General features: G+C 68.1%; 48 protein-coding genes. 14 read left to right on the top strand and 34 right to left on the bottom strand.

Annotation, left to right across the window (positions count from 1 at the left end):
- Positions 1-457: 457 nt before the first annotated feature.
- Complete coding sequence (locus ABB25_RS11810) at positions 458-1471, top strand: energy transducer TonB (RefSeq protein ID WP_057667054.1); 1014 nt, start codon at positions 458-460, stop codon at positions 1469-1471.
- Between the two features lie 97 nt (positions 1472-1568).
- On the opposite strand, the gene ABB25_RS11805 is transcribed toward ABB25_RS11810, so the two are convergent.
- The 4 genes from ABB25_RS11805 to ABB25_RS11790 form a co-directional block, all read right to left on the bottom strand.
- Positions 1569-2753, bottom strand: coding sequence for an ABC transporter permease (locus ABB25_RS11805; RefSeq protein ID WP_057667052.1), 1185 nt, complete (start codon positions 2751-2753; stop codon positions 1569-1571).
- On the bottom strand, positions 2750-3496 hold the full coding sequence (locus ABB25_RS11800; RefSeq protein WP_057667050.1) for an ABC transporter ATP-binding protein: 747 nt from the start codon (positions 3494-3496) through the stop codon (positions 2750-2752). Before ABB25_RS11800 ends, ABB25_RS11805 begins: the two co-directional genes overlap by 4 nt.
- A 28-nt stretch (positions 3497-3524) precedes the next feature.
- A complete protein-coding gene (locus tag ABB25_RS11795) occupies positions 3525-5039 on the bottom strand; it encodes an alpha/beta fold hydrolase (protein ID WP_057667049.1) in 1515 nt (504 codons plus the stop codon).
- 252 nt (positions 5040-5291) lie between these two features.
- A complete protein-coding gene (locus ABB25_RS11790) occupies positions 5292-6050 on the bottom strand; it encodes an FAD-binding oxidoreductase (protein WP_083488304.1) in 759 nt (252 codons plus the stop codon).
- 99 nt (positions 6051-6149) lie between these two features.
- Between ABB25_RS11790 and ABB25_RS11785 the strand changes: the two genes are divergently transcribed.
- From ABB25_RS11785 to ABB25_RS11770, 4 genes are all read left to right on the top strand, one after another.
- Entirely contained in the window at positions 6150-7097 is a 948-nt protein-coding gene (locus ABB25_RS11785) for an ABC transporter ATP-binding protein (protein ID WP_083488302.1), read from the top strand.
- Between the two features lie 4 nt (positions 7098-7101).
- The gene (locus tag ABB25_RS11780; protein WP_057667044.1) at positions 7102-7893 is read left to right on the top strand and encodes an ABC transporter permease; all 792 of its coding nucleotides are present in this window, start codon (positions 7102-7104) and stop codon (positions 7891-7893) included.
- A gap of 124 nt (positions 7894-8017) precedes the next feature.
- Complete coding sequence (locus ABB25_RS11775; protein WP_057667042.1) at positions 8018-8437, top strand: hypothetical protein; 420 nt, start codon at positions 8018-8020, stop codon at positions 8435-8437.
- 412 nt (positions 8438-8849) lie between these two features.
- Positions 8850-9878 (top strand): OmpA family protein, encoded by a 1029-nt coding sequence (locus tag ABB25_RS11770; RefSeq protein WP_083488300.1) that lies wholly within the window; start codon positions 8850-8852, stop codon positions 9876-9878.
- A gap of 72 nt (positions 9879-9950) precedes the next feature.
- On the opposite strand, the gene ABB25_RS11765 is transcribed toward ABB25_RS11770, so the two are convergent.
- Positions 9951-10820, bottom strand: a complete 870-nt coding sequence (locus ABB25_RS11765; RefSeq protein ID WP_057667038.1) for a hypothetical protein — start codon at positions 10818-10820, stop codon at positions 9951-9953.
- 117 nt (positions 10821-10937) lie between these two features.
- Between ABB25_RS11765 and panE the strand changes: the two genes are divergently transcribed.
- Entirely contained in the window at positions 10938-11861 is a 924-nt protein-coding gene (gene panE, locus ABB25_RS11760; protein WP_057667036.1) for a 2-dehydropantoate 2-reductase, read from the top strand.
- A 53-nt stretch (positions 11862-11914) separates the two neighbouring features.
- Here the strand turns inward: panE and ABB25_RS11755 are convergent, their stop codons facing one another.
- The 3 genes from ABB25_RS11755 to ABB25_RS11745 form a co-directional block, all read right to left on the bottom strand.
- A complete protein-coding gene (locus ABB25_RS11755) occupies positions 11915-15004 on the bottom strand; it encodes an efflux RND transporter permease subunit (RefSeq protein ID WP_057667034.1) in 3090 nt (1029 codons plus the stop codon).
- Positions 15001-16158 (bottom strand): efflux RND transporter periplasmic adaptor subunit, encoded by a 1158-nt coding sequence (locus ABB25_RS11750; protein ID WP_152981201.1) that lies wholly within the window; start codon positions 16156-16158, stop codon positions 15001-15003. The genes ABB25_RS11755 and ABB25_RS11750 overlap by 4 nt, the downstream gene beginning before the upstream one ends.
- A 129-nt stretch (positions 16159-16287) precedes the next feature.
- Positions 16288-17100: a TatD family hydrolase gene (locus ABB25_RS11745; protein WP_057667032.1), complete on the bottom strand. Its 813-nt coding sequence runs from the start codon at positions 17098-17100 to the stop codon at positions 16288-16290.
- Between the two features lie 77 nt (positions 17101-17177).
- Between ABB25_RS11745 and hrpB the strand changes: the two genes are divergently transcribed.
- Entirely contained in the window at positions 17178-19682 is a 2505-nt protein-coding gene (gene hrpB, locus ABB25_RS11740; RefSeq protein WP_057667030.1) for an ATP-dependent helicase HrpB, read from the top strand.
- A gap of 94 nt (positions 19683-19776) precedes the next feature.
- Here hrpB and ABB25_RS11735 read toward each other — a convergent pair whose 3' ends face one another.
- Complete coding sequence (locus ABB25_RS11735) at positions 19777-20376, bottom strand: helix-hairpin-helix domain-containing protein (RefSeq protein WP_057667029.1); 600 nt, start codon at positions 20374-20376, stop codon at positions 19777-19779.
- Between the two features lie 244 nt (positions 20377-20620).
- On the opposite strand from ABB25_RS11735, the gene ABB25_RS11730 reads away from it, so the two are divergent.
- Positions 20621-20968: a hypothetical protein gene (locus ABB25_RS11730; protein WP_057667027.1), complete on the top strand. Its 348-nt coding sequence runs from the start codon at positions 20621-20623 to the stop codon at positions 20966-20968.
- Between the two features lie 18 nt (positions 20969-20986).
- Here the strand turns inward: ABB25_RS11730 and ABB25_RS11725 are convergent, their stop codons facing one another.
- On the bottom strand, positions 20987-21526 hold the full coding sequence (locus tag ABB25_RS11725; protein WP_057667025.1) for a pseudouridine synthase: 540 nt from the start codon (positions 21524-21526) through the stop codon (positions 20987-20989).
- Positions 21527-21582: 56 nt separating this feature from the next.
- Complete coding sequence (locus tag ABB25_RS11720; protein ID WP_083488298.1) at positions 21583-22497, bottom strand: class I SAM-dependent methyltransferase; 915 nt, start codon at positions 22495-22497, stop codon at positions 21583-21585.
- A gap of 148 nt (positions 22498-22645) precedes the next feature.
- On the opposite strand from ABB25_RS11720, the gene ABB25_RS11715 reads away from it, so the two are divergent.
- Entirely contained in the window at positions 22646-23602 is a 957-nt protein-coding gene (locus tag ABB25_RS11715) for an aldo/keto reductase (RefSeq protein ID WP_057667023.1), read from the top strand.
- 83 nt (positions 23603-23685) lie between these two features.
- Here the strand turns inward: ABB25_RS11715 and ABB25_RS11710 are convergent, their stop codons facing one another.
- From ABB25_RS11710 to ABB25_RS11600, 23 genes are all read right to left on the bottom strand, one after another.
- Positions 23686-24381, bottom strand: coding sequence for an alpha/beta fold hydrolase (locus ABB25_RS11710; protein WP_057667021.1), 696 nt, complete (start codon positions 24379-24381; stop codon positions 23686-23688).
- A gap of 75 nt (positions 24382-24456) precedes the next feature.
- Entirely contained in the window at positions 24457-27174 is a 2718-nt protein-coding gene (locus ABB25_RS11705) for a bifunctional acetate--CoA ligase family protein/GNAT family N-acetyltransferase (RefSeq protein WP_057667019.1), read from the bottom strand.
- A gap of 107 nt (positions 27175-27281) precedes the next feature.
- Entirely contained in the window at positions 27282-30602 is a 3321-nt protein-coding gene (locus tag ABB25_RS11700) for an ankyrin repeat domain-containing protein (RefSeq protein WP_057667018.1), read from the bottom strand.
- Positions 30595-30867, bottom strand: a complete 273-nt coding sequence (locus ABB25_RS11695) for a YcgL domain-containing protein (protein ID WP_057667016.1) — start codon at positions 30865-30867, stop codon at positions 30595-30597. Before ABB25_RS11695 ends, ABB25_RS11700 begins: the two co-directional genes overlap by 8 nt.
- Positions 30868-31042: 175 nt before the next feature.
- The gene (locus ABB25_RS11690; protein WP_057667014.1) at positions 31043-31480 is read right to left on the bottom strand and encodes a hypothetical protein; all 438 of its coding nucleotides are present in this window, start codon (positions 31478-31480) and stop codon (positions 31043-31045) included.
- 26 nt (positions 31481-31506) lie between these two features.
- Entirely contained in the window at positions 31507-32748 is a 1242-nt protein-coding gene (locus ABB25_RS11685) for a beta-ketoacyl-ACP synthase (RefSeq protein WP_057667013.1), read from the bottom strand.
- Positions 32748-33479: a 3-ketoacyl-ACP reductase FabG2 gene (locus ABB25_RS11680; protein ID WP_057667011.1), complete on the bottom strand. Its 732-nt coding sequence runs from the start codon at positions 33477-33479 to the stop codon at positions 32748-32750. Before ABB25_RS11680 ends, ABB25_RS11685 begins: the two co-directional genes overlap by 1 nt.
- Positions 33476-33925: a hotdog family protein gene (locus ABB25_RS11675; protein ID WP_057667008.1), complete on the bottom strand. Its 450-nt coding sequence runs from the start codon at positions 33923-33925 to the stop codon at positions 33476-33478. Before ABB25_RS11675 ends, ABB25_RS11680 begins: the two co-directional genes overlap by 4 nt.
- Entirely contained in the window at positions 33922-35115 is a 1194-nt protein-coding gene (locus tag ABB25_RS11670) for a beta-ketoacyl-[acyl-carrier-protein] synthase family protein (RefSeq protein WP_057667006.1), read from the bottom strand. Before ABB25_RS11670 ends, ABB25_RS11675 begins: the two co-directional genes overlap by 4 nt.
- Complete coding sequence (locus tag ABB25_RS11665) at positions 35112-35666, bottom strand: DUF3261 domain-containing protein (protein ID WP_152981199.1); 555 nt, start codon at positions 35664-35666, stop codon at positions 35112-35114. Before ABB25_RS11665 ends, ABB25_RS11670 begins: the two co-directional genes overlap by 4 nt.
- Positions 35663-36904 (bottom strand): NAD(P)/FAD-dependent oxidoreductase, encoded by a 1242-nt coding sequence (locus ABB25_RS11660; protein WP_057667001.1) that lies wholly within the window; start codon positions 36902-36904, stop codon positions 35663-35665. The genes ABB25_RS11665 and ABB25_RS11660 overlap by 4 nt, the downstream gene beginning before the upstream one ends.
- A gap of 148 nt (positions 36905-37052) precedes the next feature.
- A complete protein-coding gene (locus ABB25_RS11655) occupies positions 37053-39380 on the bottom strand; it encodes an MMPL family transporter (RefSeq protein ID WP_152981198.1) in 2328 nt (775 codons plus the stop codon).
- A gap of 16 nt (positions 39381-39396) precedes the next feature.
- The gene (locus ABB25_RS11650; RefSeq protein WP_057667061.1) at positions 39397-40029 is read right to left on the bottom strand and encodes an outer membrane lipoprotein carrier protein LolA; all 633 of its coding nucleotides are present in this window, start codon (positions 40027-40029) and stop codon (positions 39397-39399) included.
- Positions 40030-40034: 5 nt separating this feature from the next.
- A complete protein-coding gene (locus tag ABB25_RS11645) occupies positions 40035-40454 on the bottom strand; it encodes an acyl-CoA thioesterase (protein ID WP_057666996.1) in 420 nt (139 codons plus the stop codon).
- Positions 40441-41991, bottom strand: a complete 1551-nt coding sequence (locus tag ABB25_RS11640; protein WP_057666994.1) for an HAL/PAL/TAL family ammonia-lyase — start codon at positions 41989-41991, stop codon at positions 40441-40443. The genes ABB25_RS11645 and ABB25_RS11640 overlap by 14 nt, the downstream gene beginning before the upstream one ends.
- Complete coding sequence (locus tag ABB25_RS11635; protein WP_057666992.1) at positions 41972-42919, bottom strand: lysophospholipid acyltransferase family protein; 948 nt, start codon at positions 42917-42919, stop codon at positions 41972-41974. Before ABB25_RS11635 ends, ABB25_RS11640 begins: the two co-directional genes overlap by 20 nt.
- Positions 42916-43689: a glycosyltransferase family 2 protein gene (locus ABB25_RS11630; RefSeq protein ID WP_057666990.1), complete on the bottom strand. Its 774-nt coding sequence runs from the start codon at positions 43687-43689 to the stop codon at positions 42916-42918. Before ABB25_RS11630 ends, ABB25_RS11635 begins: the two co-directional genes overlap by 4 nt.
- Entirely contained in the window at positions 43679-45364 is a 1686-nt protein-coding gene (locus ABB25_RS11625; protein WP_244477817.1) for an ApeI family dehydratase, read from the bottom strand. The genes ABB25_RS11630 and ABB25_RS11625 overlap by 11 nt, the downstream gene beginning before the upstream one ends.
- A gap of 4 nt (positions 45365-45368) precedes the next feature.
- On the bottom strand, positions 45369-45920 hold the full coding sequence (locus ABB25_RS11620) for a COG4648 family protein (RefSeq protein ID WP_057666986.1): 552 nt from the start codon (positions 45918-45920) through the stop codon (positions 45369-45371).
- Between the two features lie 22 nt (positions 45921-45942).
- Positions 45943-46215 (bottom strand): acyl carrier protein, encoded by a 273-nt coding sequence (locus ABB25_RS11615; RefSeq protein ID WP_244477816.1) that lies wholly within the window; start codon positions 46213-46215, stop codon positions 45943-45945.
- Positions 46215-46472 carry a phosphopantetheine-binding protein gene (locus tag ABB25_RS11610; protein WP_057666984.1) on the bottom strand — a complete coding sequence of 86 codons (258 nt, stop codon included), beginning with the start codon at positions 46470-46472 and terminating at the stop codon, positions 46215-46217. Before ABB25_RS11610 ends, ABB25_RS11615 begins: the two co-directional genes overlap by 1 nt.
- Entirely contained in the window at positions 46459-47256 is a 798-nt protein-coding gene (locus tag ABB25_RS11605; protein WP_057666982.1) for a lysophospholipid acyltransferase family protein, read from the bottom strand. The genes ABB25_RS11610 and ABB25_RS11605 overlap by 14 nt, the downstream gene beginning before the upstream one ends.
- A complete protein-coding gene (locus ABB25_RS11600; RefSeq protein ID WP_057666980.1) occupies positions 47249-48010 on the bottom strand; it encodes a beta-ketoacyl synthase chain length factor in 762 nt (253 codons plus the stop codon). The genes ABB25_RS11605 and ABB25_RS11600 overlap by 8 nt, the downstream gene beginning before the upstream one ends.
- A 119-nt stretch (positions 48011-48129) precedes the next feature.
- On the opposite strand from ABB25_RS11600, the gene ABB25_RS11595 reads away from it, so the two are divergent.
- The 5 genes from ABB25_RS11595 (at position 48130) to hemF (ending at position 53518) form a co-directional block, all read left to right on the top strand.
- Complete coding sequence (locus ABB25_RS11595; RefSeq protein WP_057666977.1) at positions 48130-49143, top strand: chorismate transformation FkbO/Hyg5 family protein; 1014 nt, start codon at positions 48130-48132, stop codon at positions 49141-49143.
- A 67-nt stretch (positions 49144-49210) separates the two neighbouring features.
- On the top strand, positions 49211-51574 hold the full coding sequence (locus tag ABB25_RS11590) for a S9 family peptidase (protein ID WP_211259322.1): 2364 nt from the start codon (positions 49211-49213) through the stop codon (positions 51572-51574).
- A complete protein-coding gene (locus tag ABB25_RS11585; RefSeq protein ID WP_057666975.1) occupies positions 51571-51990 on the top strand; it encodes an NUDIX hydrolase in 420 nt (139 codons plus the stop codon). The genes ABB25_RS11590 and ABB25_RS11585 overlap by 4 nt, the downstream gene beginning before the upstream one ends.
- Positions 51991-52008: 18 nt before the next feature.
- Positions 52009-52572 (top strand): hypothetical protein, encoded by a 564-nt coding sequence (locus tag ABB25_RS11580; RefSeq protein WP_152981196.1) that lies wholly within the window; start codon positions 52009-52011, stop codon positions 52570-52572.
- A 46-nt stretch (positions 52573-52618) separates the two neighbouring features.
- On the top strand, positions 52619-53518 hold the full coding sequence (hemF, locus tag ABB25_RS11575; RefSeq protein ID WP_057666971.1) for an oxygen-dependent coproporphyrinogen oxidase: 900 nt from the start codon (positions 52619-52621) through the stop codon (positions 53516-53518).
- Positions 53519-54031: the final 513 nt, after the last annotated feature.

Below are 54031 nucleotides of genomic sequence, written 5' to 3'. Positions count from 1 at the left end.
CCGCACTGAACCGCGTCCGACGGCGGCGTGGACGTGCGCCGCTGATGACCACCACTGCCGCGACCCCGCAGTTGCGGCAGTGATCGGGCAAGCGCGTTGCCAACCAGCGCGCTTGCCCGCCCCGGCCGCCAGCGCCGCCCTTGCAGACGACAGCCCCGGCACAGCAAGCGGCCGGGCATGGCAAAACCACAGGCAGGGGCCGGGGCCGCGCGAGGCGGCGCGATCGGCTGCCGTTGAGACGGTTCAGCCGGTAAAAACCCGAGGAAAAACGTGATGCAGCTCACGGAAAGTGGCCGATCTATTGCCGCTGACCGGGTATTTCGCTCACTATTCGTTCACCTTGCGGCAGCTCCAGGCTGCTGCGGGCCATGCTGATCTGTCTGCCAGCCACCGGGGTCCGTGCCTGGCCACGGCAGATCCATGCCACTGCCAGGTCAACGCTTCAAGGGGAATTGAAATGTCGCACCTCACCATCACCGGCAGCGCGCGCCCGCTGCTGACCCTGCTATTGCTCGGCGGTCTGGTCGCCTGCTCGGGCGGTGACACGGCCGCACCGGCTGCCGCTACCGACAGCGCAACCAGCAGCAGTGCCGCACCGGCTTCGGTTGCCGCTGACCTGAACCTGGATGAGCTGCGCGAAAAGGCCAGTGCGGCCCTGCGCGAAAACCGCATGTATGCCCCGGCCGGCGACAACGCCATCGAGTACTACCTGGCGGTGAAGGAAAAGGCACCGGATGACCCCTACGTCGCCAGTGCCTTGACCGACCTGCTGCCGTATACGCTGACCGCAGCGGAATTGAACATCACCCGCGAAGACTTCGAGGAAGCCAACCGGCTGGTGAGCCTGATCGAACGCGTCAATGCCCAGGCACCGGCGCTGCCGCGCCTGAAGCAGGCGGTCGCCGATGGCCAGGCGCTGGTCGCGCGTCGTTCCGACAGCGAGAACGAGCGCGCCAAGCGCGAAGCCGAACAGCGCTCTGCCCAGCAGGTCGAGCAGCAGCGGCTGGCGCAGCAACAGGCTGCCGAAGCGGCCGCAGCGCGGCAGCTGGCCTCCCTGCAGCAGGCCGCGCGTGAGGCCAGTGCACGTGAGCAGGCCGAGCAGACCGAACAGCAGACCGCGGCAGCACGCCGCGAAGCCGAGCAGAAGGCCGCCGCTGAAGCCGCACGTCTGGCCGCAGCACGCCAGAGCGCGGCCACCACGGCCGCCGCATCGACACCGACCCTGCGCGCGGTCAGCACCCCGGCACCGCGTTACCCGGCCGATGCGCTGCGCGCCGGTACCGCCGGCGAGGTGCTGATGGAAATCACCGTCGGTACCGATGGCTCGGTGACCAACGCCCGCGTGCTGCGCTCGCAGCCGGCGCGGATCTTCGACCGTGAAGCGATGAACGCGGTCCGCCGCTGGAAGTACGAGCCGATTGCTGCACCGACCACGGTACGCCGCACCCTGGCCTTCAGCCCGCAGGGTTGAGCCGGCGGCGCGGACCGCCGCGCCAGCCCGATCAAAAAAACGGCCCGGTTTCCCGGGCCGTTTCTTGTTGCCTTGGCGTGGTTGCGGCAAGCCTGGCTCAGCCGGAGATGGCCAGCCGCTCCTGGTTGTAGCGGTAGACCGTGGCAGCCCACAGCAGCAGCGACAGCGCGAGCCCAGCGCCCAGATACACCGCCCAGGTCTGCGCCGATATCGGCTCCTGGCGGATCAGTTTGATAAGCATCTGGTTCTGCGCCAGGAACGGCACCGCGAACTGCCACAGCGCGCTCTTGATCGGGTACACCATCAACGCATAGCCGGGCAGCATCGGCAGCAGCATCAGCCAGGTCATATGGCTCTGCGCTTCCTTCAGGCTCTTGGCACTGGCCGAGAGCAGGGTCAGCAAGGTGGTACCGATGAACAGCATCGGCAGCATCACCAGCAGCATCTGCGCCATCGCGCCGATGCCCAGCTTGAGCATCTGGCCAATGCTGCCGCCGGCCAGCGAGGCCGAAACCTTGAAGGCCAGCAGGGTCAGCAGCAGGGTCAGCAGGCCGATCACGCAGGCGGCGGCGATCTTGCCACTGACAATGGCCGAACGCGAGGCCGGGGTGACCAGCAGCGGCTCCAGCGACTGCCGCTCGCGTTCGCCGGCGGTGGTGTCCATCACCAGGTAGGCGCCGCCCAGGAACGAGGTCAGGGTCAGCAGCACCGGCAGCAGCACCGACAGCAGGACACCGCGCTTGGCCTCGGCGGTGGCCAGGTCCTGGCGGGCGATGTCCAGCGGACGCACCACCTGGGCATCGATGCCACGGGCAACCAGGCGCAGCGCGCCGACCTGGCTGCTGTAGGCTTCCAGCGCGCTACGCAGCCGTGCCGAGGGAATGTCGGCATCGCGGCGGGTGCTGTCGTAGACGATCTCCACCAGCGCCGGGTGGCCGGCGCGCCAGTTCTCGCCAAAGCCCTCGGAAATCCTCAGCGCGACATCGACCTGCTGGCTCTGGATCGCCGCGGCCAGGTCCTCGGGAGGATCCACCGCATGCAGGTTGACGCTGGCCAGGAACGCGACCAGGGTCGGTGCATGCCCGGCCCCGACCACCGGCACCTGCAGTGGCGCCTCCAGCTGCGTGCGTACCCGCATCTCGGACAGTTTGCTCATCCCCAGGATCAGCACCGGGTACAGCAACGGGGCCAACAGCAGGCTCAAGGCCAGGGTCCGACGATCACGCGAGAGGTCACGCAGTTCCTTGACCATCACCGTCCATACCGTGCGCAACAGGCTCATGCGTGCAGGCCCTCCTCCGAGCCGATGACACTGACAAAGGCATCTTCCAGGTTGCTGTGGCCGGTCTGCGCACGCAGCGCATCGGCACTGCCGGCCGCCACCACCGTGCCCTTGGCGATCACCACGATGTGGTCACACAGCGCCGCCACCTCCTGCATGATGTGGCTGGAGAAGATCACGCAGCGCCCTTCCTGGCGCAGCTCCTGCAGGAAACCACGCAGGCCGCGGGTGGTCATCACGTCCAGGCCATTGGTCGGTTCGTCCAGGATCACATTGCGCGGGTCGTGGACCAGCGCGCGGGCAATGGCGGTCTTGGTGCGCTGGCCCTGGGAAAACCCTTCGGCCTGGCGGTCCAGGATGTCATTCATGTCCAGCGCGCGTGCCAGCACGCCGATGCGCTGTTCGATGGCGCCATCGCTCATGCCGTGCAGGCGGCCGAAATAGGCGATGTTCTCGCGCGCGGTCAGCCGCTTGTAGATGCCACGCGCATCGGGCAGCACGCCGAGCTGGCGGCGCACCGCCATCGGGTCGACAGCCGCCTCGATGCCATCGACGATGACCCGGCCCTGGTCCGGGGTCATCAGGGTGTAGAGCATCCGCAGCGAGGTGGTCTTGCCGGCACCGTTGGGACCGAGCAGACCGGTGATCTGGCCATCGGCGGCGGCAAAGCTGACGTTGGTCACCGCCGCCACCGTGCCGGTACGTGTCTTGAACTGCTTGTGCAGGTTTTCAGCAACAATCATCGGAGTGGGTTCCTGGCAGACGGTGGGTTCATGGCTCCCAGCCATTGAACGAGGTGAACGGCAGCACCGGCCGCAGGTTTTCCAGACAGCGGGTATCCAGGCCGGCGGCGTCGGTACTCTCGATGAACTGGCCCAGCAGGCCGGGCATGCAGCCGGCAGCCAGGGTGCCATGCCCACGACCGGTCAACACCAGATGCCGGCCTGCCGGCAGATGCTTGACCACCGCATCGCCATAGGCCGGCGGCGTTACCGGGTCCAGCTCGCCGGACAGCAGCAGCGCCGGTACATCGGCCGACAGCGGCGTGGTGAACCCGGCACTGCGCTGACCGCGTGGCCAGACCGGGCAGGCGGCGTAGAAATACTCCACCACCTGCGGCCCGAGCAGGGTGTCCTGGCCGCTGCCGGGCACCTGGCGGTCATCGTCCTCGGCACAGATCACCGACCACTGCATGCCGCGGTTGATCTGCCCGGCCATCGACCCGCTGGCCAGACGCGCCAGCGCAGCCAGGCCCTGGTAACGGCCGGCGGCGGCCTCGTCCAGTACCACCGGCAGCAACGCCGCGGCCTGCGGCACATACGAAAACGCAAACGCCAGGCCGGTGACGGCCTCGGCCGGCAGCGGCTCGTTGCGCCACTGCGCAGTGGACGGGTCGCGGTATTCCACGCTGCGCGGGTTGGCCTTCAGATCGGCCACGACCTGCGCCAGCTGCTGTGCGGTATCGACCGGGAAGCGCGCGGCACAGGTCGCATCGACGCGGCACAGGGCCGATTGCAGCTCGATCGCACGCTGGAAGGTCTGCGCAAACTCGCCACCGACCACCAGGTCGTTGGGCACCACCCCATCCAGCACGATGGCACGGGTGTGCTGTCGGTAACGCGCGGCATACTGCTGCGCCACCCGGGTGCCGTAGGAGGCACCGATCAGGTTGACCTGCTCCACACCAAGGGCCTGGCGCACCGCGTCCAGGTCATCGATGGCCTCGCTGGTGGTGTAGAAACGCGGGTCGGCACGCTGCTCCAGCCCCTGCAGGCAGGCACGCGCATAGTCGCGCACCGCCGCCACATCGACCGTGGCATCACTGGCCGGCGCCAGCGGCTGGCCCTGGGCATCGACGCAGGTCAACGGGTTGGAGCGGCCGGTACCGCGCTGGTCGATGAAGATCACATCGCGGGTCTTGAGCACTTCGGCCAGCGCGCCCTTGACCACGCTGGCCACTTCGGTGGCGGCCTGGCCGGGACCACCGGCAAGGAAGAACACCGGGTCCGGACGGCCCACCTGGTTGTCCTTGGGTGGCAGCCAGGCGATATGCAGATCGAGCTGCCGCCCCTGCGGCTGGCTGCGGTCCTCCGGCACCGTCCAGCGGCCACACAGCGCCTCGACATTGGCCGCTGCCTGCGCCGCGGTCAGCGTGCAGGGGCTGAAGGCGATCTGGCCATACAGACGCTGGCTGGCAGCCGCGGCCTGGCCGGCATCCGGCTCCGGGGTGCAGCCCAGCAGTCCGAATAGCGGCAGCAGCGGCAGCACACGTGTGAACTTGCGCATTCCATTTCTCCTGGCAGTCCCGGCATCAAACCCGGGAGCGACAACCCCTGTGCCCTGCGCAGGCTCAGCTGGAGCCTGCGCAGGATGATCAATCCGGTGAAAATGCGGCGCCGCCCAGCCAGGCGGCACCTCCAGACCAGCGACGATGGTGCGGCCATTGCCCGTCGGCAGCATCTGCCATTGGTTGCTGCTGCGCCCTGTCATCCGGATGGCCCCTGCGGCGAATGTGCCCAATCCCCCGGGGGGCGTCAATCACGCCCCGGCGGCCTGGCCGGACAGGCTCAGGTATTTTTCGCGGCGCAGCCGCGGCATGCCAAAACCGGCAGCACGCAGCAGCGCAAAACCGGCATCGATCATCGCCGGGTTGCCGCATAGGTAGGCAATGTCGTGCGCCGGGTCCGGGTTGAGCCGGGCCAGTTGCTCCTGCACATGGCCCTGGCAGGCAGCGGGCAGGTCCACCGGCCATTGCCGCGACACACAGGGCAGATACACAAAACGCGGCTGCGCGGCAGCCAGGGCAAGGAATTCACCGGCATAGGGCAGCTCGTCGGCGGTGCGCGCGCCATGCAGCAGTACCACCTCCAGCCCCTGCTGCATGCGCTCGATCAAAGCTGGCAGCATCGCCCGATAGGGTGACACCCCGGTACCGGTGGCCAGCAGCAGGTAGCGCCGGTTGCTGTCGCCCGGATTCAGGCAAAACCGCCCCAGCGGCCCGCTGGCCGGTACGCTCGCCCCGATCGGCAGCGTCGACAACAGCCCGGCGGCCAATCCGCCCGGCACCAGGCTGATGGCAAATTCAAACTGGTTGCCGGGCAGCGGCTGGTCGCTGCGGTTGGCCAGCGAGTAACTGCGCCGCTGGAGCGTTCCCTGCGCGTCGGCCAGGTGCAGCTGGATGAACTGACCGGCCTGATGCGCCAGCGGCTGCCCATCGGCACGGGCAAAACGCAGCCGCAGCAGCCCCGGAGCAACCTGCTCACGGGCGCTCAGAACGATGTCAAAGGCAGAGGACACGGCAAACAGAACACTGTGTGACACCGGCCCGGCCGGCAAGGCCACCTATAATAGCGGCCGACTTGACCGCTTCCGGCCCCCGTGGCCAAAGGCCCCCTGGTGTCTGCCCCTGCTGCCAACCCTGCTGATGTTCCCGCGCTGCGCGTGCGCGGGCTGACCAAACGCTACGACAACGGCGTGCAAGCGCTCAAAGGGGTCGACCTGGACGTCGCCCCCGGGGATTTCTTCGCCCTGCTCGGCCCCAACGGCGCCGGCAAGTCGACCATGATCGGCATCATCTCCTCGCTGGTGAACCTGAGCGAGGGCCAGGTCGAGGTGTTCGGCGTGGACCTGCAGCGCCAGCGCGGCGCGGCGATGCGCCTGATCGGCCTGGTGCCGCAGGAAATCAACTTCAACCTGTTCGAAAAGCCGATCGACATCCTGGTCAACTATGCCGGCTTCTACGGCATCGACCGTGCCACCGCGCTGGCCCGGGCCGAAGTCGAGCTCAAGCGTGCCCACCTGTGGGAAAAGGCGCACATGATCAGCCGCACGCTGTCCGGCGGCATGAAGCGCCGGCTGATGATCGCCCGCGCGATGATGACCAATCCGCAGCTGCTGATCCTGGACGAGCCGACCGCCGGGGTGGACATCGAGATCCGCCGCGACATGTGGCGCGTGCTGGAGCAGATCAACCGCGAAGGCACCACCATCATCCTGACCACCCACTACCTGGAAGAAGCCGAGCAACTGTGCCGCCACGTGGCCATCATCGACCGCGGCCAGATCGTCGAACGCGCACCGATGCGCGAGCTGCTGGCCAAGCTGGATGTGGAAGGCTTCGTGCTCGATACCGAAGGCGAGCTGCCGGCGGCCCTGCCGATGATCGAAGGCGCCAGCCTGGTGGTGCGCAATGCGCACACCCTGGAGCTGGACAAGCCACGGGCGATGGATCTGGTCGGCGTGTTCACCGCGCTGGGCGCCGCCGGGGTGCAGGTACGCTCGATGCGGACCCGCTCCAACCGCCTGGAAGAACTGTTCGTGCGCCTGACCGGCAAGAAGGATTGACCCGATGACCGCTACCGTACCGTCCACCGGCCACGCCAACCTGGTGGCGCTGGGCACCATCGTCCGCCGCGAGGTCAACCGCATCCTGCGTATCTGGGGCCAGACCCTGGTGCCGCCGGCGATCACCATGACCCTGTACTTCCTGATCTTCGGCGGCCTGATCGGCAGCCGCATCGGGGACATGGGCGGCTATTCCTACATGCAGTTCATCGTCCCCGGTCTGGTGATGATGAGCGTGATCCAGAACAGCTACGGCAACATCGCCTCCTCGTTCTTCGGCGCCAAGTTCGGCCGGCATATCGAGGAGCTGCTGGTCAGCCCGATGCCCAACTGGGTGATCCTGGCCGGCTACGTCGCCGGTGCGGTGCTGCGCGGGCTGATGGTCGGCGGCATCGTGATGGTGATCGCGCTGCTGTTCACCGATGTGCGCATCGCCCATCCGCTGATCACCCTGTCCACGGTGCTGCTGGGCGCCACCATCTTTGCCCTGGCCGGCTTCCTCAACGCGGTGTATGCCAAGAAGTTCGACGACATCGCGATCGTGCCGACCTTCATCCTGACCCCGCTGACCTACTTCGGCGGCGTGTTCTATTCGATCACCCTGCTGCCGGGCTGGGCGCAGACCGCCACCCACGCCAACCCGATCTTCTACATGGTCAATGCCTTCCGCTATGGCCTGCTCGGCACCTCGGACGTGCCGCTGTGGATTGCCTATGCGCTGATGCTGGGTTTCATCGCGGTGCTGGCCAGCTTCTCGCTGTGGCTGCTCGGACGCGGGACCGGCATGCGCAGCTGATGTGCGCCTGATCACACTGCACGACAAAACCGGGGCCGCTGACAGGCCCCGGTTTTTTTCTGTTGCTATGCTCGGGACCCGCCGGGCAGCCCTGCCCGGTTCACGCCCACAAGGAGGAGGCTGCATGAACCTGCGTATTGCGTCATTGATCCTGCTGGCCGCGCTGCACGGCGCGCTGCTGGCTCCCACTCACGCCCAGACCCGGGCTCAGGGCCAGCAGCCGGCCACGGTAGAGGATGACGATGCCGGCAGCGGCTTCGAACCGCCGGAAACCAATGGTGGCGAAATGGGCTTCTCCACCGCCGCGCTGGTGGCCAACATGCGCCTGTGCGGTGCCGGCGAACCACAGCTGACCGCGTTCTACAACCGCGAAAAGCGCAGCGGTTTCAGCCTGTACCTCAACGATCCGAGCTTCAACAGCGAGTTCGACAAGGGCTTTGTGCTGGGCACCCAGCACATGCAGGTAGCCCATCAACGTGGCTATGCCAAGCCGGACCAGCGCATGTGCCAGGCCCTTGGCATGCGCCTGAACAACACCCGTTGAGCCAGCGGTCGGCGCTGCGCCCGGCCATCACCGCGGCCCTATGGCCGCCGACTGTCCAATGCCAGCCGTTTCTGCCTCACCTGCCCAGCTGGCGCTGTGGGCACCCTGCCCGCAGCATGGCCTGGCCCTGGCGTCGGTTTCCGGCCGCCGGTACCGACAGCAAAAGCACTGGCTGCACGTCGGCATTGCGCGGGCCCTGCCGGCGACCGCCGCCAGCGCAGCTGAGCGGGCCGGTGCCAACGGCACGGGAGCTTCCTACCCACTGGCCGACAACAGCGGTAGCGCGGGCCAGGTCCCGGACCACCGCCTCCAACCGGTTAGCCAGCTCGCCGGCCCCTGCGTTGCCCCCTGCCGTGAGCATTGCGGCCGCGCCGGGCTTCCCGATGCCTCCATCCTGCTCAAGGACTCATTGATGAAAGCTGCTTCTGTTCTGCTCGTCCCGCTGTTGCTGCTCAGCGCCTGTGGCCGCGACCCAGCGCCGACCCCGGCAAGCGGGCAACCCGCACCGGCAGGCACCCCGGCCGCCGAGGCCGTCCCGGCCGACAGCAACGCTGCTGCCCCGGCTGCCGGGAAGCAGGGTTTCGACCTCCAGACCCTAGCGGTCAGCGACGTGCCGCTGGGCGCCTTCCCCTACCTGCAGCTGCCCAGCGGCTACCAGGTACGCAAAGTGCTGGAAAAGCGCTTTGACCGGCTTCCGTTCTGGACCGGTGACCATCTCCAGTGGGTACAGGGCAAGGTCTGGTCGGCCGATGTCCATACCCCGGCCAAGACCGATGACTTCTCGCTGCTGGAACTGCAGGCCAACCTGGATGCGGTGATTGCCCAGGCCGGCGGCCATCTGGTCACCCGCTCGGTCGTGCCGCCCGATGCAATCAAGGAAATCGAACAGGCTCCCGGTCAGATCCTGGTCAATTACAACGCTGGCTTGTCGGGCATCTTCGGTGAAACCATCAGTACCTGGGTGATCCGCCGCGCCGACCATGACATCTGGGTCTACCTTGGGGGCTCGGGTTTCTCCGGCGGCCTGACGATCGTGGAAAGCCAGCCAGTGGCCATCACCGCGTCCCTGCTGCCGGCCGATGCGCTCAAGCAGGCGCTGGCGCAGACCGGCAAGGTCGACATCCAGGTCAATTTCGCCACCGACAGTGCACAGATCCTGCCGGCTTCGCAGCCGCAGATCGCCCAGGTCACCCAGTTGCTGGCCGCTGACCCGAGCCTGCGCCTGGCCATCAACGGCCATACCGACAACAGCGGCAGCAGCGCACACAACCTGCAGCTGTCACAGCAGCGCGCCGCCAGTGTGGTGGCCGCCCTGGTGGCCGCCGGCATTGCCGCTGAGCGGCTCAGCGCGGAGGGCTTTGGTGACAGCCGTCCGGTCGCCGACAACAGCACTGCCGAAGGCAAGGCGAAGAACCGCCGGGTCGAGCTGGTCCGGCAGTAAACCCATCGGCAGGCATGACCGACACGGGCCGGGCGCCAGACGCCTGCCTGCCTGCCTGCCAGCCTGCACGGATCAACGCCGGCGGTACTGACGGGTCTGCGGGTCGAAACGGTACTGCACCGCGTGCATCGGGGCCTTGCCGGCGTTTTCCGGAAAGACCAGCCAGATCACCGGCAATGTCTGACCCGCCTCGCCGACAAACCGCAGCTGCCCGGTGACATCACGGCAGGCAATGCGCGGGTTGGCCTCGCCACAGCTGGCCGAATTGTCACTGCCGGCATCCAGCGTGCCCAGGTGACGCCAGCGCCTGTCGTCCCCCCCTTGCGGCAGGCTCCCGCTGAAATGCAGCAGTTCCAGCGTGCGCTGGGTGATCCCGGAATCGTCATACAGGGCCGGCACCACCAGCAGCAGGTCGCCGTCCGGCATCGGCCAGGACTGCACCTGGCGGGCCGTATCGACGCGGTTGCCGCGGCCGTAGCCACCGAAGGCACCGATGTCCAGCTCGCTGCCTTCCCAGCGCCATGCCGGTTCAGCCCCGGGCGTCAGGACGAATGTCGCCTGGGCCAGCACGGCCTGTTGGCCTGGCTCCGGATAGTGGGCCTGTGCACTCCCGTACACCGAGGGCGACAGCCAGGCAAAACCGGTGTAGTAGCGCGTCTGCTGCGACTGGAAGGCGTGGGCGTGCCAGTGGTTGATGGTGGCGCCATTGACGATCGGATAGGACAGCGCGCCATCGCCGTCCACATCGCTGATCAGCGACAGCACCTGCCGGGCATCCGGCACCGGGGGAAGCCCGGCCACGCCGCTGGCAGACGCCTGCAGCGGGGCCGTCGCGGTGGCAGGCACTGCCTGCCCGCTGCCGTCGGGCAACTGCCCTCCAGCGTCCTGAGCGCCCCAGCCGGCCAGGAGCACACAGGCCATGGCCACCGACACCCTTTTCATTGCAGACCTCCCTGTCGAAATGCATTTTTGTCTGCGCACATTAGCCGACACTGCCCGGCCACAAAACGGACGCGGCGCCGTATGCTGACCGCCATCCCATTTTCCTGAAACGACGCCATGCGCATCCTCATCCTTGGTGCCGGTGCCACCGGCGGATATTTCGGCGCCCGCCTGGCCCAGGCCGGTGTGGATGTCAGCTTCGCGCTGCGCCCGGCCCGTGCACGGCACATACGCGAACACGGGCTGTGCGTGCGCAGCCCGCTGGGTGATGTGCAGCTGGCAGCCAAGGTGCTCAGCGCCGACCAACTGGCCGATGCCCCGCCGTTCGACCTGGTCCTGCTCAGCTGCAAGGCCTATGACCTGGACAGCGCAATCGAGGCCATTGCCCCGGCCGTGAGCGCCGGCACCACCCTGTTGCCGGTACTCAACGGCCTGGCCCATTACCCGTTGCTGGATGACCGCTTCGGTGCGGACAACGTGCTCGGCGGGCTGTGCTTCATTTCCGCGGTGCTGGCCGCCGATGGCGTGATCGACCACCTCGACCGGCCGGCGCGGCTGACCTTCGGCGAGCGTTCCAGCCAGCGCCTCAGTCCGCGGGTACAGGCGCTGGCCGCGGCCTGCACCGCCGCCGGCATCGACCATGTGGCCAGCACCGACATCGCCGCCGAGCAGTGGATCAAATTCAGCTTCCTGGCCACCCTGGCCGGTGCCACCTGCCTGCACCGCAGCGACCTGGGCGGCATCCTCGCCCGCGATGGCGGGCAGGAGTTCATCAGCGGCCTGCATGAGGAATGCCTGGCGGTGGCCGCCGCCAGTGGCCACCCGGTCGCGGACAAGCCACGCGCCATCGCCCGCGCCAGCCTGACCCAGGCCGGATCGACGATGAAGGCCTCGATGCTGCGCGACATGGAAGCCGGCAAGCCGATCGAGGCGGCCCACCTGATCGGCGACCTGCTGGCCCGTGCCCGCGTTCTGGACGTGGCCACGCCGCGGCTGGAAACGGTGTGGGTGGCGCTGCAGGGCTACCGCCCCGCTGCCTGACACCCTGCGCACCTGGCCGCCACGATGGCAGCCACCACCGCGGCGGTGGCCGGTCAGCCGCCCTTGTCCGCAGCCGCAGCCACCGGCTTGTTGCCGCCGCCACGGCCCAGCCGCCGGGCCAGGCTGCTGCCCAGGTCATCAAGCACGGTATAAGCGGCCGGAATCACGATCAGGCTGAGCACGGTGGAGGTGATCAGGCCACCAATCACCGCCACCGCCATCGGCGCGCGCACGCTGGAATCGCCGGACAGGCCAAGCACGATCGGCAACATGCCCGCGCCCATCGCCACGGTGGTCATGATCACCGGCTGCGCCCGTTTGCGGCAGGCATCGATCAGCGCGTCATGCTGGCTCAGGCCGTGCTCGTCCTCGGCAATCACCGCATAGTCCACCAGCAGGATGGAGTTCTTGGTGGCAATGCCGATCAGCATCAACAGACCGATCAGCGCCGGCAGCGAGAGCATGTTGCCGGTGAGCAGCAGCGCGCCAAACGCACCGCCGGCGCACAGCGGCACCGCGGTCAGGATGGTCAGCGGCATCATCGGGTGGTTGAGCAGCAACAGCAGCACCATGTAGATGCAGACGATGCCGGCCAGCATCGCCAGCGCAAAGCCGGTGAACATCTCCACGAACACCTCGGCATCGCCGGCGGCGATGAACTGCACGCCATCGGGCAACTGCTGCAGGCTGGGCAGCTTCTGCACCGTGGCCATCACCTCGCCCAGCGGCTGGCCATTGAGTTCGGCGGTCAGGGTGACGCTGCGCTGGCGCTGGTAGCGCGAGATGGTGGAGGGCCCGCTGCCCACGGAGATATCGGCCACCGCCGACAGCGGCACCGCCCCGTTGCGTGCCGGCACCCGCAGCAGACCGATCAGCGCCGGGTTGTCCAATGCCGATTGCGGCAGGCCCACACGGATCGGGATCTGCCGCTCGGGCAGGTTGAGCTTGGCCATGCGCTGGGTGTAATCGCCGGAGGTGGCGATGCGCGCGGCCTCGGCTATGTCGGCGGTGGCCACTCCCAGGTCGGCAGCCCGCGCCGGATCCGGGGTGATCACGATTTCCGGGCGCAGCAGGGCGGCGCTGGACTGGATCGAGCCCAGGCCAGGCAGGGTACGCAGGTCGCGTTCCAGTGCTTCTGCGGCAATGCCCAGACGCTGCGGGTCATCGCCGGCCAGCACCAGCTGCATCTTCTCGCCCGGCTCGTTGGAGATGAAGCTCAGCCGCGCACCGGGCAGGTCGGCCACGCGCTCGCGCACCAGCCGCTCCAGCACCTTCTGGTCACGCTCACGCTCATCGGCCGGCCCCCAGTCCAGGGTCAGCAGCGCCTTGCGCACCTCCCCCACCGGCGAAGCGGTCGGGTCGCCGTTGTCCAGCACGCCGCCGACCGTGGTGTAGACCTGCGCAAGCTCGGGAATATCAGACACCAGCGCGCGTGCGCGCTCGGCAACGGTAGTGGTGTGCTCGATCGAGGTGCCCGGGGCCAGCTCGATGGACAGGTTGCTGCGGCCCAGGTCGGAGAACGGAATGAAGGTGGCCGGGATCAACGGCACCAGCGCCATCGAGGCGATAAAGAAGCCCAGGGCCATCAGCAGGGTCTTGCCGCGGTGGCGCAGTGCGCGGTCCACCCATCCCAGGTACCAGGTCATCACCCGGCCCTGGCGGTGCTCGCGCCCATCGGCCTTGAGCAGGTAGGCGGCCATCATCGGCGTGAGCAGGCGCGCCACCAGCAGCGAGAACAGCACGGCGGTGGCCGCAGTCCAGCCGAATTCGCGGAAGAACTTGCCGGCAATGCCGGGCATGAAGGCCACCGGGATGAACACCGCCGCCAGCGTCACCGAGGTCGCGATCACCGCCATGCCGATTTCATCTGCCGCTTCGCGGGCGGCTTCCAGCGGCGTCTTGCCCATGCGCAGGTGGCGCACGATGTTCTCGATCTCCACGATCGCATCATCGACCAGGATGCCGACCACCGCCGCCAGCGCCAGCAGGGTGAGGATGTTGAGCGAGAAGTCGAACAAGTACATCACCGCGAAGGTCGGGATGATCGACAGCGGCAGCGCGACGGCGGCAATCCAGGTGGCACGCCAGTCGCGCAGGAACAGCCACACCACCAGCACCGCCAGCAATGCGCCCTCGTAGAGCATCATCATCGAGGACGAGTACGAGGTGCGGGTCTCCTGCACCATGTCGGTCACCAGGCGGATGTCGATGCCCGGGTTGTCGGCACGCAGCCTGGCCACCGCCGCCTCGACCGCGTCGGCCACGGCCAGCTCGCTGGCCTTGCGCGTGCGCGACACCGAGAAGGCCACCGCCGGCTTGCCATCGAGCAGCGCCAGTTGTTCGGTATCGGCCGCACCATCGCTGATCGTGGCCAGGTGCGACAGGCGCACGCTGCGGCCATCGGGCAGCGCGATGCTGTAGCCGCCCAGCTCCTGCGCGGTGGCAAGGGTACCGACGGTGCGGATCACCTGGCGCCCGCCATCCAGCTCGACCTTGCCGCCAGCCTGCTCGAGCTGGAAGCGCGCCAGCTGCTGGCTGACCATGCCGGCAGTGACGCCGTACGCCTGCAATGCCGCCGGATCCAGATCCACCCTCACCTGGCGGTCGATCCCGCCCACGCGCTTGACCTGGGCCACCCCGGGAATGCCGTACATCGCACGGGTCACGTCGCGGTCGACGAACCAGCTCAGCTCGTCCGGTGCCAGGTGGTCGGCAATCACCGCCCAGGTCTGCAGCGCGCCGCCGATATCGACCTTGGACACCACCGGTTCCTGGATGTCCTGCGGCAGGTCCATGCGGATCCGGCTGACCGCATCACGGGTGTCATCCAGCGCCTGGCCCAGCTCGGTATCCATATGGAACTCGAGCATGGTCGTGCTCATGCCCTCGTCCACCGAGGACATCACCCGCTTGATCCCCGGGATCGTCGCCACCGCGTCCTCGACCTTGCGCGTGACCTCGGCCTCCAGCTGGCTCGGCGAGGCACCCGGCTGGCTGACACTGACCGTGGTCATCGGCAGCGAGACATCAGGAAAACGCGCCACCGACAGATGCTGGAAGCACCACAGCCCGGCCACGCACAGGATGAAGAACAGCATCAGTGACGGCAGTGGCCGCCGGATTGCCCAGGCAGAGAAGTTCATGCGCCGCCTGCCTTGGCAGCGGCGTCGTTCGCGTCAGATGGGCGGGGGTCAGGCGCTGCGGGCGCTGCCGCACCGGGCGATTCAGTTGCACTGCCATCGACCACGCGCACGCGGTCGCCATCACCGAGGAAGCCTGCCCCCTCCAGCACCACCTTGTCACCGGCTGCCACGCCATCCAGCAGCAAGGTACGGCCATTGACCGCAGCGCCGGTCTGCACCCGCACACGGCGGGCCACGCCCTGCTCGTCCACGGTGAACACGTACGGCAGGCCATCGCGCAGCACCACCGCCGCAGCGGGCACGGTCAAGCCGCTGCCCTGGCCGACCTGGATCCGGCCTTCGACATAACTGCCCGGCTGCAGGCTGCCCGGATCGGGCAGGTCGACGTGCACGGTGCCGGTACGGGTCTGCGCATCGACGCCCGGGCTGACCGCGCGCACGGTGCCGGTCACCGGGCCTTCGCGGCTGGGCAGGCTGACGCTGTCACCGACGCTCACCTGGGCCAGCTCACCTTCCGACAGCTCGGCGCGCCACTCCAGGCGGCCATCGCGGATCAGGCGCAGCAGTTCGCTGCCGGCCGCGACGATCTGCCCGGGCTGGACCAGACGCCTGGAGATGATGCCGTCCGCCGGTGCCCGCAGGCGGGCGAAGTCACGGCGCAGCGCGGCGTTGTCGCGCACGGCGGCAGCGGTGCCGACACGGGCCTGGGCGCTGATGCGCTGGGCGCGCAGTTCATCCAGCTGGGCGGCGCTGATCAGCTGCTGCGCGGCCAACGGCTCGGCGCGACGCACATTGGCCTGGGCCAGTTCCAGCGCGGCCTGGGCCTCGCGCAGGCCGGCCTCGGCCTGGGCCAGATCGGCCGCCACACTGCGCGCGTCCAGCTCCAGCAGCACCTGGCCCTGCTTTACGCGTTGGCCGACATCGACATTGAGCGCGGTGATGCGCACCCCGCTCAGTTCCACACCCAACTGCATCTCTTCCCAGGCCGTGACCGGGCCGGAAACCACCACGCTGCGGTCGATCACGCTTTGGCTGACCGGTACCAGGCTGACGGCCAGGGTGGTGGGCGCAGCGGCGGGCTCTTGCTTGCCGCAGGCGGCAAGCAAGAACAGCGAGGTGGCGGCAAGGGCAAGGCAGCGGGCTCTGGGGGACATACAGCGCATCCGGCAAGGCCGCTCCACGCTGGCGCGGCAAGGCGCCCATTTTGCCGTTTCCGTTACTGAACGCGATGTCCAGCCACGAACCCGGTGGCCTGCAGGAAAGGCCCGCAGATCGCCCTGGGCTCAGACGGCGCCCGGCAACCCGAAGAAGCCGCGGCTGGCCGCAGTGGCGCGGGCGGCGGTGAGCGCCACCTCCTCGCCACGGTCGCGCGCCACTTCCTCCACGATATGGGCCAAAAAGGCCGGCTCGTTGCGGCGATCCTTGGGCAGTGGTTTGAGTGTGCGCGGCAGCAGGTAGGGGCAGTCGGTCTCGATCATCAGCCGCTGGTGCGGGATGTGTTTGACCAGCTCGCGCAGGTGGGCGCCACGGCGCTCGTCGCACAGCCAGCCGGTGATGCCGATGTACCAGTCGCGGTCCAGGTAATCGAACAGCTCGCGCTTGTCGGCGGTGAAGCAGTGCACCACCGCCGGGCCGTGCTGACCATCGAAGTTCTTCATCACGGCCAGGAAGTCCTCGTGGGCATCGCGCTGGTGCAGGAACAGCGGCTTGGTCCGGCCGGCCGCGTGCAGGTCGGCGGCGATCTGCAGCTGCATCTCGAAGGCGCGGCGCTGGGCCGGGCGTGGCGAGAAATCGCGGTTGAAATCCAGCCCGCATTCGCCCACCGCCACCACTTCGGCGTGCTCGTGCAGCGCGCGGATCTCGGCGTCGCACTCGGCGGTGTACTCGCTGGCGTGGTGCGGGTGCACGCCGGCGGTGGCGTACAGGAAGCCGGGATGCTGCTGCGCCAGTTCCAGTGCCTTCGGGCTTTCGGCGCGGCTGGCACCGGTGACGATCATCTGCACCACGCCAGCGGCGCGGGCCCGCTCCAGCACGGCCGCGCGGTCGCGGTCGAAGGATTCGTGGGTCAGGTTGGCGCCAATGTCGATCAGTTCCATGCCGGCAGGTCTTGCGTGAACGGGAAAGCCGCACAGTGTAGGCGCTGGCCGGCAAACACTGGCTTTATCCTTGTGCGATGCACGTTGCCGATTTCCCGATTACCCCGCTGCTGCCGGCCATCACCGCCAGCCTGACCGACCACCCGCGCCTGGTGCTGGAAGCCCCGCCCGGCGCCGGCAAGACCACCCAGGTGCCGCTGGCCCTGCTCGCTGCGCCGTGGCTGGCAGGGCAGAAGATCCTGATGCTGGAGCCGCGCCGCGTCGCCGCGCGCTCGGCCGCGCAGTTCATGGCGCGCCAGCTGGGACAGCCGGTCGGGGAAACGGTGGGCTACCGCATCCGCTTCGAGAACAAGGTCAGTGCCGCCACCCGGATCGAGGTGGTCACCGAGGGCATCCTGACCCGGATGATCCAGGACGACCCGCTGCTGGAAGGCGTCGGCGCGATCGTGTTCGACGAATTCCACGAGCGTCATCTCTCGGCCGACCTTGGCCTGGCGCTGGCGCTGGACGTGCAGGCCGGCCTGCGCGAGGACCTGCGCCTGGTGGTGATGTCGGCCACCCTGGATGGCGAGCGGTTGGCGCGCTTTCTCGATGCACCGCGGCTGTCCAGCGAAGGCCGCAGCTATCCGGTGGAGGTCTCGCACTTCCCGGCCCGGCGCGAGGAAGCACTGGAGGCGCAGGTGCGGCGCGCGGTGGTTGCTGCGGTCGAACAGCATCCCGGCGATGTACTGGTGTTTCTGCCCGGCCAGCGCGAGATCGGGAAAGTGAGCGCCGCGCTGGACGGCCAGCTGCCGGCCAGCACCGAGGTGCTGGCCCTGCACGGCGAGCTGCCGGTCGAGGCCCAGCAGCGTGTGCTCAGCCCCGCGCCCGATGGCCGCCGCCGGGTGGTGCTGGCCACCAACGTGGCCGAGTCCTCGGTCACCCTGCCCGGCGTGCGCGTGGTCATCGATTCGGGCCTGGCGCGCGAGCCGCGCTTTGATCCCAACAGCGGTTTCTCGCGGCTGGACGTGGTCACCATCGCCCAGGCCTCGGCCGACCAGCGCGCCGGCCGCGCCGGGCGCGTCAGCAGTGGCTGGGCCTGGCGGCTGTGGCCGCAGAGCCAGCGCCTGGAGCCGCAGCGGCGCGCCGAGATCGTGCAGACCGAACTGGCCGGGCTGGCACTGGAGCTGGCGGCCTGGGGCAGCGCTGACCTGCGCTTTGTCGATGCTCCGCCGGCCGGCAGCCTGGCCGCCGCGCGCGACCTGCTGCGGCGTCTGGGCGCAGTCAGCGCGGGAGGCGCGATCACCGATACCGGGCGTGCCCTGCTGCGGCTGGGCACCCATCCGCGCCTGGGCGCGATGCTCGCCGCCGCCCGCAGCCCGCGCCAGCGGGCGCTGGCTGCCGACCTGGCGGCACTGATCGAGGCACGTGACCCGCTGCGCGGCGGTGGCGATGGTCTGGCCAGCCGCTGGCGTGCGCTGGCCGCCTTCCGCGATGGCCACACGCCGGGCAATGCCAGCCGCGGTGGCCTGGCCGCGATTGATGCGGCGGCCAAGCAGTGGCGGCGGCGCCTGCGCTGTGAGGACCGGCCGCCGGCCAGCATCGAGGCGCACGAACTGGGGGATCTGCTCGCGCATGCCTTCCCCGACCGCATCGCCGCCATGCATCCGGCCGATCTGCAGCGCTACCTGCTGGCCAACGGCCGCAGCGCGCGCCTGCTCGATGCCAGCGAGCTGCGTGGCGAGCCGTGGATCGTGATCAGCGAGCTGCGCGCCGACACCCGCGACGGCCTGGTGCTGCGCGCCGCCCCGGTGGATGAAAACCACCTGCGCCAGCACTTCCCCGGCGACTTCGTCAGCGAGGACGTGGTGCGCTGGAATGCGGAAAAACGCGCGCTGGAAGCGCGCCGCGAATCACGCTTTGCCCGCATCGTCATCGACAGCCGCCCGGCCGGAAAAGTCGATCTGGCCCAGGCCGCACAGGCGCTCACGGCCGCCATCATGGATCTGGGCATCGCCGCGCTGCCGTGGACCGAATCCCTGCGTCAATGGCAGGCGCGCGTGCAGGGCCTGCGGACGTGGATGCCCGAACTGGGCCTGCCCGATGTCAGCGATGCCGCCCTGCTCGCCTCGCTCGATGACTGGCTGCGCCCGGCCTTTGCCGGCAAGACCCGCATTGATGCCCTGAGCGAGGCCGAGCTCGGCGAGGCGCTCAAGTCCGGCATCGACTGGAACCTGCGCCAGCTCATCGACCGCCATGCGCCCACCCGCATCGCCGTGCCGTCGGGGCTGGAACGCGCCATCACCTATGCCATCGACGATGACGGCGTGAGCCCGCGCCCGCCGGTGCTGGCGGTCAAGCTGCAGGAACTGTTTGGCCTGGCCGACACCCCGCGCATCGCCGACGGCCGCATCCCGCTGCTGCTGCACCTGCTCTCCCCCGGCGGCAAACCGCTGCAGGTCACCGCCGACCTGCGCAACTTCTGGGAGAACACCTATGCGGAAGTGAAAAAGGAAATGAAGGGCCGGTATCCGAGGCACCCATGGCCGGATGACCCGTGGAGCGCCACGGCAACCCACCGGGCAAAACCACGCGGGACATAAGGGTGCTGCCGTCCTTCCAGACCATGACAGAGCGAGGCGGCAATCCACCGTCCTGCCGCCATCGGTCAGCGGATCCCTCGCGCTCCTGCAGCTGTTAGCGCAGGACTGATTCGGCCGGCGCCGCGCCCGCCAGGCTGTGGCCATTGACGGTCAGGCCACAGCGCGAGGCGGCCACTGCCGTTTGCGCTGCCGACAACGGCAGCACGCGGTGGACCAGATCGGCCCAGCCGGTGAACGGACCGCCCTGCTGTCGCGCCAGTACGATCACCTCGGCCCCGTCGGCATCGACCCCGCACACCGCCGCCAACTGCTCACGGCTGGCATGGTTGGCATCCACAGGCTTGTCCAGCACGCGCGGCATCACCGCGGCCTGCGCCTGCTCACGGGCCGCAGCCCTGGCGGCTATCCGGGCCAGGCGCTGCGCATGTTCGGCATCGGCCGCAGCCTCGGCGCGTGCCTGCACCTCGGGACGACGCGCGTGTTCCAGCCGCGCCATCGCCGCCTGCACCTCCTGCCAGGACTGTCGGTCGATACAGCGGTAACGGCTGTTGATCCGGTAGCCATCAGCCTCTGCCTGGTAGATGGCCTGCTGGTCTGGCAACGGCTCTCCGTGGCAAGCCTGCTGGTACGCCTGGCTGGCGGTGCCATCACCCCCACACCCGGCCAGCAGCAGCGCGTACACAACAGCAGCCATGCGCAACTTCTTCGTCTGGCAGACAAGCCACCCCATCGTTCAATTCCCGATCCTTTCCCCAGTGCACAGTATCGGCATCCACGCCGTCCGATGACAGCCACCTGCCACCATCAAGACCACCACCAGCCCTCCACGCCAGAGGGTCTGCTGGGCGACACGACCTGCAGGCTGTGCCCGGATGCACAGCCCGTTTACGATAGAGCGGCCACACTGTGTGGCCTGATCCCCACCGATGGAACGCCTTATGAGCAAGCTGAGCACTATCACCGACACCGCACTGGAACGCGTACTTGAACTGGCTGGCCAGGCCAGCGATGGGCTGAAGCATGGCGGCAGCTCCGCGGCGGACTGGCTCAAGACCGGTGCCGCCATCGGCGCGCTGAAGACCGGCGGCAAGGTTGCAACCAAGGCCGTGCGCCGCCATCCGGGTACCGCGGTGGCGATCGCCGCACTGGGTGTGGGTGTTCTCGGCTATGCGGTGTACCGCAAGCGCAGGAAGGCGCAGGAAGCGGCGCAGCAGCAGGCCGGCAACTACCGCCTGGCCGACCGCCCGCAGGGTCCGCTGGATGATGCCGCCGACCTGGATGGCTGATTGTGGGCTGGCGCCGGGTCAGTCGATCCGGCGCCATTGCCCGGGGGCCAGGCCATCGAGCCGGTGCGCGCCGATGGCTACCCGTACCAGGCGCAAGGTGGGCAGACCGACCGCCGCCGTCATCCGCCGGACCTGACGGTTGCGTCCTTCGCTGATGGTGATTTCCAGCCAGGCATCAGGCACGTTCTTGCGGTAACGCACCGGCGGGTTGCGCGGCCACAGCTGCGGCGCCGGGTCGAGCAGGCGCACCTGCGCCGGCCGGGTCGGGCCGTCATTGAGCACCACCCCATCACGCAGTGCCTGCAGCTGCTCCGCTGCCGGCATGCCCTCCACCATCACCCAGTAGGTCTTGGGCTGCTTGTACTTCGGGTCGGTCAGGCGGTTGGCCAGGCGGCCATCGTCGGTGAGCAGCAGCAGGCCTTCGCTGTCGTAATCCAGCCGCCCGGCGGCATACACGTCCGCAGGCAGGCCGAACCCGGCCAGGGTGGCGCGCGGCGGCGTGCTGCGGTCGGTGAACTGGCACAGCACGTTGAAGGGCTTGTTGAAGGCAATCAGCATGGCAGAACGATGGCGGGACAATGACGGGCAACCCGGCCATTGTCCCACCGCCCCGCTCAGCCTGCCGGCTTGACGAAACGCAGGGTCATGCGGTCGCTCTCGCCGATGGCCTGGTAGCGGGCGGCATCGGCCGGCTCATGCCGGCCCACCGGCGGCAGCGTCCATACCCCGTTGGGGTGGTCCTTGGTGTCGGCCGGGTTGGCGTTGACCTCGCTGGTACCGAGAAGCTGGAAGCCGGCGGCGGTGGCCAGCGCGATCACCTGGTCCTGGCCGACATAGCCACTGCTGTCATCGGCCGGCACATCCGCACGCGCACGATGCTCGACCACACCGAGCACACCGCCGGGCTTGAGCACGTCGAAGAAGGCCTTGAAATAGCCTTCGGCCTGGCCACCGCTGCGCCAGTTGTGCACATTGCGAAAGGTCAGCACCACATCGGCCGAGGCGGCCGGACCCAGCACCGGCGCGGCCGGGTTGAAGGTGAGCACCTCGACCTTGCCGAAGCGTTCGCTGTCACCGGCCAGTTTGGCCTTGAAACCATCCAGGGTGCGCTGCTGGTAATCGCGGCTGCGGCCGTGGGCGACGGCGAGCGGATCGACCAGGGCGCCGATGTAGCGGCCGTGGTCAGCCAGCATCGGCGCCAGGATCTCGGTATACCAGCCGCCTCCCGGAGTGATCTCGATCACCGTGTGGTGCGGCAGCACCCCGAAGAATTCCAGGGTCTGCTGCGGATGGCGGTAGCGGTCACGCGCGACATTGGCCGGGTCGCGCCGGCTGTCGGCCACCGCTGCGGCCAGCGCCGCGCGGGCATGGGCCTGATGCATCGCCGGGTCATGCCCGGCATGCTCATGGCCGGCATGCCCGGCCGGGTGTGCATGCATGCCGTGCTGGGCAGCCGGCGGGTGATCCTGGGCCTGGGCCAGCGGCAGGGCCGCCAGCAGCAATCCGGCAAGGGCAAGACGAGAGTGCATGGTGATCTCCAGCGGTTGGTTATCTGCGCGGCAGCCTAGCATTGGCCACACCGGCAGGGACATCGGCAGCGCACCATGCCGGCGTGGCAGCAAAAAGCTAACCGGTGGTTGTCTATGCTGGGGCTCCCAGAACAAGGAGAACATGCCCATGGTGGCCACCCGTGAGTTGGGCCGTTCCGGCCTTCATGCCGCCCCTCTGGCCTTTGGCGGCAACGTATTTGGCTGGAGCGTGGATGAGCGCACCACCTTTGCGCTGCTCGACGCCTTTGTCGAGGCCGGCTTCAACCTGATCGACACCGCCGATGTGTATTCGGCCTGGGCACCTGGCAACCGCGGCGGTGAATCGGAGACCCTGATCGGGCGCTGGCTCAAGGCCAGTGGCAAACGCGCGCAGGTGCTGATTGCCACCAAGGTGGGCAAATGGGGCGAATTTCCGGGGCTGTCAGCGGGCAACATCAACGCCGCGCTGGAAGGCTCGCTGCGCCGGCTGCAGACCGACACCATCGATCTGTATCAGGCCCATGAAGAAGACCCGGCCGAACCGCTGGAGGCGACCCTGGGCGCCTTTGCGCGCTTGATCGAACAAGGCAAGGTGCGCGCGATCGGCGCGTCCAATTTCAGCCCCGGCAGCCTGCGCCAGGCACTGAAGATTTCCGCCGACTACCACCTGCCCCGCTTTGAAACCCTGCAGCCGCTGTACAACCTGTGCGACCGCGCGGTGTACGAAGACGAGCTGGCGGCCATTGCGCGTCAGCATCAGCTCGGGGTGCTGCCGTATTACGCGCTGGCCAGCGGCTTTTTGACCGGCAAATACCGTACCCCCGCCGATGCGGCGCTGAGCAGTGCCCGCGGTGTCGGTGTGGTTGCCCGCTACTTGAACCCACGCGGGCTGCGCATCCTGCAGGCACTGGATGATGTCGCCAGCCGGCATGCGGCCAGCCCGGCCCAGGTCGCACTGGCCTGGCTGATGGCCCAGCCCACCATCAGCGCACCGATTGCCAGTGCCACCAGCGTGGAGCAGCTGCAGCAGCTGCTGGCCGCCGCGCGCCTGCAGCTCGATGCAGAGGACCTGCGCAGCCTGGACAGCGCTTCGAGCGAGAAGTGAGAAACGAGGAACGAGGAACGAGAGAAGAGAAGCGAGGAGTGAGAGACAGCAGCTCTCGCTGCTCACTCCTCTTCCCTCTTTCCTCAGCCCCGCAGCAGCCAGCGCCGCATTGCCGCGCTTACTGCCGCCGGTTGTTCCAGTGGTGCCAGGTGGCCGCAGGCGGGCAGTTCCACCAGCTCGCTGGCCGGCATCATCGCGGCCATCTCGCGCGAGCGCTGCAGCGGGGTGATGGCGTCATTGACCCCGCACAGCACCAGCGACGGTTCGGCATAGCCGTGCAGTACATCGCGGCCATCCAGCCGCGGCAGCGCGTTCTGGCGCAGGAACACCTGCGGGCCCAGGCGCTGGGTCATGCCACGCACGCTGTCGCGCAGGTCACGGTCATCCTGGCGCGAGGGGTCGACATAGCGGCGCATCATGCTGTTGCCAAAACCGTGGAAATTGCCGGCCACCCCGACCAGCGCCTGCTGCCTGGCACGCAGGGCCGCGCGTTCGGGGCTGTCGGCCAGGTAGGAGGTGCCGATCAGCGCCAGCCGCTCCACCCGCTGCGGGGCCAGGCGCAGGATGTGCTGGGCAACCCAGCCACCGAGCGAGAAACCGGCCAGCGCAAACCGCGGCGGCGCCTTGTCCAGCACCGCGTGGACCAGTGCATCCAGCTGCCCGTGGGTGGTCAGGTCGGCAACCTGGCAGTCGGCGATATCGGCCAGGTCCTGCTGCTGCGCCTGCCACAGGGTGGCATCGTTGAGCAGACCGGGCAGCAGCAACAAGGGCAGGGACATGAGCGGCGGCAGGGTGGAAGCCGCCTATTGTGCGACGCGGCAACAACGCCGGTCGAGCGCCCGGCCACGCAGCGTTCAGTGTTCCAGCCCGCGCCCGTCCACCGGCAGGCTGACCTGCATCAGGGTTGAATCCTCCGGGTCCACGCGCACGCTGAAGCCCAGCCGCCGGCACATGTCCAGCATCGTGCTGTTCTCGCGCAGTACCTGGCCCTGCACCTGCGACAGCCCCAGCCAGCCGGCGTATTCGATCATGATCTTCATCAGCCGCCAGCCCAGCCCGTAGCCCTTCAGGTCCGAGCGCACCAGGATGCCGTATTCGCCGGTGGCGTACTCAGCGTCGGCATGCAGGCGTACCGCACCGAGCATCTCGCCACTGCGCGGGTCCAGCGCCACCAGCGCGATCGAGCGGGCGTAGTCGAGCTGGGTCAGGCGGGCGATGAATTCATGGCTGAAGTGCTTGACCGACTGGAAGAAGCGCATGCGCAGGTCATCGTCGGTAACCCGGGCAAAGAACGCACGGAACAGGCCGTCATCTTCCGGCCGCACCGGACGCACGAAGGCGCTGCCGCCATTGGACAGCTCGATCGTGCGCTCCCATTCGGTGGGATACGGGAAGATCGCAAAGCGCGGATGGCCACGGCCCTTGTGCAGGCGGTGGGTCGGGGTGATCGCCACCCGCGCATCCAGTGCCAGCACGCCATCGGCATCGACCAGCAGCGGGTTGATATCCAGCGTGCGCACCTCGGGGATGTCGGCGGCCAGCTGCGCCAGCTTGACCAGCAGCAGCGCCAGCGCGCGCTCGTCGGCAGCCGGCACATCGCGGTAGCCCTTGAGGATGCGCGAGACCCGGGTGCGGCCGATCAGCTCGTGCGCCAGGCGCAGGTCCAGCGGCGGCAGGCCGATGGCAATGTCATCGATCACTTCCACCGCGGTACCGCCACGGCCGACCACCACCACCGGGCCGAACACCGGGTCATCGGCGATCCCGGCAATCAGCTCGCGGGCCTTGGCGCGCACCACCGTCGGCTGCACCAGCACCCCGGCAATGATCGCTTCCGGACGCAGCCGGCGCGCCGAGTCCAGGATCGCCTCGGCCCCGGTGCGTACCGCAGCCAGGGTGGCCAGGTCCAGACGCACCCCGTGCACATCGGATTTGTTGGGAATATCGGCCGAGTGGATCTTCAGGGTGACCGTATGGCCGGCTTCCAGCAGCGGCTGCGCCAGTTCCAGCACCCCGGCCACATCGCGCGCCAGCTGCAGCGGTGCCATCGCGATGCCGTAGGCCGCCAGCAGGGCATGGGTGGCCTGTGGATCGAGCCAGCGCTGGCCACGGGCCAGCGACTGCTGGATCAGCTGCTGCGCTGCCTGGCGGTCCACCTGGAAATCCTCCGGCAGGCTCGGCGGGGTTTCCATCAGTGCCGCCTGTGCCTGCCGGTAGCGCACCAGGTGCTGGAAACCGGCCACCGCGTCGGCCTCGGAGGCATAGGTCGGGATGCGTGCCGAATGCAGGATGGTGGTGGCCTGCTCGTCGGTGCCCAGCCAGACCGCAAACACCGGTTTGTCGCGCTCGCTGCGCGAGCGGGCCGCCACCGTGCGGGTCATCGCCCGTGCCGCCTCCACCGAAGAGGTGAAGGCGGTGGGCACGTTGATCACCAGCAGGGCATCGTTGCCGGGGTCGGCCAGCAGCGCCTCGATCGCACGGGCATAGCGCTCACCATCGGCATCGACCACCAGGTCCACCGGGTTGGCATGCGGGGCGCCATCGGGCAGCAGCTGGGCCAGTGCCTGCTGGGTCGCCGGTGACAGCGCGGCCAGCTGGCCCTTGAGCATGGCCAGGCGGTCGGCGGCCAGGCGGCCGACGCCGCTGCCGTTGCTGACAATGGCCAGGCGCCGGCCGGGAAAGGTGCCACCGAGCCGGCCCAGGGTCTCGGCGGCGGTGAACAGCTCGTCCAACGCGCCGACCCGCAGCAGGCCGGCGCGGTTGAACGCGGCGGTGTAGATCGCATCGCTGCTGGCCAGCGACTGCACATGGGTGTCATCGCTGCGCGCGGCTGTGCCGCCGCGGCTGCGTCCGGATTTGACCAGCACCACCGGTTTGGCACGCGCCGCCGCGCGCGCGGCGGACATGAACTTGCGCGCATCGCTGATGTTTTCCACATACAGCAGGATCGCGCGGGTGCGGTAATCGGCGGCGAAGTAATCCAGCAGGTCGGCAAAATCGACATCCAGGCTGTCGCCCAGCGAAACCACCGCCGAGAACCCGACCGAACGCGATACCCCCCACTCCACCAGCGCCGCGGCAATCGCGCTGGATTCGGAAATCAGCGCCAGGTCACCGGCCTGCGGGGTGTGCGCGGCAATGGAAGCGTTCAGGCGCGCATGCGGGGCAATCACCCCCAGGCAATGCGGGCCGAGGATGCGCAGGCCGTGCGCACGCGCGCTGCTGTGCAGCCGCTGCGCCAGCGAACCCGGGCCCTGGCCCAGGCCGGCGGTGAGGATGATCGCCGCGGCCACCCCCAGCTCGGCTGCCTCGGCCACCAGCTGCGGCACGATCGGTGCCGGTGCGGTGATCACCACCAGCTCGGGCACCCAGCCCAGGTCGCGCAGACGGCGCACGGTGGCGATGCCGTCGATATGCGGATGGCGTGGATTGATCCAGCCGATCTGGCCGGCAAAGCCGCCTTCGCGCAGGTTGCGCACCACCGCCCGCCCGGCCGAACGTGGACGGGGGCTGCCGCCGATGACCGCAACCGATTGCGGACGGAAGACCGCTTGCAGGTGATAGATGCTCATCCCGGGATGCCTTGCTTGAAAACGCCCTGAGCGTACACGCCAGCGCGTTGCAGGCCCATGCGTCTGATCAATCATCAGGGCGGTCCGCCGGGCCGGCGGACCGCCGCTCAGGCGTTGTCGCGCAGGAACCGCGCCATCGAGGTCACCCCGGGCACCGGAGGCTCGAATTCGCCGGCGATATCGACAAACCCGCGCATGATCGCGATCTCGCGCGGGGTGCGGCCGAGGGTATCGCGCAGCTCGGGGTCGGCCCCGGCCCGCAGCAGACGCTGTACCAGCAGCGGCAGGCCATGCATCGCGGCCAGGTGCAGCGGGCCGAAGCCACGCGCATCGCGGGCATCGATGCTGACCCCTTCATCGAGCAGGCGCTCGACCCCGGCCAGCACCACGTGTTCATCGCAGGCGGTGCCCGCCGTCGCCCCGGCACCGAGCTGCAGCAGCAGCGGGGTCAGCTCCATCGCCGCCACCTGGTCCACCGGCGCCCCGGCCAGCAGCAGGCCGTCATACAGCGCCAGCAGGCGCGAACGATCGCGCGCGGTAAAGCCGTACTGGGCGGCGCAATGCAGCGCGCTCAGGCCCTTGTCATCGACCGCCTGTTCGTCGGCGCCGGCGGACAGCAGGCGCGCGACGACATCGGGCAGGCCCAGCGCGGCGGCCAGCATCAGCACGCTGACCCCACCGGGCAGGCGCTGCTCCAGCGGCGCGCCGGCATCCAGCAGCGCCGCCACGATGTCCAGCTGGCGCATGCTCACCGCCGCGCTCAACGGGGTGGCGCCACTGTGTGCGGCATGCCGGGCATCGGCGCCGCGGGCCAGCAGCAGGTCCACCACCGGCAGATGGCCGCCCCCGGCGGCCCGCAGCAGCGCAGTGCAGCCCTGTGCATCGAGTGCGTCCACCGGCAGGCCGAGGTCGACCAGGCGGCGCACGGCATCGACATCGCCGACCATCGCCGCCGCCGGTACATCGGCCGGGCGCAGCGCCCGCCGCGGCAGCGGCCAGATCCGCCAGTCCAGCCAGTCGGCCAGGTCGCGCCGGCCCTTGGCCAGAGCCACGCCGAGCGGGGTCTGGCCATCGGGGGTACGCGACTGCGGGCTGGCACCGTAACGTACCAGCAGCTTGATCGCGCTCTCGCGGCCCAGCGCGGTGGCCAGGTGCAGGGCAGTCAGGTTGCGGCTGTCGCGTGCCTCGCGGTCGGCGCCACGCTGCAGCAGGCGTTCGGCCAGCTGCAGCCAGCCCAGACGCACGGCCAGCGACAACGGCGGGTCACCGGCTGGCGAGCTGCCGTAACTGTCCAGGCCACGGTCCAGCTGTTCCAGCGCGAAGGCTTCCAGCACCGGCGCCTGCTGCTCCTGGCCCCGGCAGGCCACCAGCCAGCGTGCCAGGCCACCACGCCCGGCCAGCGACACCCCGCGCGCGCTGAGCAGCTGCAACACCGGCAGGCCGCGCGCGCCCATGTCCAGCAGCACAAAACCGGGAATATCACCGGCGCCATTGCTGACCTGCAGGTCGGCAGCGTGCTCCAGCAGCCAGCGCACCGAATCGACCTGTTCGAGTACGGCCGGCTCATGCAGCAGGCTGCCCAGCTCGGCCGGGCTGCACAGCCGCGCCAAGGCATCCATGCCGCGGGTGTTGCCAAAGCCCAGCGCCTCGCGCAGCAGCTCCAGCGGCGGGCGGTCCGGCAATCCCGCCGGCGGGCTGCCCGGTTCGCTGGCGCTCAGCTGCTCGCTCACCGCTGCCGGCAACTCGTAGCCCGGGTCCAGCGCGGCCACCACCGCCCAGCGGCCGGCGGCCGCGGCCATGTCCACCGCCCGCCGGCCATGCGCATCGGTAATGCCCGGATCAAGCTGCAGCGCGAGCAGCTGCTGGATCAAGCCGACCTGGATGCCTTCGGCCGCGCTGGCCAGCCACAGGCCGTTCAAGCCGCTGCCATCGACCGCGTGCAGATCCGGGCGGTACGGCAGCAGTGCCTGTACCGCCTCGCTGCGCGCATGAGCGCAGGCCTCCAGGAACGGGGTGCGCCCGGCGTTGTCGCGTGCTTCCAGGTTCGCTCCGGCATTCATCAGCACCTGGATCAGCTCCAGATGTCCGGCCGCAGCGGCCAGATGCAGCGCACTGCGCCGGCTGCGGTCACGCGCATCCACCCGCGCCTTGTGCTTGAGCAGCAGCTGCACCCCGGCCGGGTCATCATCCTCACCGGCCGCGGCAGCGACCAGCGCCGGCACCGCGTGCTCCAGGTCGGCCTTGGCACCACGCTCGAGCAGGAAGCGCGCCAGTCGCCAGTTGCCGGCCTGGCAGGCAATGGCCAGCGGGCTGTAGCCCTCATTGTTGAGCACGTCCAGCTCGGCGGCGGCATCGCGCAGCAGCGCGGCAACCCCGGGATCGGCGGTACGCGCGGCAAAATGCAGCGGGGTGTTGCCCTCGGCATCGGCAATGCGCACATCCGCGCCATTGGCCAGCAGGGTCATCACCGCTTCCGGACGGCCGTGCCAGCTGTCGCGGGTGGCGGCCAGCAACGCGGTCATGCCGCGATGCGGCTGGTTCAGATCGACCCCGGCAGCAATCAGTGCGCGCAGCAGACGCAGGTCCGGCAGCACCGCGGCCAGCACCGTCAGCTGACGCTGATCACGGCCTTCGGCCGGCGGCAGCGCGTGGGCATCGGCACCGGCGGCCAGCAGCTGCAGCGCCCGGTCCACCCGGCCGGCGCGCGCGGCCTCGTACAGCTCGATGCCCAGCTGGCCCGGCACCACCGGCTCCAGCGGTGCCGGCGGCAACGCCGCTTCGGCAAACAGTTCTTCGGCCAGTGGCGTTGGCGCAGCAGCCGACGGTGCCACCGCCGGGCCCACCCGGATGCCCTGCACCAGCCCGTGCAGCAGCGGTGCCAGCGCGGTACTGGCAACCGCCAGGCCCCATCGCCACGGCGTGGACAGGGCGGCCGGCCACAGCGGCAGCAGTACCAGCACGCACAGCAGCAGCAGGCTGATGCCCACGCCCAGCCCGCGCCAGCTGTACCAGGGCAGGCTGTCGAGCAGGCCACGGTGGGCCGCCAGCGGCCCGCCCTCGGTTTCCAGGGCCTGCCACAACGGCCAGCTGCGCCACAGCAGCAGGGCCACCGCCGACAACGCAACGCTGAACAGCAGGGCCGAACCGAGGCTGCCGCCACCCAGCAACGCACGCAGCGGCAGGTATCCCAGCACGCCGAGCAGGGCCGGCCCCGCCAGCCACATGCCCAGCAACAGCGGCAGCTCCCGGCGCAGCAGCGCCGGGGTCAGCGGGGTGCCACGCCAGCCGCGCAGGCCCAGCGCAAAGGCCGGCTGCGCCAGCCACAGCGCGCCCACGCCCAGTACCCCGCCGGCTCCGCTGGCCAGGGTAAGCAACGCGCCGCACAGCAGTGCCAGCAGCGCCGGACGCCGGGGGGACAGCTCAGCCATCATCGCGCTGGATCAGGGCGGCCAGCACCTGGGCCGGTGACGGCGGCAACTGCAGGAAGAAACCGCGCTCGCTCAATGCGGCGCGCACCTGCTGCGCATCGACGTGGGCCAGCCGCCGCTCCGGCGTCAACTCCACGCTCAGGACAAAACTCAGCGGCGCAAGCGGGGCGCGGACGCTTTCCGGTACCGCCTCGAAATCATCGCGCCTGGCAAGGTAGATATAGGTTTCGGTCTTGCGCTGGCTCTTGTAGACGTATGCGTGCATTCGCGCTGCCGCGCGAACGCGGAGTCTTGATCAGGGAAAATGATTGTGTCGCAAAGCGTCACAAGGTGAAAGCGCAAGGCAACGACCGGCGCAGTGCGCTGCACATTCATGTTTGACCGGGAAGCAGCCGCCGGACAGACCCTGCGCCGGCAAGGCCGGCGCAGGCTGCGACCGATCAGTTGACGCGGGCGTAGGTACCCTTCAGCGCGACGCCAGCCAGGATGGTGCCGGCATAGCATTCATAATTGGTGCTGCTGCGGAACTCGTTGCGCTTGTAGAAGCTGACGATATCCACCACGGCATTGGCACCGCGGGCCTGGGCCCCGCTCTGCAGCGCCTTCAGTGCCGACAGCGCCACCCAGCGGCAGGCCTGCTCGTCACTCTTGTTGGCCGCATTGGTCTTTTTGTTGGTCACATCCTCACCCATCCGCTGGGCCACGCGTACCGGCTGACCAGCCAGGTAGAAACGCACGCTGCCATCAATACCGGCATCGCGCGCTTCCTGGGAAGACAGCAGTTCCTGCAACGACAGCTCCAGCCGGGTATCGCGTGCCTGTGCCGAGGTGGACACCGCCAGCAGCGCAGCAGCAGCAAACAAAACAATACGACGCATCGGAACACTCCTTGGTTGATGGAAACTCATGCAGACCAACGACGGAAGATCAACGAGGTATTGATCCCGCCGAAGGCGAAGTTGTTGCTCATGACATGCTCGACCTGCAGCTCCCGGCCGCTGCCGGTGATGTAATCCAGCGTGCCGCAGCGCGGGTCGACCGTCTGCAGGTTCAGCGTCGGCGCAAACCAGCCCTGGCGCATCATCTGTACCGACAACCAGGCCTCGAAGGCACCGCAGGCCCCGAGCATATGGCCGACATAGCTTTTCAGTGAGCTGATCGGCACCGCGCTGCCGAACACCGATTCGGTGGCGGTGGTCTCGGCGATGTCGCCATGTTCGGTGGCGGTGCCATGGGCATTGATGTAACCGATGTCGCCCGCCTGCAGCCCGGCATCCTGCAGCGCCAGCCGCATCGCCCCGGCCATGGTTGCCGCGCTCGGCTGGGTGACGTGCTGGCCATCGCTGTTGGTGCCGTAGCCGACGATTTCGGCCAGGATGCTGGCACCGCGTGCCTGTGCGTGCTCGAGATCTTCCAGGATCAGGCTGCAGGCCCCCTCGCCCAGTACCAGGCCATCGCGGTCGGCATCGAACGGGCTCGGGGTGAGCTGCGGGGCCTGGTTGCGCACGCTGGTGGCAAACAGGGTGTCAAACACCGCCGCCGCGGTGGCGTCCAGCTGTTCGGCACCGCCGGCAATCATGACCGTCTGCGCACCGCTGCGGATTGCCTCGTAGGCCGAGCCCACGCCCTGGCTACCGGAAGTACAGGCACTGGAGGTGGTGTAGACCCGTCCGGTCAGGCCGAAGAACACACCGATGTTCACCGGCGCGGTATGGCTCATCATTTTCAGGTAGGTGGTTGCATTGATTCCGGCGGTGGAATGCTCGGCCAGCATCCGTCCGAATTCACCGATGGCCTCGTGGCTACCGGCCGAGGAACCGTAGGCCACCCCGGTACGGCCGCTGGTCAGCACCGGATGGCCAAGCAGCCCGGCCTGCTCCAGTGCCATCTCGCTGGCGCGCACCGACATCACCGCCACCTTGCCCATCGAGCGCGTGGTCTTGCGGTTGTAGTGCGCGGGCAACTCATAGGCCAGCGCCGGGGCCGCCAGGCGGGTGTTGAGGCCTTCGTAGACATCCCATGCCGGCATCGACACCACCGCATTGCGGCACGCACGCAGGCGCTGCTGGATCTGTTCCCAGTCATGGCCCAGCGGGCTGATCGCCGCGGCACCGGTAATCACCACACGGCGCATTGCAGCAGCCATCAGACCATGCCTCCATTGACTGAAATCACCTGACGGGTGATGTAACCCGCGCTCTCGGACATCAGGAACGCTACCGTTGCCGCCACCTCCTCCGGCTGGCCGACACGGCCTGCCGGAACCAGCTTGAGCGCATGTTCCAGCACTTCCGGGCTGAGCATCTCGGTATCGATCAAGCCAGGTGCAACGCAGTTGACGGTGATCGCGCGGCTGGCCAGTTCCAGCGCCAGGGCCTTGGTGGCACCAATGATGCCGGCCTTGGCCGCGCTGTAATTGACCTGGCCACGGTTGCCGACCAGGCCGGAGACCGAGGACAGGGTGACGATGCGGCCGGGTTTGCGACGGCGCACCATCGGCATCACCACCGGGTGCAGGACGTTGTAGAAACCGTCCAGATTGGTGTGCACCACGCTGTCCCACTCTTCTTCGCTGAGGGCCGGAAAGGCACCGTCGCGGGCGATGCCGGCATTGCAGACCACGCCGTAATAGGCGCCATGGGCCTGCATGTCTGCCTCCAGCGCCAGGCGCGCCGCCTCGCGGTCGCCCAGGTCAAAGCACAGCACCCGTGCCTGGCGGCCCAGCGCGCGCACCTGCGCGGCCACCGCCTCGGCTTCCTCCACCCGGCTACGGCAGTGCACGGCCAGGTCAAACCCATCGGCGGCCAGGCGCAAGGCCACCGCACGTCCGATGCCCCGGCTTGCGCCGGTAACCAGCACATTGTTCTCAACTGTCATGCCTGTCCACTCTCCAGATATGCCAGCGCATCGGCTGGTTCAAAAACAGAAACATTGGCCTGGCAACAGACCTGGTCATCGATCAGGATCTGACAGGCAAACATGCCCAGGCCATTGTCAGCCATCAGTTCGCAGCTGGCCCGTACCTGCAGCACACTGCCGCACGGAAAATGCGTGCAGCTGCTGGTAAAGCGCCGCGTACCGAGCAAAAAGCCAATGGCCGGTGCGTTGCCGGCGCTGCGCGCACGGCAGCCGGCCCAGGCGGCGATGGCCTGGGCCATGTATTCGATCCCGACCCAGGCCGGCACGCCGTCGCTACCGACGAACAGGCCCTCATCGGGCACCACCAGCTCAGCCACGATGTGTTGCTCATCCCAGTGACATACCCGGTCAAGCAGGGACATTCCCTGCTGATGGGGAACCACCTGGTCAATGGTGAAATTCATGCCGGCTGCGTACTCCGTGCCAGGGCCAGGACGGCGTTGCTGCCGCCAAAGGCAAAGGAATTGCTCAATACCCGCTGCAGCGGTGCCTCACTGCGCTGGCCCGGTGCCACCCACGCCAACGCGGGCAGCCCGGGGTCGGCCTGGCCATCCCACCACTGTGGCGGCAGCCGCTGTTGCGGGTTTTCGCCCAGGCTGATCCAGCACAGAGCCGCCTCGATCGCACCCGCCGCACCCAGGGTGTGGCCGGTCAGTGGTTTGGTCGAGCTGACTGCAACCTGGCCGCCAAGCACCTGCTGGACCGCCAGGCTTTCCATGGCGTCGTTGTGCCCGGTCGCGGTGCCGTGCAGGTTGACGTAATCCACCGTTCCTGCGTCCCAGCCGGCACGGGCAAGTGCCTGCTCGATCGCCGCAATGGCGCCGGCGGCCGTCGGATCCGGGGCCGACATGTGGTGGGCATCGGAGGTTTCACCCCAGCCAGCCAGAACCACCGGCCCCAGCTCGCGGGTCATAAGGAACAGGCCCGCGCCCTCGCCGATGTTGATGCCGCAGCGGTTGACCGAGAACGGATTGCAGCGCTCGGCCGAGACTGCCTCCAAGGCCGAAAAGCCGGCCACGGTAAAGCGGCACAGTGAGTCGGCCCCACCGGCAATCACCGCATCGGCCAGCCCCATCTGCAACAGCCGGGCAGCACTCATCAGCGCCTTGGCACTGGACGAGCACGCGGTGGACAAGGTCCATGCCGGGCCAGCGGCGCCACTGCTGGCGCGCACGAACTGTGCCGGCGCCCCCATTTCCTGCTGGGCGTAGGTGAAGCCGGGCGGCCAGTGCCCGCTGTCGGCGCGCGCCTGCAACGCCTGCTCGGCCTCGCCGATGCCCGAGGTACTGGTGCCCACGACCACCGCTACCCGCCCGGCGCCATAGCGCGCGATGGCCTGGTTCACTGCCGGCTGGATCTGCGTCAGGGCCAGCTGCAGCAGGGCATTGTTGCGGCCGCGCAGGGCCAGCGGCCACTGCTGCAGCGCGGGCAGCGGATGGTCGACTTCACCGAGCATCAGCTTTTTCCCGGGCAGCACCCGCTCATTCCACTGCAGACCGCCGGCATGCCCGGCAAACAGCGCAGCAGCAACTTGCTCCCGGCCACAGCCCAACGCACAGACAATGCCGACATCATTCAGATGCACATCAGTCATGGCACGTCTCCCGCTTCCAGGACCTGCGACTGGATCAGCAGCTGATAACCCTCGGCATGGTTCTCCAGCAGCACGCTGCCATCGGCCTGATGGCGCATTTCCAGCCAGGTGCTGCCGGCATGGGTCAGCTGGCGGCCGCCGTCAGACACCTGCAATTGCCAGCCCGCTGGCAGGGCCGCGGCGATGGCGGCCTGCGGCCAGTACACGAACTGCAGATCGTCCAGCACCCGCTCGCCACGCACCTGGGACGGCAACCAGGGCGCACGCTGCTGCTGCAGCTGCCGTCCATCCCAGGACAGGCGGACGCCAGTCTGGCCCATGGCCTGGACGGCCAGGCGTACCGCGTCAGCATCACTCTCCAGCAGGGCCACCATCTCACGCTGGTGACTGCCGAGCCGGAACTGCAGCGCCTGCTGCAGTGCCAACGGCGCAGGCAGGCTGGACGGCGCCAGCCGCAACGGCGGCAAGGCCACCGCTGCGCCGGGGCGCGCGCCATTGCCGGCGCAGCCGCCTGCCGCCAGCAGCAGGCACAGGGCCAGGAACAACCTCATGCGCTGCACAACTCCTCAAGCACGCGCAGGCGACGGCCGCTGGGGTCATCGACGTAAGGGTTCTTGCTGTCCCAGGCATAGCCGGCCAGGATCGAGCAGACCATCCGCCGGACCTCGGGCTGTTGCTGCTGGTGGTAGATGATCTTCTGGAAGCCACCGGCATACCAGGCTTCGACAAAGCGGCGGAAGGTCTTGACCCCGGCGCGCAGCGGGATGGCGAACTCCGCCTCCCAATCCACGACCTGCCCGGAAAAGCGTTTTTCCAGGCAATCTGCTGCCAGCTGGGCCGACTTGAAGGCAATGGTCACCCCCGAGGAGAACACCGGATCCAGGAACTCACCGGCGTTGCCCAGCAGCGCATAGCCCGGACCCCACAACGAGCTGACATTGGCCGAGTAGCCGGTGATCCGGCGCACCGGCAGCACCGCCCATTCGGCATTGACCAGCAGCCGGGACAGGTTGGGATCTTCGGCGACGATGGCCTTGAGCTTGTCCAGGTCCTCGCCCGGGTAGCGCTCGAAGAATGATGGCTCGGCCACCACGCCGAGCGAGCAGCAGCCATTGGAGAAGGGAATGGTCCAGTACCAGACATCGATGTGCTGCGGATGGGTGGTGATCAGGATCTTGTTGCGGTCAAACTCGGCATCGGCCGGGATGTGGTCGCGCACATGGCAGAAAATCGCGCCACGCACCGGGAAATTGGACGGCGATTCCAGTTGCAGCAGGCGCGGCAGCAGGCGCGCAAAACCACTGGCATCGAGGATGAAGCTGGCTTCGATCCGGTACTCGCTGCCATCCGGACGGCGTACCTGCACGGCCGGGTTCTCCCCCGGCTCCACCGCAATGACTTCATCGCCGAAGCGCAGCGTGGTGCCCATGCGTTCGGCGCCACGCGCCAGCACGTCATCGAAGTTGGCGCGCTGCACCTGGTAGGTCGTGCCCCAGCCGGCGGAGAACTTGTCACGGAAATCAAAGCCGGTGCGCTTGTCGCCATGGACGAAGGCCGCCCCGTTCTTGTACTGGAAGCCGGCCTGCACCACGTCCTGCAGCAGGCCTGCTGCCTCGATGTATTCCATGCTTTGTGGCAACAGGCTTTCGCCGATGGAAAAGCGCGGAAACGCCTGCTTTTCCAGCATCAACACCTGGCGCCCACGCTGGCGCAGCATCGCCGCAGCGACGGAACCGGCCGGGCCGGCACCAATGATCAAGACTTCGGTTTTTTCCACTGTGTAGGTCATGGTGTCTTCTGCTTACCAAAGGTCAGTTGCTGGAACGAGCACGGATGAAACGTGAGGGACAACCAATGTCATGGGCCTGCACCGCAGGCCGATGACGGGACAGCAAGGGGAGCAAATCACGCCGGTGCCCGGCGGATGGGGCAATGCCTCAGCCATGCCCGGCCTCCACCGGCGCGGGCCGGAACAGCGGCGAGATGATCCACACCAAGGCAATTCCCAGCAGCAGGGTCAGGCCGAAGGCGGACAGTGCCGGCGTCGCCGACAGGCCGAGCAGGCCAAATGACAGCCAGGTACTGGCGGCCCCGACGCATACCGCCAACCAGGCGCTGTGGTCGCCGTTATGCTCGACCAGGAAAATGCCGTAATCGATGCCCATGCCCATCAGCAGCATCAACGCCAGCACATTGAACAGCTGCAGCGGCTGGCCCAGCCAGCCAAGCAGGCCAATGGTCAGCAGCACCGCCAGCGCGGTCGGCGCAAATACGCGCCAGGCCTGGCCACGGTAACGCCAGCCCAGCACCGCAAACACCAGGCCGGCACCGACCAGCAGCAACCACGTCATCAGCTGGCGGTAGTGGGCCAGCAGCGCGGAAAAATCGGCGGTGCGATCGATCCAGCGCACACCAGCCAGGCCAGCGGCCGCCTGTTCCAGCTGCGTCAGGGCATCCGGATGGCCACCGTCATCGACCATCACCACACTGCTGTAGGCAGCGCCAACGCGGCCCAGCCACAACGCGGCAAACGGCTGCGCCACCGGGGTGGCCAGCACTGCCTCCAGCTGCAGGGCATCACTGGCAAAGCCTGGCCGTTGCAGGGATTCACCGGCCACGGCCGATACCGCCGCCAGCACCTGGGTTTCGACCCGCGCGGTCAAGGCTGCATCGGCCTGCTGCCGCGCCGGCGAGGGCACCCAGTCACTCACCGCCCGGTAGCTTCCGATGCGCGCCTGCCCTGCCAGCTGGCGCAGCCGCCGGGTCAGGGCCTGCTCGCGCTCCAGCACCTGTGCCGTGCTGTCGCCTTGCACCAGGTAGAACTGCGCCGGGCTCGGCAGGGCCAGCAGCTGGCTGATCCGCCGCTGGTCGGCCACCAGCTGCGGCGGCGATGACTGCAGGCTGCGCAGGTTGTCGTCGGCCTGCAGGCGCAACATCCCGGGGCCAGCCACCAGCGCCACCAGCACGCAGAACAGCAGCACCGCCCGGCGGCTGGGCAGGCGCGGCACCCGGTCCAGGCTGCTGCCCAGCCAGCGTGCGAAACCGGTGCCGCGCAGCTGCGCACGATCAATCCACGGGAACCAGACGATCACGGTGATGAATGCCGCGCTCAGCCCGACCACCGAGAACAGGGCCATCTGCCGCAGGCCCGGGAACGGCGCCAGCGCCAGCGCCAGGTAGGCCAACGCACTGGTCACCAGGGCCAGCCACAGCCCGGGCAGCAATTGCCGCAGCAACGACCAGCGCGACTGCCCCGGCTGGGCCTGGCGCGAGGCAAACCAGTGGATACCGTAATCCTCGGCCACGCCGACCAGCGAGGCACCGAACACCAGGGTCAACACGTGGATCTTGCCAAACACCAGCACCGTGACCGCCAACGCCACCGCACAGCCGACCAGCAGGGAGCTGGCCACCAGCAGGATCGGCCGCAGCGAACCGAAGGCCAGCCAGACCAGCAACAGCACGGCGGCCAATGAGCCCCAGCCGATGGTGTTGATTTCGTTGTTGGCCTGCACCGCCGCCGCTTCGGCATGCAACGGCACCCCGGCCTGGAGCAGTTCCAGGTCGGCCGCCTGCGCGTGGGCCGCCTGGCCGGCACGCGCGAGCAGGCTGGCCAGGCGGTCTTCACCATCCAGCTTGAAGGCCGAGTCGGTGGTCTGGAACTGCAGCACCGACCAGAACCGGCCATCGGCCTGCAGCAGGCCATCCTCGCTGCTGGCGATACCGGCACCCGCGGCCCGCTGCTGCCACCAGGCCGGCCACAAACCGAGCGGATCGGCTTGCCAGTCGGTCAGGCGCAGCCCGCCCATCGGCCCGTACAAACGCTCCAGCGCCTGCATCGCCAGCTGCTGCGGATCGGCCTGCTCCAGCTCGCTGCGCTGGGCATCGGTGAGCAGGCGGTCGCGGTAGGGTGCATAGTGGCTGCGTGCCGCCTCGAACCAGCCCTCTGCGCTGGCCTGCGGCTGCAACAGCCCGGCCTCGGCATCAGCAGCCAGCTGGCCGGCAAAGGCACTGGCCGCAGCGGTCACCTGCGCTGGATCGGCGCTGCCCAGCAGCACCACCACCTGGCGGGCATTGGCATCGGCAATGCGCCGGGTCACATCGGCGAGCAGGCGGTCCTCGGCCGCCTGCGGCAGCAGCGCCAGGATGTCGGTATCCACCGGCGTCTGTACCTGCCAGATCCGCCACTGGCTGTAGCCCAGTGCCAACAGACAGGCCAGCCACAGCCAGGCCAGTACACCCCAGAGCCAACGCCAACGCCGCATCGGTGGCATCGACAGCTCAGTCAAACCGGGCAGCCTCGTCGTCACGCAACGCCGCCGGCAGCTCGCTGAGCTGGCGGAACTGGATCCGGGTGCGGTCACCGCCGGCCTCGACGATCTCCACCACCCGCACATGCCGGTCGCCGTGCAGGGTCAGGCTGCTGAAGGCGCGCGCCAGCATCCGCGAACGCGGGGTCAGGCGCAGCTGCCAGCCCTCCTCGTCCATGGTCAGCGGCGTGACCTGGAACAACCGCTGCAATGACTGCAGGTCACCGCTGATCAGTGCAAACAGCACCGTATTGACCGAACGCATGGCCGGCTGCTGGCTGGCATCAACCTCGACCCGGACGCTGCCATCGGGCTGGCGGCTGCGGATCTGGGCCGCTGTGACCACCAGCTCGGAGGCAAATGGCTTGTCGGTCTGCCAGATCACCCCGCGATCGCGTGCGACCACGAAGCGGCCTTCCGAACGCAGCGGGTTGCGGAAACCCACCACCGTTTTGGATTGCTCGAACTGCCCACGCAGTACCACCGGGTTGGCCAGCCGCGCGGTGATCGCATCCAGCGTGGGCGCCGGATCCGCCGCCACGGCCACCACCGGCAGCAGCCAGGCACACAGCAGCAGCACGGCCAGTGCCTGCCAGCGCAGCATGGATTTCATCGCGACACCCCCAGCCGTTGCCACAACACCGGCGGACAGACGTACTGCAGCTCGTGGCTGGCCGCATCCACCGCCACCTGGATGGTCCAGGCCCGGGTCAGGCGCTGGCCAGTGGCCGCATCCAGGATCTGGTAATCGATCTTGAGCCGGTTCTCCCACTCCACGATGCTGGCGCGCACGCGCAGGCGCTGCTGGTACAGCAGCGGCCGGATGTACTTGACCCGTGCATCGACCACCGGCCACAGATAGCCGGACTGCTGCATCTGCGGGTAGTCGTAGTCATGCCGCTGCAGCAGCGCGCAGCGGGCCACTTCCAGGTACTTGAAGTAGTTGCCGTGCCATACCACCTGCATCGGGTCACAGTCGTGGAACTGTGGCGACAGCTCCACCTCGATGCTCAGTTCATTGCTGTCCATACAGTTCCCACTGCTGGTTGCGGATATCGACCAGCAGGCTGCGCAGCTGGCCATCCAGTGCCCGGTCTTCCTCGACCAGGGCAATGCGCTGGCACAGATCGGCATACATCTGCGCCAGCTCCGGCTGCAGCTCGGCGCGCAGGCCAACGCGCTGACGCAGCGCCAGGCCCTGGCGGGCGGCAATCAGCATCGCCGCCACCACCTGCTCGGTCAGTTCGATCACGCGCAGGCAGTCGCGCGCGGCGATCGTGCCCATGCTCACCTTGTCCTGGTTGTGGCATTCGGTGGAACGGGAAAACACCGAAGCCGGCATGGTCTGCTTCAGGGCCTCGGCGGTCCATGCCGACACACTGATCTGCAGCGCCTTCAGACCATGATTGATCGGCGCCCGCTCGCCCTGCGCGGCGGACAGGTTCGAGGGCAGGCCATGGTTGAAACGGGCATCCACCAGCAATGCCAACTGCCGGTCCAGCAGGTCGGCCAGGTTGGCCACGGTGTTCTTCAGCGTATCCATCGCCAAGGCGATATGCCCACCATAGAAATGGCCGCCATGCAGGATGCGTCCGCCCTCCACGTCCACCAGCGGGTTGTCATTGGCACTGTTGAGCTCGGTCTGGATCAGCTGGCGCAGGAACGGCAGCGCATCTTCAAGCACGCCGATCACGTGCGGGGCACAACGCAGCGAATAGCGGTCCTGCAGGCGGTCAGGGTTGAGCGGCGGCTGCGCACTGTCCAGGTCCTGGCGCAGGCGCGTGGCAATGCGCGTCTGTCCCGGGTGGGGCTTGGCGGCAAACAGCGCGGCATCAAAGTGATGGGCATTGCCATCGCTGGCCAGCACGTTGATCGCGGTCAGCCGGGTCGCCAGCCGCGACAGGTAATCGGCACGGCTCCAGGCCAGGCAGGCCAGCCCGGTCATCACCGCGGTGCCGTTCATGATCGCCAGGCCCTCCTTGGGGCGCAGCCGCAGCGGGCGGATGCCGGCGCTGGCAAGCGCCTCGGCGGCAGGCTGGACGCGCTGCTGGTAGAACACCTCGCGCTGCCCGCACAGCACCGCCGCCACGTACGACAGCGGAGTCAGGTCGCCACTGGCGCCGACCGAACCCTCGGCCGGGATCATCGGCAGGATGTCATGCTGCAACAGCGCTTCCAGGCCCTGCAGCAAGGCCCAGCTGACCCCGGACATGCCACACACCAGCGAGGCCAGGCGCGCGGCCAGCACCGATCGGGTCTCCACCGGATCCAGATAACGGCCCAGGCCGCAGCCGTGGTAGGTAAACAGGTGGTGCGGCAGTTCGACCACCAGGGACGGCGGAATGTTCACCACGCACGAATCGCCGTAGCCGGTCGTCACCCCGTAGATCACCCCCTCGCGCCGGAGCAGCTCATCGACAAAATCGGCACCGGCCTGGATCCGGCGGGAAAACGCCGGATCCGGGGACAGCATGGCTTGCCTGCGGCGGTGTGCCAGATCCACCACGTCTTCGATCGTCAGCGCAGTCTGGCCAAAATGGCAGGGGTTAGTCAGCTCGGTGTGCATCGGGGTCCTGGTCCCAGAAAGGGAAAAAGTTGAACCAGTCCAACGGGGACTGGGTGACCTGCTGTTCCAGCCAGTACGCAAAACGTTGCGCCTGCGCAGCCAGCGCCTGCTCACGTGTGCCACGCGGCAACACGATGCGGTCGCTGAAATGTTCAAAACGCACGCGGTAGCCGGCACCTTCGTGCAGGCAGGACATGGTGTAGACCGGGCAGCCCAGGGCCGCGGCGAGCACATAGCCACCCACCGGGAAGGCGGCGTGGTGGCCGAGGAACTCGGCCCTGGCTACACGCCCCCCGCTCACCGGGATGCGGTCACCGACGATGGCGACAAAGCCGCCGGCAGCCACCCGCTGGCCCAGCACCATCGCCGTGGCAGGTCCTACCTCACTGACCTGGACAAGCTCGACCGAGGCCAGTGGCCCCATCCGGCGCAACAGCTGGTTGAAGCGCTCGGCATGGGCGGTGTGCACCAGGACAGTGATCTGGAACCCCGGCACCTGCTCGGCCAGGGTCTGGCACAGCTCCAGACAGCCGATGTGCGCGGTCAGCAGCACCCCGCCCTCGCGGCGGGCAATCTTCTCCAGTACCAGGTCACGTTGCAGCTGTACCGCCGCTGCCGGATAGCGGCCACCCAGGCCCAGGATCTTGTCAAGCAGGGTTTCGGCAAACCAGAAGAAATGCCGCAGGCTGTCGCCCGCGTGCGGCGCACGGCCGAGCACGCCGGTATGGGCCTGCAGCCGCTGCAGGTACTGCAGCGAGGCGCGGCGTCCGACCCGGTTGAACAGCCACTGGCACAGCACCACCGGACCGACACACAAGCGGAACGGCCAGCGCCCGAACCAGCGGTACACCCAGCACAGCAGGGTGATCCCTGCCACCGAGGTGGACTCACCGAGCTGGGCCCAGTGCGGTGCGGCAGGTGCATTCATCGCGGCCGTCCGGGCCGGCGTTGCCAGAGCAGACGCGGCAGTCGGCACAGCATGCCCAGGAACAGCCGGGCATGCATGGCACTGATGCGCAGGTTGTCGCGCCAGACATCAAAATGAGACACCCCGTCAACGGGATAGGTCACCCGCGTGAGCCGGTGTTCCACCGGTACCTGCCGCCAGTACAGCCGCACCAGCACTTCGGTATCAAAGTCCATCCGCCGCCCAAGCCGTTCGCTGGCGACCAGCTGCTGCAGCGGTGCCAGCGGGTAGACCCGGAAGCCGCACATCGAATCGCGCAGGTGCAGCGACAGGGTGTTGATCCAAACCCAGACGTGGGTGGCGTAACGGCCGTACAGCCGCGCCTTGGGCACGCTCTGGTCATAGGCCGGGATGCCGCAGATGACGGCGTCCGGCTGCTGTTGCGAGGCGGCAATGAAGGCGGGAATATCAGCGGTGTCGTGCTGGCCATCAGCATCGATCTGCAGCACATGGCTGTAGCCCAGGGCCGCCGCATGGGCAAACCCGGCCAGCATTGCACCACCCTTGCCCTGGTTGTGCTCCAGCCGCAACAGACCCACCTGCGGCTGCTGGGACAGCTGCTGCAGCACCCGGGCACAGGAGACGCGGCTGCCATCGTCCACCAGCAGGCAGGGCACCGCGGCCTGTTGCACGCCCGCCACCACCTTGGCGATGGCCTGCTCGTGGTCGTAGACCGGTATCACCACCAGCAGGCGGTGGTCGACGGCGGCGGTAGCAGCTTCAAGCGGCATCGGCAAACACTACCCGTCCACTGGCATGCACCCCGGCCGCAGAGGTGTAGCGAAAGGTCAGCACGCCATGGGCTGGACCGACGCTCAACTCCAGGGCCAGATCCAGCACATCCCCCGGGCGGGCGACATGCTGGAACTTCACCGTTTCCATACGCTGGAAATGCGCCGGCAGCGCAAAACACTGCCGCGCGAAATGGATGGCCCAATCCAGCTGCGCCACCCCGGGCAGGATGGCGGCCTGGGGAAAATGACCTTCAAACACCTTCAATGCCGGATCCAGCACCAGTTGCAGCCGGGCCTGCTCCGGCCCACGCTGCAGCCACTGTGGTTCGGGCAGCAAGGGCTGGAACAGCGCCTGCAATGCCGCCTGGGTGACCTTGCCCTGGGCATTGAGCGGCAGCGCCGCGCACAGCCGCCAGCGGCGCGGCCGGGTAACCGCATCGTGGTGACTGGCCAGATGCGTGTTCAGTGACTGCTGGAACGCCCGGCGCTGTTCGGCAGGTGCATCCAGCAGGGTCGGATCGACCGGCACCACCGCTGCGGCCAGCTGCTCACGGGCACCGGGCAGCACCAGCACCCGGGCCTCGGCCACACCCGGTGCCAGGCACAGCCCGCGCTCCAGTGCATCCAGTGAAACCCGGCGTTCTTCAATCTTGACGATACGATCGGCCCGGCCAAGCAGCTGGAAACTACCATCGGCCAGGGCACGCGCGCGATCCTGGGTGGCCCACCAGCCCGGCTCGGCCAGATGCGCCGAATTTACCGACAGACAGTCCTGATCGAGCCGCCACTGCACCCCGGGCAAGGGCCTCCAGGCCCCCTGGGCATCGCCACTCTGCCGCCAGGCAATTCCACCGGTTTCACTGCTGCCAAACACTTCGATCGGTGGCACCGCCAGCAGCCGGGTCGCCAGCGCGGCGGCCTCGGCCGACAACGGCCCACCGGAGGAAAACACCGCACGCACCTGGCCATGCACGCTCTGCCAGGACAGCTGGCCGGGCAACCGCTTCAGATGGGCCGGCGTGGCGACCAGGATGCTCGGGCCTTGGGCCAGCCCGGCCACCAGGTCCTCATGGAAAAAACGCCGCGGCAGGATCGGCCGGCCACTGGCCAACGGCCACAGGACGCGGAACAGCAGCCCGTAGATGTGCTGGTGCGAGACCGTGCCGTGGACCTGTGCCCCTTCGACCAGGCCAGCAAATGCCTGCTGCAGTGCTTCCACTTCGCGTGCGAGCTGGTCCAGCCGTTTGACGATCGCCGCCGGCTGGCCTGTGCTGCCGGAAGTGAACACCACCAGTTCGCAGCTGCGCTCGTCAAGCACATCGCGTGCCTGCGGTGCCGCCGTGGTCACCGCCCCACACGCCAGCCCGGAGACTCCCGACGGCAGGTCACCGGCATGGCCATCCACGTAAGCAGCCACCTGCTGCAGCGTCCCGGGCAGGTTGTCAGCGCATAACACCACCCGTTTGCCGGCATGCCAGGCGCCGTACAGCGCGGCCGCAAATTCCAGTGTGTCCTCGACGTACAGCGCCCAGTCCCTGCCTGGCCGGGCGGCAAAGGCTGCCTGCCAGGCACAGCTGCGCGCCTGCAGTGCGGCATGGTCGACCATGCCGTGCGCGCCCAGCCCGACCGGACGGCCAGCCTGCGGACAAGTCAGCAGGCTATCCAGTGCCATCCAGTCAGCCATTGGCGTGGCCTGCCTTGACCCGCTGGCGGACCAGCCACTCGCCTGCGAACAACACTGCAATCATCACGTACGCCAGAAATCCGTTGTAGAGCACCCAGACCTGATCCGAGGCCCAGACGGCCGTCACCGTGGCCAGGGAACCGTTGAGAATGAAAAATGCGCACCAGACCTGGGTGACCCGCCGGGTGTAGCGCACGCCAGCGGCCGGCAGGTCCGGCTGCTGGAGGCGTGCCAGCCGTTCCACCACCGTCGGCGGGAAACGCAGGCTCAACCCGAAAACCATCAGCATGACCAGGTTGACCAGCGCCGGGTACAGCTTCAGCGGCATGGCCTGGTTGAACACCGTGGCAACCAGTGCCAACACGCCGGCACCGGCGGCGGCGAACCACCACAGCTTCTGACCGGCGCTCAGCGCGCGCAGCAGCGCAATGACAAACAGCAGGCCGGCCAGCCAGCGTGGCTCAAAGCGCCCAAGCGCCCCGTAGACCAACAACGGATAAGCCAGCGACAAGGCGCCAAGCGCCATGACCCGTGCACGCGCCATGATGCCCCCCCCGGCAGCAGGATCAGGTGGTAGCCTGGTTCGGGAGGAGGCCGTGCACGACATCAACCACATCCTGCACGGTACGCACGGTCTTGAAGGCTTCCGGCTTCAGGCTGCTGCCCAGCAGCGGCTTGAGCTGCACGATCAGGTCGACCGCATCGATGCTGTCGATGTCCAGGTCCTCATACAGGCGCGCCTCCGGCGCAATCCGCCCGGCTTCGATTTCGAAGCTGTCCTGGAGGATGCGCACGATATGCTGGAAGAGTTCGTTCTTGGTCATGTCGATGTGTGGCATCACGCCCGGCTGGATGCGACAAACTCCGACAGAGCGCGCACACTGGAAAAATGACGACGGGTTTCTTCCGAATCGGCCGACAGGCTGACCCCGTACCGCTTCTGCAATGCCAGACCCAGTTCAAGCGCATCGATCGAATCCAGGCCCAGCCCTTCAACGAACAGTGGCGAGGTGCTGTCGATTTCGTCGGCGGAGATGTCCTCCAGCGACAACGATGAAATGATCAATTCCTTGATTTCATACTCAAGTGCTTCCACTTGCAGTATCTCCGGAAAGTTGAAAGTAACGGGTCAGGTACTCGGTAAGACGACGGGCTGCAAGTGCTTCACTCCTGCCTGCCGCTTCATCCAGCAGGAAAGGGGCAATGGGAATATCCTCGCCGACCTCAACCACAACATGAAATTTCCGATCTGGCACACGATACCATTTTTCGCCTTTGCTCAGCGTCGGCGGCGTACAGCGGATGCGCACCGGGGTGATGTCCAGGCGGCCGCGGACGGCAATATTGGCCGCCCCGCGCTGCAGCTGCAGCGCACGTCCAGGGACACTACGCGTGCCCTCGGGGAAGATCACCAGGTTGCTGCCGGCAGCTATGGCCGCAATGCAGTCCTCCACCAGTCCGGCGCCGTGATCGTTGCTGACATAGCCGGCCGCACCCACCGGCCCGCGCATGAAAACATTGCTGGCCACCGCGCGTTTGACCACGCAATCGGCATTGGGCAGGCGGGATATCAGGCAGACCACGTCAATCAGGGTGGGATGATTGGCCAGCACCAGCAAACCATCGCGCTGCAGCCGCTCCACCCCACGGAACTCGCAGCTCATCACACCCAGCGCCTGCATCAACCGCAGGTGGGCGGCGAAGCTGCGCTGTACCCAGCGCCGTGCCAGCCGCTGACGCGGCTGGCCACGTCCGGCAACCAGACACAGCAATGACAGCCACAGCCCGAGCAGCACCCCGCCAACGCCAAACGCGGCAAAACTCAGCGCCGTGGCCAACAACCGCCAGGCACGGTCCAGCCAGTGCGCCAGCTTACCCATGCCGCGTCCAGCGCCAGCACAACGGGCCATCCTGCAGAGCCAGCGTCGCCGGTGCAGGGGCCAGCAAGAACCGCATCAGTGCCAATCCATGTGGCAGCGCGTCGCTGGCGCTGGCCGGTTCCGGCAGTGCAGCCGCCGTGGTGGACGGCTCCCATGCCAGCTGCCAGGCAGCGGTGTCATCCTCGTGGGCCGGGGTGACCCGCCAGCACCAGGCGTAATACGGGTCCGGCTGCTGGCGGAAACCAGCATAGACGGCGGGCAGCTGCGAGTCATACACCACCACGCGCACTTCCGGCGCGCCCTCGGCAAGCAGGGCGCAGGCCTCCACCAAGGCAGCTTCCACGGTAGCCTCGCCGGCGGCAATGGCCTGGTAATTGGCGCGGTTGCGGCGTGCAATCGAATACAACGCAGCCACCGCGTTGTGTACGGACAAACCGAATGCGGTCGGCGAAAGCGGCTCACCGGCGACCAGCGCCTGCAGCAACTCGATCGAACGCATCACATCGCCGTGGCGCGAAGCAAACACCATCGGCACCTGTACATCCTCGCCGGGCTGCTCACACCAGCAGGCCACCTGGATCGCCAGCCTGCCCAGCCGCTCTATCCGCCGCCGCTGCATGGCTGGAATCTCCGTCAGTAGCGGGGTCTGGTCGCCTTCGGGCAGGGCGGGCGCCTGGCTCCAGTCCAGCCACGACTGGCGGGTCTCCAGTCCCGGAGCCCAGGCTGCCCAGCCTTCAACGGAAAATCGAACCACACAACCCCCAGCAGGAAGAGACCCACAACACGTGCCCGTAGGCGCGCCACATCGGCACGGGCGCCGATCATGAAGGCGCTATCATGGCGATCCAGCAGCACCGATGCCAGCCATCCTTGATGAGTCTTCCCCTGTTTTCCGCCAGCCGGCCTGCACTGCATGTCCGCTACCAGCCAGTAGATCAGCTTGATGCAGCCCTGGCCGATCCGGCCACCCTGGCGGTGTTCCGTTTTGCCGCCGCCGATGCCGCCGCCGATGGCCGCGTGATCAATGTCGGGCTACGCGCGCATGGCCCGGACAGCCTGGAAGTCTGGCGTGGCGGCGCGACCACCCTGACCGGGAACAACGGTGCGGTACGCTGGATGCGCAATGGCGCGCTGGAACTGGCCTGCGTGGAAGTGGAAGAACCTGCAGGCACCGATATTGCCGCAGCCGCAGAGCAGGCCTACCGGCTGTTGCGCCAGCACCAGGCAGGCTCGGCCACCCCGCACCTGCTGCGGGTGTGGAATTATCTGGACGCAATCACCGAAGGTGACGGCGATGACGAGCGCTACCGGCGCTTCTGCGTTGGCCGCGTGCGTGGGCTGGAACAGGTCGATACAGGTCGGCTTCCGGCCGCCACCTGTATCGGCCGCTATGATGGCGTCCGCCGCCTGCAGGTGTACTGGCTGGCCAGCGGGCATGCCGGCCAGCCGCTGGAAAATCCCCGCCAGATCAGCGCCTTCCATTACCCTCGGCAATACGGTCCACAACCGCCGAGTTTTGCCCGGGCGATGCTGCCCGACCCGCGCTGCCAGCTGCCCCTGTTGCTGTCGGGCACCGCCGCGATCACCGGGCACGCCTCGCTGCATCTGGGCTCACCGGCCCAGCAGCTGCAGGAAACGCTGGCCAACATCGCCAGCCTGCTGCAGGCCGGCAGGGCGCACACCGGCACCCTGCCCGCCCATCTTGATGCGGGCAGCCCGATGAAGGTGTATGTGCGTGAACACCAGGACCTGGAGGCCGTCGGCGCCTTGCTGGCACAGCGGCTACCGGCCGGCGTCCCGTGCCTGATACTGCATGCCGAGGTCTGTCGCCGCGAGCTGCTGGTGGAAATCGAGGGCATGCACGGGATGGGCGCCGTACTGGCATGACCTGTGACCCAGCCCGCCGATGGGACGGGCTGGTAGGCTTGAACGGATCAACTTGCCGGAAACCACCATGACCCGACTGCTGTCCCTGTCCCTGCTGCTGGCCCTGGGCACCGCTGCCCACGCGGCACCGACGCCGATCACCCTGGAGCAGGCGATGGCCGAGCCGGACTGGATCGGCAACCCGGTCGAGTCGGCCTGGTGGGCCTGGGACAGCCGGCACATCCAGTACACCCAGAAGCGCGCCGGCAGCCCGGTGCGCGATACCTTCCAGATCACCAGCAGCGGTGGCACGACCAGCGTGGTCGACGGCCCGGCGCGTGGCGACCTGGACACCGCCCAGCGCATCCACAATGCCGACAACACCCAGCTGGCGTTCGTCCGCGACGGCAATGTGTTCCTGCGCGACCTGCGCTCCGGGGTGCTGCAGCAGATCAGCCACGGCAACGACAACGCACGTGGCCTGGCCTTCTCGCACAACGGCGGGCTGGTCTGGCACGTCAACCACACCTGGTACCACTGGACGCCGGCCGCCGGCACGCGCCAGGTGGCCCAGCTGCGCAGCGAGAAGGACCCCGACGCCGCCCCGGTGAGCAACAGCCTGCGCGAGCAGCAGCTGGCCACGCTGGAAACCCTGCGCCGTGACCGCGCCAACCGCGAGGCGCTGAAGCAGCAGGCCGCGGCCTGGCGTGCGGCCGACCCGACCCGTCCGGCCGCACCGGTGTACCTGGGCGAAGACGTGGTCATCCTCGACAGTGCGCTCTCCCCGGATGCCGATATCCTGCTGGTGGTCACCCGCAGCAAGAAGGCCGAGGCCGGCCAGGGCGGCAGGATGCCGCTGTACGTGACCGAATCCGGTTACGAGGAATTCGAGAACGTGCGTACCCGGGTCGGCCGCAACGACCCGGCCCCGCACCGCCTGTGGCAGGTCGAGCTGGCCAGCGGCAAGGTCAGCCCGGTCAGCTTCGACGCCCTGCCCGGGATCGCCACCGATCCGCTGGCAGAGCTGCGCAAGGCCGCCGGCAAGGAAGCACTGAAGGGCAACCGTGACGTACAGGTCGGTGCCGGTTTCGGCAGCCCATCAATGATCTGGAATGCCGACGGCAGCCAGGCCGCGGTGATGCTGCGCAGCGTGGACAACAAGGACCGCTGGATCGCCACCTTCAGCCCCGGCAGCGACCGCCTGGCCCCGCGCCACCGCCTCACCGACCCGGCCTGGATCAACTGGAACTACAACGATTTCGGCTGGTTGCGCGATGGCCGCACGCTGTGGCTGCTGTCCGAGCAGAGCGGCTACTCGCACCTGTACACCCAGGCCGGCAACGCGCGCCCGAAGGCGCTGACCAGCGGCCAGTGGGAGGCCTCGATGCCGGTGCTCAGCCACGACGGCAGCGGCTTCTACTTCCTGTGCAACCAGGCCTGGCCGGGTGACTACGAGGTCTGCAACGTGTCCGTCGACGGTGGCGCGGTACGCGAGGTGACCGCACTGGACGGGGTGGAGGACTTCAGCCTGTCACCGGACGGCAGCCAGGTGCTGGTGCGCTTCTCGGCCAGCTATACCCCGGCGCAGCTGGCGGTGGTGCCGGCCGCTGGTGGCCAGGCGCGCCAACTCACCGATACCCGCAGCGCTGAATTCAAGGCGCGCAGCTGGGTCCAGCCGCAGATGGTCAAGGTGCCGTCCAAGCACGGCGCCGGCCACATCTGGGCCAAGTACTACGGCCCGGAAACGCTGGAGCCGGGCAGGCAGTACCCGATCGTGATGTTCGTGCATGGCGCCGGCTACCTGCAGAACGTGCACGCCCGCTACCCGACCTATTTCCGCGAGCAGATGTTCCACAACCTGCTGGTGCAGGAAGGCTACATCGTGCTGGACATGGACTTCCGTGCCAGCGAGGGCTATGGCCGCAACTGGCGCACCGCGATCTACCGCAACATGGGCCACCCGGAGCTGGAGGATTACCAGGACGGCCTGGACTGGGTGGTCGAGAACAAACAGGGTGACCGCGAACGGGCCGGCATCTACGGTGGCTCCTACGGCGGCTTCCTGACCTTCATGGCGCTGTTCCGCAGCCCCGGCACGTTCAAGGCCGGTGCCGCGCTGCGTCCGGTCGGCGACTGGATGCAGTACAACCACGCCTACACCTCCAACATCCTCAACACCCCGGACATCGACCCGCAGGCCTACCGCACCTCCTCGCCAATTCATTACGCCGAAGGTTTGCAGGACCACCTGTTCATCGGCCACGGGATGATGGATGACAACGTGTTCTTCCAGGATTCGGTCAACCTGAGCCAGCGCCTGATCGAGCTGCGCAAGGACCACTGGAACATGACCGCCTACCCGCTGGAGCGCCACGGCTACACCCGCTCGGACTCCTGGTATGACCAGTACCGCCGCATCCACCGGCTGTTCGGGCAGACCCTGAAGCCGTGAGCACGACGCCGCGCGTGATCCTCACGGTGGCCGCGGTCATCCTCGATGACCATGGCCGGGTGCTGGTCGTGCGCAAGCACGGATCAAGCACTTTCATCCAGCCCGGCGGCAAGCGCGCGCCGGGCGAGGATGCACTGGCCACGCTGGCGCGCGAGCTGGACGAGGAACTGGGCGTGGTGCTGGATGCTGCCAGCGCGCGCCGGCTGGGTGAATTCCAGGCCCCGGCGGTCAACGAGGCCGGCTGCACCGTCAGCGGCGAAGCCTTCCTGGTCCAGGTCAGCGGTACGCCGCTGGCTGCCGCCGAGATTGCCGAACTGGCGTGGATCCCGCTCGACCCGCCAGCCGATTTCCCGCTGGCACCGCTGAGCCGCCAACATATCCTGCCGGCCGCCCGCGCCCTGCTCGGCCAGCCCTGACCGGAACACGCCAACCCCATGTCTACCCTGCCCCCCGCTTCGCCAGCATCGCAGTTGAACCGTGTCTGTGCCTGGCTGCTGCTTGGCCTGAGCGTGCTCACCGCATTGTGGAGTATCGGCCAGCTCGGCGCGGCGCTGGCCATGGACCACTACGGCGCGCAGCAGTGGCTGGCCAGCCACGGGCTGATGACCAGCGGCCTGCTGGGCTGGGTGGTGGCACATGCCAGCGCACTGAGCGCCCTGCAGCTGCTGTCCTGCCTGCCCTGCATCGCGATTGCGCTGGGCATGCTGCGGGGGAACAACTGGGCCCGGCTCGGCTTCATCGCCCTGTTGCTGCTGACCGCCGTCCTCAACCTGGCCACCCTGCCACTGCTGGACCGGCTGCTGATGGACCTGCTGACACCGATGCTGGCGCAGATCGCCGACAGCGGTGATGCCAGCGAGTTGATCACCGAATTGCGCGATGCCCGGATCATGCTCTGGGTCAGCAGCGGACTGCCATTGCTGGCACTGTCGGCGATCCATGTCTGGCTGGCCCGGCGGTTTGACCGCGCCGATATCCGCGCACTGTTCAGCCGTTGAAACCCGGCGGCTGGCCAAGCGGCGCGCATCGGCTAAAGTGACGCCCATGAACGAATTTGAACGCGTACGCGATTACCTGACCGGCCTGCAGGACCGCATCTGCACGGCCATCGAAAGCGCCGACGGCCAGGCCCGCTTTGCCGAGGACCTGTGGCAGCGCGCCGAAGGCGGCGGCGGCCGCACCCGCATCCTGCGCGATGGCGCGGTGTTCGAGCAGGCCGGGATCGGTTTTTCCGACGTCGCCGGCACCCGGCTGCCACCCTCGGCCTCGGCCCATCGCCCCGAACTGGCCGGAGCGACATGGCGCGCCTGCGGGGTGTCGCTGGTGTTCCACCCGCACAACCCCTACCTGCCGACCACCCATGCCAACGTGCGCTACTTCCAGGCCGAACGCGACGGGGTGACCGTCGCCGCCTGGTTTGGCGGCGGCTTTGACCTGACCCCGTTCTATCCGTTCGACGAGGACGTGCGCCACTGGCACCAGGTCGCTGCCGACCTGTGCGCCCCGTTCGGCGCCACCCGCTATGCCGAGCACAAGCACTGGTGCGACGAGTACTTCTTCCTGAAGCACCGCAACGAGACCCGTGGCGTGGGCGGCCTGTTCTTCGATGACCTGCATGGCGATTTCGAGACCGATTTTGCCTACCTGCAGGCGGTCGGCCAGGGCTTTCTGGACGCCTATCTGCCGATTGTCCAGCGCCGCAAGGACACCCCGTATGGTGAGCGCGAGCGCGAGTTCCAGCTCTACCGCCGCGGCCGCTACGTCGAATTCAACCTGGTGTACGACCGCGGCACCCTGTTCGGGCTGCAGAGCGGCGGGCGCAGTGAAAGCATCCTGATGAGCCTGCCGCCGCGGGTGCGCTGGGAATATGGCTTCCAGCCCGAGGCCGGCAGCGACGAGGCGCGGCTGGCGCAGTACCTGGTGCCCCGCGACTGGCTCGGCTGACACCGGCACCGGCCTGTCCATCCACGCCGCCGCAAGGCGGCGTTCTCATCAGCGGCCGATTGCGCCGGTAACGCCCTCTGCAGTACTGTCCGCCGCGGCGGCGCGGAAGGCCATCGCGGTGTAGAGCGCAGCACAGCGCACGGCCCTGTCCACGGACCAACGCCACCGGGAACGCCGCCGAAGACAAAGGGCAAGAAAATAAAAAGCCCCGCCGACCAGGGGGGGGTCGACGGGGCCAGGGGAACGGAAACCTGGGGAGGGGTCCCGTTCCCAGATCTGCTCCAGGGGATGGGAGAGATCCGCGACAGACGTTGCATCTGTCGGGATCTATAACACCACTGCGTGCCTTGATATTCCGTGAAGGGAAATGCCCAGCCGGGTTTGAATTAAGCACTTATTCAGCGATTTAGGGAAAGACGACCATTACACCCGCAGCCAGGTGATGGCGGCGTCCCTGTTAGGTGAGCCTCCTCCCAGTTGTCACCGACCCCGCAGTCACCCATCAGCGCCACA

Origin of the sequence: Stenotrophomonas koreensis, from assembly GCF_001431525.1 — a bacterium.
GTDB classification, from domain to species: Bacteria; Pseudomonadota; Gammaproteobacteria; order Xanthomonadales; family Xanthomonadaceae; genus Stenotrophomonas; species Stenotrophomonas koreensis.
Note: the sequence above shows the minus strand (reverse complement) of the source record. Positions and strands in the feature narration are given on the sequence as shown.

Excerpts from the sequence above, each read along its gene's own strand:
- ABB25_RS11810 (WP_057667054.1), top strand. The coding sequence starts at position 458 with ATGTCGCACCTCACCATCACCGGCAGCGCGCGCCCGCTGCTGACCCTG.
- ABB25_RS11805 (WP_057667052.1), bottom strand. The coding sequence starts at position 2,753 with ATGAGCCTGTTGCGCACGGTATGGACGGTGATGGTCAAGGAACTGCGT.
- ABB25_RS11800 (WP_057667050.1), bottom strand. The coding sequence starts at position 3,496 with ATGATTGTTGCTGAAAACCTGCACAAGCAGTTCAAGACACGTACCGGC.
- ABB25_RS11795 (WP_057667049.1), bottom strand. The coding sequence starts at position 5,039 with ATGCGCAAGTTCACACGTGTGCTGCCGCTGCTGCCGCTATTCGGACTG.
- ABB25_RS11780 (WP_057667044.1), top strand. The coding sequence starts at position 7,102 with ATGACCGCTACCGTACCGTCCACCGGCCACGCCAACCTGGTGGCGCTG.
- ABB25_RS11775 (WP_057667042.1), top strand. The coding sequence starts at position 8,018 with ATGAACCTGCGTATTGCGTCATTGATCCTGCTGGCCGCGCTGCACGGC.
- ABB25_RS11770 (WP_083488300.1), top strand. The coding sequence starts at position 8,850 with ATGAAAGCTGCTTCTGTTCTGCTCGTCCCGCTGTTGCTGCTCAGCGCC.
- ABB25_RS11765 (WP_057667038.1), bottom strand. The coding sequence starts at position 10,820 with ATGAAAAGGGTGTCGGTGGCCATGGCCTGTGTGCTCCTGGCCGGCTGG.
- panE (WP_057667036.1), top strand. The coding sequence starts at position 10,938 with ATGCGCATCCTCATCCTTGGTGCCGGTGCCACCGGCGGATATTTCGGC.
- ABB25_RS11755 (WP_057667034.1), bottom strand. The coding sequence starts at position 15,004 with ATGAACTTCTCTGCCTGGGCAATCCGGCGGCCACTGCCGTCACTGATG.
- ABB25_RS11750 (WP_152981201.1), bottom strand. The coding sequence starts at position 16,158 with ATGTCCCCCAGAGCCCGCTGCCTTGCCCTTGCCGCCACCTCGCTGTTC.
- ABB25_RS11745 (WP_057667032.1), bottom strand. The coding sequence starts at position 17,100 with ATGGAACTGATCGACATTGGCGCCAACCTGACCCACGAATCCTTCGAC.
- hrpB (WP_057667030.1), top strand. The coding sequence starts at position 17,178 with ATGCACGTTGCCGATTTCCCGATTACCCCGCTGCTGCCGGCCATCACC.
- ABB25_RS11735 (WP_057667029.1), bottom strand. The coding sequence starts at position 20,376 with ATGGCTGCTGTTGTGTACGCGCTGCTGCTGGCCGGGTGTGGGGGTGAT.
- ABB25_RS11730 (WP_057667027.1), top strand. The coding sequence starts at position 20,621 with ATGAGCAAGCTGAGCACTATCACCGACACCGCACTGGAACGCGTACTT.
- ABB25_RS11725 (WP_057667025.1), bottom strand. The coding sequence starts at position 21,526 with ATGCTGATTGCCTTCAACAAGCCCTTCAACGTGCTGTGCCAGTTCACC.
- ABB25_RS11720 (WP_083488298.1), bottom strand. The coding sequence starts at position 22,497 with ATGCACTCTCGTCTTGCCCTTGCCGGATTGCTGCTGGCGGCCCTGCCG.
- ABB25_RS11715 (WP_057667023.1), top strand. The coding sequence starts at position 22,646 with ATGGTGGCCACCCGTGAGTTGGGCCGTTCCGGCCTTCATGCCGCCCCT.
- ABB25_RS11710 (WP_057667021.1), bottom strand. The coding sequence starts at position 24,381 with ATGTCCCTGCCCTTGTTGCTGCTGCCCGGTCTGCTCAACGATGCCACC.
- ABB25_RS11705 (WP_057667019.1), bottom strand. The coding sequence starts at position 27,174 with ATGAGCATCTATCACCTGCAAGCGGTCTTCCGTCCGCAATCGGTTGCG.
- ABB25_RS11700 (WP_057667018.1), bottom strand. The coding sequence starts at position 30,602 with ATGGCTGAGCTGTCCCCCCGGCGTCCGGCGCTGCTGGCACTGCTGTGC.
- ABB25_RS11695 (WP_057667016.1), bottom strand. The coding sequence starts at position 30,867 with ATGCACGCATACGTCTACAAGAGCCAGCGCAAGACCGAAACCTATATC.
- ABB25_RS11690 (WP_057667014.1), bottom strand. The coding sequence starts at position 31,480 with ATGCGTCGTATTGTTTTGTTTGCTGCTGCTGCGCTGCTGGCGGTGTCC.
- ABB25_RS11685 (WP_057667013.1), bottom strand. The coding sequence starts at position 32,748 with ATGGCTGCTGCAATGCGCCGTGTGGTGATTACCGGTGCCGCGGCGATC.
- ABB25_RS11680 (WP_057667011.1), bottom strand. The coding sequence starts at position 33,479 with ATGACAGTTGAGAACAATGTGCTGGTTACCGGCGCAAGCCGGGGCATC.
- ABB25_RS11675 (WP_057667008.1), bottom strand. The coding sequence starts at position 33,925 with ATGAATTTCACCATTGACCAGGTGGTTCCCCATCAGCAGGGAATGTCC.
- ABB25_RS11670 (WP_057667006.1), bottom strand. The coding sequence starts at position 35,115 with ATGACTGATGTGCATCTGAATGATGTCGGCATTGTCTGTGCGTTGGGC.
- ABB25_RS11665 (WP_152981199.1), bottom strand. The coding sequence starts at position 35,666 with ATGAGGTTGTTCCTGGCCCTGTGCCTGCTGCTGGCGGCAGGCGGCTGC.
- ABB25_RS11660 (WP_057667001.1), bottom strand. The coding sequence starts at position 36,904 with ATGACCTACACAGTGGAAAAAACCGAAGTCTTGATCATTGGTGCCGGC.
- ABB25_RS11655 (WP_152981198.1), bottom strand. The coding sequence starts at position 39,380 with ATGCGGCGTTGGCGTTGGCTCTGGGGTGTACTGGCCTGGCTGTGGCTG.
- ABB25_RS11650 (WP_057667061.1), bottom strand. The coding sequence starts at position 40,029 with ATGCTGCGCTGGCAGGCACTGGCCGTGCTGCTGCTGTGTGCCTGGCTG.
- ABB25_RS11645 (WP_057666996.1), bottom strand. The coding sequence starts at position 40,454 with ATGGACAGCAATGAACTGAGCATCGAGGTGGAGCTGTCGCCACAGTTC.
- ABB25_RS11640 (WP_057666994.1), bottom strand. The coding sequence starts at position 41,991 with ATGCACACCGAGCTGACTAACCCCTGCCATTTTGGCCAGACTGCGCTG.
- ABB25_RS11635 (WP_057666992.1), bottom strand. The coding sequence starts at position 42,919 with ATGAATGCACCTGCCGCACCGCACTGGGCCCAGCTCGGTGAGTCCACC.
- ABB25_RS11630 (WP_057666990.1), bottom strand. The coding sequence starts at position 43,689 with ATGCCGCTTGAAGCTGCTACCGCCGCCGTCGACCACCGCCTGCTGGTG.
- ABB25_RS11625 (WP_244477817.1), bottom strand. The coding sequence starts at position 45,364 with ATGGCACTGGATAGCCTGCTGACTTGTCCGCAGGCTGGCCGTCCGGTC.
- ABB25_RS11620 (WP_057666986.1), bottom strand. The coding sequence starts at position 45,920 with ATGGCGCGTGCACGGGTCATGGCGCTTGGCGCCTTGTCGCTGGCTTAT.
- ABB25_RS11615 (WP_244477816.1), bottom strand. The coding sequence starts at position 46,215 with ATGCCACACATCGACATGACCAAGAACGAACTCTTCCAGCATATCGTG.
- ABB25_RS11605 (WP_057666982.1), bottom strand. The coding sequence starts at position 47,256 with ATGGGTAAGCTGGCGCACTGGCTGGACCGTGCCTGGCGGTTGTTGGCC.
- ABB25_RS11595 (WP_057666977.1), top strand. The coding sequence starts at position 48,130 with ATGAGTCTTCCCCTGTTTTCCGCCAGCCGGCCTGCACTGCATGTCCGC.
- ABB25_RS11590 (WP_211259322.1), top strand. The coding sequence starts at position 49,211 with ATGACCCGACTGCTGTCCCTGTCCCTGCTGCTGGCCCTGGGCACCGCT.
- ABB25_RS11580 (WP_152981196.1), top strand. The coding sequence starts at position 52,009 with ATGTCTACCCTGCCCCCCGCTTCGCCAGCATCGCAGTTGAACCGTGTC.
- hemF (WP_057666971.1), top strand. The coding sequence starts at position 52,619 with ATGAACGAATTTGAACGCGTACGCGATTACCTGACCGGCCTGCAGGAC.